The 57671-nt window shown below is 44.6% G+C and carries 51 protein-coding genes and 1 pseudogene (1 of these 52 cut by a window edge); 11 read left to right on the top strand and 41 right to left on the bottom strand.

What is annotated here, in order from left to right; all coding sequences use genetic code 11:
- Window positions 1–25: 25 nt before the first annotated feature.
- From PPA03S_RS32555 to PPA03S_RS26215, 5 genes are all read right to left on the bottom strand, one after another.
- Window positions 26–157, bottom strand: a complete 132-nt coding sequence (locus PPA03S_RS32555) for a DUF255 domain-containing protein (RefSeq protein ID WP_082704323.1) — start codon at window positions 155–157, stop codon at window positions 26–28.
- 368 nt (window positions 158–525) lie between these two features.
- Entirely contained in the window at window positions 526–1761 is a 1236-nt protein-coding gene (locus PPA03S_RS26230; RefSeq protein WP_062327595.1) for a hypothetical protein, read from the bottom strand.
- Entirely contained in the window at window positions 1761–3530 is a 1770-nt protein-coding gene (locus PPA03S_RS26225) for a P-loop NTPase fold protein (RefSeq protein WP_062327592.1), read from the bottom strand. The genes PPA03S_RS26230 and PPA03S_RS26225 overlap by 1 nt, the downstream gene beginning before the upstream one ends.
- A gap of 822 nt (window positions 3531–4352) precedes the next feature.
- The gene (locus tag PPA03S_RS26220) at window positions 4353–6941 is read right to left on the bottom strand and encodes a metallophosphoesterase (protein WP_062327589.1); all 2589 of its coding nucleotides are present in this window, start codon (window positions 6939–6941) and stop codon (window positions 4353–4355) included.
- A gap of 20 nt (window positions 6942–6961) precedes the next feature.
- The gene (locus tag PPA03S_RS26215; protein ID WP_062327647.1) at window positions 6962–7834 is read right to left on the bottom strand and encodes a chitosanase; all 873 of its coding nucleotides are present in this window, start codon (window positions 7832–7834) and stop codon (window positions 6962–6964) included.
- 269 nt (window positions 7835–8103) lie between these two features.
- Here PPA03S_RS26215 and PPA03S_RS26210 point away from each other — a divergent pair, with 269 nt between their 5' ends.
- A complete protein-coding gene (locus PPA03S_RS26210) occupies window positions 8104–8943 on the top strand; it encodes an AraC family transcriptional regulator (RefSeq protein WP_062327587.1) in 840 nt (279 codons plus the stop codon).
- Window positions 8944–9715: 772 nt separating this feature from the next.
- Here the strand turns inward: PPA03S_RS26210 and PPA03S_RS34530 are convergent.
- The 3 genes and pseudogenes from PPA03S_RS34530 to PPA03S_RS34440 form a co-directional block, all read right to left on the bottom strand.
- A pseudogene (locus PPA03S_RS34530) lies at window positions 9716–9856 on the bottom strand (sigma factor-like helix-turn-helix DNA-binding protein); the annotation flags it as partial.
- A gap of 334 nt (window positions 9857–10190) precedes the next feature.
- On the bottom strand, window positions 10191–11831 hold the full coding sequence (locus PPA03S_RS26205; protein ID WP_062327584.1) for an alkaline phosphatase: 1641 nt from the start codon (window positions 11829–11831) through the stop codon (window positions 10191–10193).
- Between the two features lie 171 nt (window positions 11832–12002).
- Entirely contained in the window at window positions 12003–12377 is a 375-nt protein-coding gene (locus PPA03S_RS34440) for a hypothetical protein (protein ID WP_082704322.1), read from the bottom strand.
- A gap of 729 nt (window positions 12378–13106) precedes the next feature.
- Here PPA03S_RS34440 and PPA03S_RS34070 point away from each other — a divergent pair.
- Window positions 13107–13313, top strand: a complete 207-nt coding sequence (locus PPA03S_RS34070) for a hypothetical protein (RefSeq protein WP_245683737.1) — start codon at window positions 13107–13109, stop codon at window positions 13311–13313.
- A 519-nt stretch (window positions 13314–13832) separates the two neighbouring features.
- Here PPA03S_RS34070 and nagA read toward each other — a convergent pair.
- Together nagA and PPA03S_RS26185 are read right to left on the bottom strand one after the other, a co-directional pair.
- Window positions 13833–14975, bottom strand: a complete 1143-nt coding sequence (nagA, locus tag PPA03S_RS26190; protein ID WP_062327578.1) for an N-acetylglucosamine-6-phosphate deacetylase — start codon at window positions 14973–14975, stop codon at window positions 13833–13835.
- Window positions 14976–15001: 26 nt separating this feature from the next.
- On the bottom strand, window positions 15002–15787 hold the full coding sequence (locus tag PPA03S_RS26185) for a DeoR/GlpR family DNA-binding transcription regulator (protein WP_174532160.1): 786 nt from the start codon (window positions 15785–15787) through the stop codon (window positions 15002–15004).
- Window positions 15788–16287: 500 nt separating this feature from the next.
- Here PPA03S_RS26185 and PPA03S_RS26180 point away from each other — a divergent pair, with 500 nt between their 5' ends.
- Window positions 16288–17208, top strand: a complete 921-nt coding sequence (locus PPA03S_RS26180; RefSeq protein WP_062327573.1) for a LysR family transcriptional regulator — start codon at window positions 16288–16290, stop codon at window positions 17206–17208.
- A gap of 236 nt (window positions 17209–17444) precedes the next feature.
- On the opposite strand, the gene PPA03S_RS26175 is transcribed toward PPA03S_RS26180, so the two are convergent.
- The 4 genes from PPA03S_RS26175 to PPA03S_RS26160 all read right to left on the bottom strand — a co-directional run bounded on the left by PPA03S_RS26175 (window position 17445) and on the right by PPA03S_RS26160 (window position 21467).
- Window positions 17445–17630: a hypothetical protein gene (locus tag PPA03S_RS26175; protein ID WP_017687767.1), complete on the bottom strand. Its 186-nt coding sequence runs from the start codon at window positions 17628–17630 to the stop codon at window positions 17445–17447.
- A gap of 86 nt (window positions 17631–17716) precedes the next feature.
- Window positions 17717–18538: a carbon-nitrogen family hydrolase gene (locus PPA03S_RS26170; protein WP_062327571.1), complete on the bottom strand. Its 822-nt coding sequence runs from the start codon at window positions 18536–18538 to the stop codon at window positions 17717–17719.
- 48 nt (window positions 18539–18586) lie between these two features.
- Window positions 18587–20233, bottom strand: a complete 1647-nt coding sequence (locus tag PPA03S_RS26165; RefSeq protein WP_062327568.1) for an ABC transporter substrate-binding protein — start codon at window positions 20231–20233, stop codon at window positions 18587–18589.
- 217 nt (window positions 20234–20450) lie between these two features.
- Entirely contained in the window at window positions 20451–21467 is a 1017-nt protein-coding gene (locus tag PPA03S_RS26160) for an ABC transporter substrate-binding protein (protein WP_062327566.1), read from the bottom strand.
- A 260-nt stretch (window positions 21468–21727) separates the two neighbouring features.
- On the opposite strand from PPA03S_RS26160, the gene PPA03S_RS26155 reads away from it, so the two are divergent.
- The 7 genes from PPA03S_RS26155 (at window position 21728) to PPA03S_RS26125 (ending at window position 29198) form a co-directional block, all read left to right on the top strand.
- Complete coding sequence (locus tag PPA03S_RS26155; RefSeq protein ID WP_062327562.1) at window positions 21728–22936, top strand: pyridoxal phosphate-dependent aminotransferase; 1209 nt, start codon at window positions 21728–21730, stop codon at window positions 22934–22936.
- 360 nt (window positions 22937–23296) lie between these two features.
- A complete protein-coding gene (proB, locus tag PPA03S_RS26150; protein ID WP_062327559.1) occupies window positions 23297–24400 on the top strand; it encodes a glutamate 5-kinase in 1104 nt (367 codons plus the stop codon).
- 103 nt (window positions 24401–24503) lie between these two features.
- Entirely contained in the window at window positions 24504–25751 is a 1248-nt protein-coding gene (locus PPA03S_RS26145) for a glutamate-5-semialdehyde dehydrogenase (protein ID WP_062327556.1), read from the top strand.
- Window positions 25752–25787: 36 nt separating this feature from the next.
- Window positions 25788–26648, top strand: a complete 861-nt coding sequence (gene proC / locus PPA03S_RS26140) for a pyrroline-5-carboxylate reductase (protein WP_062327553.1) — start codon at window positions 25788–25790, stop codon at window positions 26646–26648.
- Window positions 26645–27868, top strand: a complete 1224-nt coding sequence (locus PPA03S_RS26135; RefSeq protein ID WP_062327550.1) for a 2,3-diketo-5-methylthiopentyl-1-phosphate enolase — start codon at window positions 26645–26647, stop codon at window positions 27866–27868. The genes proC and PPA03S_RS26135 overlap by 4 nt, the downstream gene beginning before the upstream one ends.
- Entirely contained in the window at window positions 27865–28542 is a 678-nt protein-coding gene (locus PPA03S_RS26130) for a 2-hydroxy-3-keto-5-methylthiopentenyl-1-phosphate phosphatase (protein ID WP_062327547.1), read from the top strand. The genes PPA03S_RS26135 and PPA03S_RS26130 overlap by 4 nt, the downstream gene beginning before the upstream one ends.
- Before the next feature lie 2 nt (window positions 28543–28544).
- Window positions 28545–29198, top strand: a complete 654-nt coding sequence (locus tag PPA03S_RS26125) for a methylthioribulose 1-phosphate dehydratase (RefSeq protein WP_062327544.1) — start codon at window positions 28545–28547, stop codon at window positions 29196–29198.
- Between the two features lie 207 nt (window positions 29199–29405).
- Here PPA03S_RS26125 and PPA03S_RS26120 read toward each other — a convergent pair whose 3' ends face one another.
- From PPA03S_RS26120 to PPA03S_RS26105, 4 genes are all read right to left on the bottom strand, one after another.
- Entirely contained in the window at window positions 29406–29831 is a 426-nt protein-coding gene (locus PPA03S_RS26120; protein WP_157284373.1) for a MarR family winged helix-turn-helix transcriptional regulator, read from the bottom strand.
- A gap of 137 nt (window positions 29832–29968) precedes the next feature.
- Window positions 29969–30709: an oxygen-insensitive NADPH nitroreductase gene (gene nfsA, locus PPA03S_RS26115; RefSeq protein WP_062327541.1), complete on the bottom strand. Its 741-nt coding sequence runs from the start codon at window positions 30707–30709 to the stop codon at window positions 29969–29971.
- A gap of 14 nt (window positions 30710–30723) precedes the next feature.
- A complete protein-coding gene (locus PPA03S_RS26110; RefSeq protein WP_062327538.1) occupies window positions 30724–32070 on the bottom strand; it encodes an NtaA/DmoA family FMN-dependent monooxygenase in 1347 nt (448 codons plus the stop codon).
- A gap of 165 nt (window positions 32071–32235) precedes the next feature.
- On the bottom strand, window positions 32236–33339 hold the full coding sequence (locus tag PPA03S_RS26105; protein WP_062327536.1) for a Gfo/Idh/MocA family protein: 1104 nt from the start codon (window positions 33337–33339) through the stop codon (window positions 32236–32238).
- A 353-nt stretch (window positions 33340–33692) separates the two neighbouring features.
- On the opposite strand from PPA03S_RS26105, the gene PPA03S_RS26100 reads away from it, so the two are divergent.
- A complete protein-coding gene (locus PPA03S_RS26100; RefSeq protein ID WP_062327533.1) occupies window positions 33693–34046 on the top strand; it encodes a winged helix-turn-helix transcriptional regulator in 354 nt (117 codons plus the stop codon).
- A 340-nt stretch (window positions 34047–34386) separates the two neighbouring features.
- Here PPA03S_RS26100 and PPA03S_RS26095 read toward each other — a convergent pair whose 3' ends face one another.
- The 23 genes from PPA03S_RS26095 to dapB form a co-directional block, all read right to left on the bottom strand.
- Complete coding sequence (locus tag PPA03S_RS26095; protein WP_062327531.1) at window positions 34387–35667, bottom strand: hypothetical protein; 1281 nt, start codon at window positions 35665–35667, stop codon at window positions 34387–34389.
- 42 nt (window positions 35668–35709) lie between these two features.
- Window positions 35710–36162, bottom strand: a complete 453-nt coding sequence (locus tag PPA03S_RS26090) for a hypothetical protein (protein WP_062327528.1) — start codon at window positions 36160–36162, stop codon at window positions 35710–35712.
- Window positions 36152–36646, bottom strand: coding sequence for an RNA polymerase sigma factor (locus PPA03S_RS26085; RefSeq protein WP_245683735.1), 495 nt, complete (start codon window positions 36644–36646; stop codon window positions 36152–36154). The genes PPA03S_RS26090 and PPA03S_RS26085 overlap by 11 nt, the downstream gene beginning before the upstream one ends.
- 275 nt (window positions 36647–36921) lie before the next feature.
- Entirely contained in the window at window positions 36922–37626 is a 705-nt protein-coding gene (locus PPA03S_RS26080) for a DnaD domain-containing protein (RefSeq protein ID WP_062327525.1), read from the bottom strand.
- Window positions 37627–37643: 17 nt separating this feature from the next.
- Window positions 37644–38939, bottom strand: coding sequence for an asparagine--tRNA ligase (asnS, locus tag PPA03S_RS26075; protein ID WP_062327522.1), 1296 nt, complete (start codon window positions 38937–38939; stop codon window positions 37644–37646).
- A 102-nt stretch (window positions 38940–39041) separates the two neighbouring features.
- Window positions 39042–40247: an acetate/propionate family kinase gene (locus PPA03S_RS26070; protein WP_062327519.1), complete on the bottom strand. Its 1206-nt coding sequence runs from the start codon at window positions 40245–40247 to the stop codon at window positions 39042–39044.
- A complete protein-coding gene (locus PPA03S_RS26065; RefSeq protein ID WP_062327516.1) occupies window positions 40244–41116 on the bottom strand; it encodes a 3-hydroxyacyl-CoA dehydrogenase family protein in 873 nt (290 codons plus the stop codon). The genes PPA03S_RS26070 and PPA03S_RS26065 overlap by 4 nt, the downstream gene beginning before the upstream one ends.
- Before the next feature lie 133 nt (window positions 41117–41249).
- Window positions 41250–42752: an AAA family ATPase gene (locus PPA03S_RS26060; RefSeq protein ID WP_062327513.1), complete on the bottom strand. Its 1503-nt coding sequence runs from the start codon at window positions 42750–42752 to the stop codon at window positions 41250–41252.
- On the bottom strand, window positions 42745–43272 hold the full coding sequence (locus PPA03S_RS26055) for a hypothetical protein (protein WP_062327510.1): 528 nt from the start codon (window positions 43270–43272) through the stop codon (window positions 42745–42747). Before PPA03S_RS26055 ends, PPA03S_RS26060 begins: the two co-directional genes overlap by 8 nt.
- A gap of 304 nt (window positions 43273–43576) precedes the next feature.
- Window positions 43577–44107, bottom strand: coding sequence for a DUF5590 domain-containing protein (locus PPA03S_RS26050; protein ID WP_062327508.1), 531 nt, complete (start codon window positions 44105–44107; stop codon window positions 43577–43579).
- 41 nt (window positions 44108–44148) lie between these two features.
- Window positions 44149–45453, bottom strand: coding sequence for an amidohydrolase (locus PPA03S_RS26045; RefSeq protein WP_062327505.1), 1305 nt, complete (start codon window positions 45451–45453; stop codon window positions 44149–44151).
- Window positions 45440–46093, bottom strand: a complete 654-nt coding sequence (locus tag PPA03S_RS26040; protein WP_062327502.1) for a redox-sensing transcriptional repressor Rex — start codon at window positions 46091–46093, stop codon at window positions 45440–45442. The genes PPA03S_RS26045 and PPA03S_RS26040 overlap by 14 nt, the downstream gene beginning before the upstream one ends.
- Before the next feature lie 225 nt (window positions 46094–46318).
- Window positions 46319–49180, bottom strand: a complete 2862-nt coding sequence (dinG, locus tag PPA03S_RS26035) for an ATP-dependent DNA helicase DinG (RefSeq protein ID WP_062327499.1) — start codon at window positions 49178–49180, stop codon at window positions 46319–46321.
- Between the two features lie 142 nt (window positions 49181–49322).
- Window positions 49323–49952 carry a tetratricopeptide repeat protein gene (locus PPA03S_RS26030; RefSeq protein WP_245683734.1) on the bottom strand — a complete coding sequence of 210 codons (630 nt, stop codon included), beginning with the start codon at window positions 49950–49952 and terminating at the stop codon, window positions 49323–49325.
- Between the two features lie 117 nt (window positions 49953–50069).
- Window positions 50070–50453 (bottom strand): aspartate 1-decarboxylase, encoded by a 384-nt coding sequence (gene panD, locus PPA03S_RS26025; protein ID WP_062327492.1) that lies wholly within the window; start codon window positions 50451–50453, stop codon window positions 50070–50072.
- A complete protein-coding gene (panC, locus tag PPA03S_RS26020) occupies window positions 50446–51342 on the bottom strand; it encodes a pantoate--beta-alanine ligase (RefSeq protein ID WP_062327489.1) in 897 nt (298 codons plus the stop codon). Before panC ends, panD begins: the two co-directional genes overlap by 8 nt.
- Complete coding sequence (panB, locus tag PPA03S_RS26015) at window positions 51339–52214, bottom strand: 3-methyl-2-oxobutanoate hydroxymethyltransferase (RefSeq protein WP_062327640.1); 876 nt, start codon at window positions 52212–52214, stop codon at window positions 51339–51341. Before panB ends, panC begins: the two co-directional genes overlap by 4 nt.
- A gap of 335 nt (window positions 52215–52549) precedes the next feature.
- A complete protein-coding gene (locus tag PPA03S_RS26010; RefSeq protein ID WP_062327474.1) occupies window positions 52550–53527 on the bottom strand; it encodes a biotin--[acetyl-CoA-carboxylase] ligase in 978 nt (325 codons plus the stop codon).
- The gene (locus PPA03S_RS26005) at window positions 53514–54812 is read right to left on the bottom strand and encodes a CCA tRNA nucleotidyltransferase (protein ID WP_062327471.1); all 1299 of its coding nucleotides are present in this window, start codon (window positions 54810–54812) and stop codon (window positions 53514–53516) included. The genes PPA03S_RS26010 and PPA03S_RS26005 overlap by 14 nt, the downstream gene beginning before the upstream one ends.
- 82 nt (window positions 54813–54894) lie before the next feature.
- Entirely contained in the window at window positions 54895–56055 is a 1161-nt protein-coding gene (gene bshA / locus PPA03S_RS26000; RefSeq protein ID WP_062327468.1) for an N-acetyl-alpha-D-glucosaminyl L-malate synthase BshA, read from the bottom strand.
- A 96-nt stretch (window positions 56056–56151) separates the two neighbouring features.
- Entirely contained in the window at window positions 56152–56850 is a 699-nt protein-coding gene (gene bshB1 / locus PPA03S_RS25995) for a bacillithiol biosynthesis deacetylase BshB1 (protein WP_062327466.1), read from the bottom strand.
- The gene (gene mgsA / locus PPA03S_RS25990; RefSeq protein ID WP_062327463.1) at window positions 56847–57287 is read right to left on the bottom strand and encodes a methylglyoxal synthase; all 441 of its coding nucleotides are present in this window, start codon (window positions 57285–57287) and stop codon (window positions 56847–56849) included. The genes bshB1 and mgsA overlap by 4 nt, the downstream gene beginning before the upstream one ends.
- Window positions 57288–57483: 196 nt before the next feature.
- Window positions 57484–57671 carry the 3' end of a 4-hydroxy-tetrahydrodipicolinate reductase gene (dapB, locus tag PPA03S_RS25985; protein WP_062327461.1) on the bottom strand. It continues 616 nt past the right edge of the window, so only the last 188 of its 804 coding nucleotides appear in the window; its start codon lies beyond the right edge, outside the window; it ends in the stop codon at window positions 57484–57486.

The following is a 57671-nucleotide window of genomic DNA, read 5'->3' as shown; positions in this document are numbered from 1 at the left end:
TGATCACTGCCTTAAGAAGATAGGTTTATTCCTCCTGATTAGCTTTAGCAAAAGCTTTTTCCAACCAAGGAAACCATTTCACCGGATTATGTGCGTGTTGCAGCAGATACGGTGACTCTTCCTTGGCTAATCGATTGGGTACTTTGTGAGTTTTCATGGGATCACTAGCTTAAGACTTTTGGAGTTTTTCATTAATTTAGCTTACCCCCAATTTCATAAAACCCATTTTTAAACATTCAATGTAGGTAATTCAACAATTGCTAGCTAGTCAAATTAAAATATCTGGGTGTTTAGTATATGGAAGAAACTGTGGAAAACTATTATTGAATTTACTTAACATTAAATAGCTTTTAAATTAGAAATCTTATAGACATACCCTTTATTTCAATCAAATTCAGATGCTTTATTTAAATTGGGGATAAAATCAATTAATATTATAGAACTGTTTTGTTCTCTAGAACAGATTTAACTATAAACTTTATTAAGTAAACAAAGCTATTCAATAAAAATCTTCAATAGAATATCCTAAACAACAATTTTTCTAATTATTGTAAGATAACTCGAAATAATGTTCATAAGTATTATTTTTATATGACCTTCAAAATGTTGTACATTTATGATGCTCGCTACTTCATTTATATTCCATTCCAAGTACTTATTATTTTCACCCAAACAATAAAGGTAATCTTCCAAATTTTCTTCAAATGCTTTTATTGTACGAGCTAATTCATTCTCATAGTACGACAGATTTTTCAATACTTCTGACCTAATTATTCTGGCGTTCGTGAATTTATGTTTATAAATTTGATTATGATTTTCAAAAAAATAATTACGACACTTCTGCAATTCGTGACTTGAGCTTTCATCTAAAAAAACTCGTTTTTCATGGTACAATATACCTACGTTATAACTTTGAAGTATACTTGATGCAGTTAGATTTAACTTTCTAACCATCATATCCAAAATAGGGTGTTTAATTATACTTTTTTTATATTTTTTCTTTAATTTATTGAATTTTAGGTCTTCTTCTTTAAATTTCTCCAGACACTCTACTGATATATCCCTTTCCCCGCTAAAACGATCAAAATCTTCATAGATTTCGGGCGTGCCTCCAGAAAAGCTATATGAGAATCCTCCCGTTATTTCTTTAATTCGCTGTTCAACCAAGCTCCTTTGATCTCTTTGAATAATATTAATGTTATTAATAATCTTTCTGTGAATTTCTTCAAAAAGAGATAAGTTAGGAACCAGATAACGCTCCATACTAAATAATCTAAAGGTGAGATAAAGATAAGTAACATACATTGCAGGAGCGAATATTATACATACGACCAATTTTTGGACTTTATTATCCAAATGATTGTAATAATCAAAAGTAATTTTTGAAAAAGAAATAATATCTGATATTGTCATTTCAACAGCATTTAACAGGTTAAAATCTTTACAAAAATGAAAAGCAACCAAAATAAAGAATATATCTATTATTTTCAAACTAAATTTTTGCCGCATACTTGTTTTAACATACTGATTGAATAATTTGTAATTAAGATATGTAACTATATTAGGTACACGTATTATTTCACGTTTTGTTCTCAGAGATTTTCTTTTTAGCTTTCCTCGTGAAGGTAGAAAGATTATTTCTTCGATGATGGAAGATAGTCTCCACAAGAAGAATACTGCTGCTTTTAATAAAACGAAAAAGAATAATTTCATAATTACATAACAGATTAATACGGATGAAATTAACAATATTGTTTTCATTATAACTCCCCATATATTACTTTATCCGCTTGTTCGAGTAAGAATTGCAAATTTTTATTTATTGGTTCATCATCTGTTTCAATTAAAATAATCTTAATATTCTTTTTTTTCATAAAACTTAATAATTCTTCTTCAACAGGAGGACCTTCATATGAAAAGCTACATTCTTCAACAGAATAAATTATAAGACCGATCGGTTTTTCCATAATTAATATAGCTGAGTAATTATCTACTTCGATACCATTGAAATCTGAAATTTTCTTTACTAAAATAATATTTTTAACACTTCTAAAATTTGTCTCAATGATTCTAATAAAATGTTCAAATCCCTGATAATCTCGCTCTACTATTTTGATCGGATTCGACTTGATTTTTAATATACTAGTGTTAATTTTATGGTAATCACTCAATTCCTCACTAGGGTTTATTTTCTCATCATAATCAATAAAGTGTGGATTGGATAAACTAGCTTCTAGCTCAATAGTGCTCTCTTCTATAGTTGAGCTATCTTCTACTTTAAAATTATCATTATTTTTGATTATATCTAAGATCGATAATGATATGATTTCTGGAGAAATCGGAATATTATGATTGTTGAACTTTTCACGAAAAACTTCAACAATTTGTTGCATATGAAGTTTTTTACGGTAAAAAAGTAATTCAATAAAATCCTTAACTATGAATTTGCACTTATCCGTAATGTAAGTTGATTTATATTTAATAAATTCTGGATGTTTGAGTAATTCATGGTATAATTCAGCCTTTTGCATAGTGTAGTTATTATAGTCATCCTCAAGATAATTAAATGTGTTGATTTTTCTAATTACTCCATTAGTTAAATAAGCAGCTTTGTAGCATTCAGACATGTTTTTGACTTGAAATTCACGGTATAAGTAGTTTTGTATATCTTCTAAGTTAAAAGTTGGTAAGTAAAACAGCCTAGTAAAATAAGTCTTCAAACAATCATCCAACTCGCTACTAAATACAATATGTTGGTATTGGTTTTGGTCCACAACAAAAAAACTAATCAAATGAGAGTTTATAAAGAGATTTTTATACCTAGAAAATAAGTCTTGAAGAAAGATATCCCCTTGTTTATCAATTTCGTCAATTACAAGGATCAGTTGATAATTTTCAGCTACTAACCGCCGTAATAAATCTGACAGTTTATCGACCAAGATAAACTCGTCATTCCTCACCTCCAACTCAACTAGTTGCGAATTTTCAATAGAGGCGTTTTCCTCTTGTTTATATTTATATAATGATTCTTGCCCAGTTGCTAAGTTAAATAATTTGTCCAATAAAGTGAAGCTAAGTGTAGCCTTCTCATTTTGAGAATTTTCGGATAGATGGTTGTGCAATACTTTATTGATACTAATTTGACTTTTTCTGTCAATATTTTTAAAAGATACTTGTTCGTGTATTTTTAAAATTTCCATTTTCAATTGCTCTGATATTGGGATTGAATCAACGATTTTTACCAGTTCTTTAATGAAAAAGAACAGAAAATCACCTATCTCTATAAGCTTGTTACAATCTAGGTTTATTTTTATAATATCGTTCTCATGGAATTTGGCACAACACAGGTTTAAAAAGGAGGTTTTACCCGTTCCTCTAAAACCACCTAGCAAATAACACCCGTGTAACTTATCTTGAATAATTTTAACGATATTCTTAGACAATTGGTCAATATCTTCATTCGAATGGAAAATATGGAGTTCCTCTCCAATCAGAGGCTCGATCAAAGATTTTTTATAATTTCTTATCATATTCGATTTTTTCTCCTAATTAAACAGTATTGTATATTGGTGTATATGTAACTATGAACGATCTGTAAATTGGGTAATAGTAAGTATGATGAGGTACCACGAAATTAGAGATAGCTAATAGGACGAAATTAAAAGCTTGCTGACGTCTGATTAAAAACCAAAAGTAGGAAGCCCCCTAACGCACATAGAAAGACGCTCAAGCGGTGATTTGAGTGTATAAACGGTTGACTTAGCCTATTTCTATATGTCGAATACTAAAGCAATAGTTTTCTGGACTAAAGACTACATTCGACAAAAAGTGGAAATATCCTCTTAATTAGAAACTGTATATTCAATTAGTCAGATAAAATCCTTAGCTGCCACCTTTATACTGGTGATAGCACAATGCACTCCAATGCTGCCCTTACTTTTTATTCTCACGTACCCGGAATCTCATCCGCGAACCACACTTTTCACAATACAAATAAGCCGGAAAACGGAAAAACATTCCGCCTCCGTAGGGTTATCCGACTTCGTCAGCCAACTTGGTATGCCGCCTGTTTCGGGTTTGCCCTCACATCCTCCGCACCTATTCTCACGAACTAAACACTACGCATTTCCGCTCCCTCGCGGTATGCTGGAGACTTTCACTTCTTAGTCGAAAGCGCGCCAAGCGTACAAAAGACGTTAACGGATGCCTAAGCCCCGTCAACGCCTCAGAAACTCTGCCTTTCAATCCAAATTTATGATGAACGCTGTGAATAATTCCAGCACCTCATCTTTCCATACATGTCCCGCCGTCGGTACGATCGCTACCTTCCCGTATTCCCCGCATCTAACCATTCATTGCATTCCTGCCTCTGCTGGAAGAGAATTACTTCTTGTCCCCACTGCTTTAATAACGAAAGTGTAGTCTTTGGCAGAATCTATGCCGTTTAATGTATAGCTGTAACTCGTCTGACCGCTTACCGTCGGCACATACACGCTCCAGTTCGTGCTGACTTTATCATTCTTCTCGTAAATCCGGTAACCCCGCACCGGCTCAGAGCTATTGGCTGGCGCTTTCCACGAAAGGACTGCACGATTCGATGACTGTCTTACTGCGCTTGGATTTACGACTGCGCCGGGTTTGACATCAGTCCGTTTAATACTGTAAGCATCATAGACGGCAAGGGGTTTATCTTTAACTGCTGTGTAGGAAGTAAATTTCAGCACGTCGCTTGTAATGGAAACATCCACGAACATTTTCTTGTTGGGCTGATCGTTTTTTGCTGCAAAAAACGTGTCTGCATCTGGATTAAGAGCATAGAATTTTGAAGCGGCAGAGTTGCCCATTAGATACACGGTCCCTTTGGGATTCAGCACATTTCCTTGCTCATCGGTAATAACATTCTTAATCGGAACGTTGTTCAGCATTTGAAAAGACCTCATATACATATGGTCATGTCCCTCAAACACCATATCCACACCCAGCTCATCAAATACAGGAATCAGATATTTCCGATAAAATTCTACCCGTTCGCTTTCCGCCGAAGCATTATCCCCTGAAGAATAAGCTCCTTTATGCATAGAGACAAATTTCCACTTCTTGTCGGTCTTTGCCACCTGATTCCGCATCCATTCCAATTGCTTCGTGAACTGAATATCTGCTTTGTACGGCTTGACCTCCCCTTCGTATTGTGAATTGATTTGCATAAACAGGGCATCGCCGTATTCGAAAGCATACACCGACCCGTCATGAGCACCAGTCCCGACATCTTTTGGAAGATTAAAATGATTATAAAAATTATTATTCGGATAATCCTCGATCTCATGGTTGCCGATTATCGGCGCAAATGGCACATTGGCAAATTCTTTTTTCGGCACACCCAAGAACCACTGCCACAGCTGCTCCAGATCACCGTCATCCGTTAGATCTCCTGTAAGAAGAACAAACTTGGGATCTACCGTTTTCTCAATAGCTCTCTTAAAAGTATCCTGCCACAGATCGAAATTAGATTTACTTGAGCCCTGGGTGTCGGTTACATAGAGGAAATGGAAATTTTGATTGTCCGCCTTGTCCGTGGTAAAAGAGCCTACCTCGCTCCAGCCGTCCGCATCACCGTTACCAGCGCGATACATATACTTAGTTCCAGGCTGGAGACCGGTTGCGATAACCTTGTGGCTGGCGAACTTTTTATACTTCTTGGAACTTCTGTCTCCTGACGTCATTAAGGTTTCAATAACTGTTGAACTACCCTCATAAGAAGTTGCCAGTTGTTCCGGGAACCCGCTTCCTCCGGCATTGGTGGCCTCCACCACTTGCACTACTGTACTTCTTACGGTTTCGGCCGTATACCAGTCAAAGGCGATACTTGTCTTTGGGTCCCCATTAAAAGTCATGTTCAGCAGCGTTGGTATTTTGTTGCCGGTATCCGGAGACTTCGTCTTAAAGCTCCAGATCATATCATTGTCCGGTGTTCGGCCGTCCATAATCCCGTTAACTAACTCTTTAGGGATGGCCACCTTGTAAGTTTTGCCGGCAGTAAAATTAGGGTGAGTGACTTTAACTGTGTCTTGACCGAGGAGCGAGGCAGAGATGTTGTTAAGAGGGACATTGTTTTCCGTGATCACAACTTGATAACCACTGTTGAGACTGATGGCTTTATTAAACTTCACTGTGATCTCTGCGTTAAGTGAGACATCTGCAGCCCCTGAAGCGGGAGTTTTGCTTACCTCAAGTGTAGGAGTGTCCCCAGGTTCGCTGCTGCTGCGTGTTCCTTTAATTACCACATCCTTGATTCTGCTTGAACCTGAGCTGGATACCGTTCCCCCGCTTACGTTTTTCGCAGAGTTTACCACCCAGCGAATATAGAGTAACTCTTGATTGCTTGTTCCCGCAGGCAAAGCGAGATTCGTTAATTTGCAGGAATTATTGGAACAATTAAAATTGTTCTGGGCAAGAACAATTTTGCCGCCGGAAACATCTGTCCATTCCTGCTGATTCGTGCTGTATTGCAATTTAAAATCCCTGGGTCCTGTACTTGAAGAGGTTTGCTGTGAAGAAAGGACGATACCTTCGAAGCCTTTGGTCGAAAGCGTGGCAAGCCAGTATTTAGTACCCGTTCCTTCATGCCAGCCCTGGTTGCGTACGCTGTTCTCACCTGACTCATAGGTGTATGCATCCGTATTTGTTCCTACATCACGAATGGATGAAGCCGTTGAATATACCCCGCCGGTAGCCGGAAATATTCCGTTTTCACCTTTGTCTTTAAAAATCCACTGGGCAATCGTTTCCTGAACTGCAGCTGCTTCGCTTGCAAGACCTTCCTCGCTTCCTTCCCTTCCTGCCGAGACAAAACCGGTCAACTCCATGGCAAGCAGCAAGCCTATAGCCATTAGACTGATTACCTTGGAAAATCTATTCTTGAGATAAGATTGGTTATTATCCATTCGGCCCATCTCCCTCCTGTTTATTGGAGTTTCCAATTAGTGACTTGAAGTACTGCCGAATCTGCGTTCTTCAGGTCTGTCTCTCCCATGTTTAGCAAATTGCTCCACTGCTTCACACGATTCTTCCCGTTAGGCGGAGAGTTGTACTCATTCGTATCCACGATCTTGGTCCGTTCTTTATAAAATTTGGTCATGAAAGTCTTCTCATCCGTGCTGCTTCCTGATTTACCCAAAAGCCCTTGAAGAGTCTCGGAGCCGCCGGTCGCTCCATGGTTCAGCGCAGCGTCCACGAAGGAACCGATCGTTAATGCCGAGTTAAAGCCGCGTTTACGGGCCTGATCCACACTGTACTTAATGTAGACATTGTAGAACGTTTTCCACATAGCCTCTCTCCACTTGGGATCATTCTGCAAATTGCCGATCTTTTTGCAGAAACTCTTTTCACTTTCATTGATTTCGAGGATCTTCCCTTTCATCGCACCCTTGACACCGATTCGAGCCAATGCGCCTTTAACCGAAGGATTACTCGCGCCTTTGGCAGCGTCATATTCCTTGAACAGATCCGGACCGTCGGGACCAGTGTCATTTGAGCCGCCTGTAGTCGCACCGAATATTCCAATCGTATAACCACGGTCATCATCAATATCTTCACAATATCCGTAAAACTTGGTCCAGTTCAGATCGTCCTGCTCCGGTTTGTTGACAAGCATCATGATATTGTTCCATTGCTCACCATCGAGACCAGTGTTAATACGCAAGAATTGAAGTGTTGCCGGTGAGAAATTTGAATCAGGGTTCCCTGCCGCGTAACTCTTCTGTTGGAACGTATTAGACAGAGAGCCATAAGAAAAAATGATTGAAAAACTGAGCAGGATCAACAATGAAAATTTCATCTTCCTGAAAACCTTGCTATTCGTTGAATTAAGCACCGCAATCTCTCCCTTTACCAAATAGTATAAGCGCTTTAACTTTTAACAGAGATGAACCTTATCCCCAAACCTCTGAGCATGACACCTCCTTTTCCAACACTTGGTAAATTCAGTTTAAGCTTAACTCAAAAAGTTTGTCTAAACAGCACGTATCCTCTTGTAATTATTAAATTTTTATACATATATTGCTACACACTATAGATCAAGTCTACAATCCTCTTAGGAGGTGCTAAATGAAGCCGGTATTTTATGAGTCTACTCTTTTTGACATCAGCCACAAGAAACAGGTATATACCAGCATGCCTTCAAGTCACTATCATGATGCATATGAGATTCTGTATTTAATATCAGGAGATTTTTATTATTTTATAGGGGACAGAACATACCAGGTTGCGGGTGGAACACTGCTATTTGTGGATATTCACGAAAGTCACAAACTGGTTAATTCCGGCTGCAATATGTATGAACGGGTTACACTGCTGTTCAAGAAAGAATTCCTGCAGCATTTCTGCACCGGCAGCCAATGTGAGGAACTGCTCAAATTGTTCAAAAGTGATTACCGCGCTTTGAAGATGACCGGGAAGGATCAGTATTTCATGGAACAGCTTTTTCAGAAGATAATTCAGGAAGAGAAAAAGAAAGCCCGCGGATATGAACAGTACCAACAAATTTTATTGGTAGAGTTGCTCATCAATCTTAATCGCAAACTATTTGACAGCCTTGCAGCTCCATTGGTGGAATCCAATCGTACACATAAGAAAGTTCTGGACATCGTTAATTATGTAAATCAACATTATATGGAGCCGCTTAGCCTTTGTGAGATTTCGCGGAAGTTCGATATAAGCTCTTCCTACCTTTGCCGAACTTTTAAAGAATCCACCGGGTTCAGCTTCATTGAATATATCAATAACATCCGTATTAAAGAAGCGCGTGATTTGCTGGTTGGCTCTTCTTTTAATGTTACTGAAATTGCGGGAATGGTTGGGTTTGATAACACCTCCCATTTTGGAAGAACCTTCAAATTAATGATGGGTATCTCGCCGCTCTGCTTCCGCAAACAATTTAAATCTTAATCAAAACCACTGGAATACCAATCATTAGAGAAAATAAAATGCCCAATCTCTCCCCCGTCTATGTATCGTACCCTGCCGACATAGTATAACGATAGAATATTAACATTCCGGTTAGTGAGATTACCTCATATACTCATTCGCCATTATGGATACCTTTTGAAAAATACCCATAATCGAGTAGGAGGGGCGTTTAAGCCCCCCTACCTCTCACACCACCGTACGTACCGTTCGGTATATGACGGTGCATTATTGGTAGCCATTCTTCTCCTTATTACGTGCTTCATTCTTTTGATTCAAGGCAGTTATACACACTACTTTATAGAAAATACCATTATAAGAACTAGTTGTACGCTTCTGTTTTTTTCTTCGGGCGATGGGTGACTTTAGACATATAGGATTTTTCAAGAAAATAATCACACTGTATACGCAAGAAATGTTACATGGAGCTATAGTCCACTTTGTTTGAATTCGGGCTAACATGTACGATTCTTTTCTTTTAATCGGTTGCTATAACGGAAGTTCAACTCTTATCTCAAGGAACCCGTCTTGTACGTGATTTCTAAAACAATATGACCGCATTTTGCTCAGTCAATATTTGTACCTCTACATCTAATCGGATTGCGCCACACAGTTGCGGATCAGGTTTTGGATAATTCTAACGACCATTTCTTTATCGGTAAAAACAAACTCAGGCACAGTTTCCTCATCCCAATTCAAGTCGAGATTTCTTTTCCCAACCCAAAAACCCCTTATAAAAAAGGGGTTCTCAGGTTTATTTAATCTGTATATACCGTTTCACCTTATAAAACTTATGATACAGCTTCATGAACGCCCGCTTCTCAATCTGGGATACCCATGAGCGGGAAATGCCGAGCTCTTTGGGGATTTCACGTTGGGTCCATTCTTTCTCACCTTGAGCTGTACTCGATCAAGAACTTCATCCGCCTCTATTAGCCTTGATCAACCCAGTCGTCCCGATCGGGATCAAGTCCTCCATATTTTCACCTGTGTTATCAAACTGTCCAAGGACGCCACTTCGGATGCTGAACATTCTTACGAATCGCGATTGTCCCCAGATTTCTGGATAACCGTCTTCTTCAGAATTGTTCCGCACCCTCTGTTACTCAGCGTAAAGGTCCTCGTTCATCTTAATAGTTACTAAGCATGAAAAACTACCTTAAAGACATGCAGACCACAGTTTAAGCGCTTAAACTTTTACGCGACAAATCACACCATAGCTTTAAGAATTAGAGAATCAAGTCCACTGCATCCTGTGAAACCCACACTTTATCTTTAATCATTACCGTCAGTACATTGAGTTTCGTTGTTTTGCCGTCCAGAATGGCGATGTTTTTATCTATAGGCAGCTTGAGAACTTGGCCTGCTTTTTTCACTACAACCACCGGATTGGTCTTATCTGCCTTATCTAGGGTGATCGTAGCCCCTTTGGCCTTGAATTTATCACTGGATACGTACAGTGTATTCTGAAGTTGAGCCAGATTTAGTCCGGTCACTTCTTGAATATACTTATTCACATCCGTATTCTGGATTACGCCGCTGTTCACGAAATCGGTCGGTTTAAAATTAGCCGGATGATAGGCGAACAATCCGACTTCTTCCGATGTGTGATCATCCGTGGAGAAGGTTACGCCTATCTTATTCCCCAAGATTTTACCGATGATCGGCGAAAGGTTATCTTTCATTCCTTTTTTGACTTGTTCTGCTTCTTCTTTAGTTAAATCACTAAGTCCATAATTATCCGCAAGGACCTTCTTGAAATTGTTCTCATTAATACTGCCTTCAATGTAATAACTGGTATGCTTCGCTTTCTTCATCACGGAGACAAGGTCCTTGGTGGAATCATAGTTCGTCATATTGAGCCCGCCGGTAGCATGATCCGAAACCGATAGAACTGCTGTATTTCCATCTTTTTCTGCAAAGTCAACAGCGGCTTTGAAGGCTTTATCAAACGCTAATGTCTCACTCATAATACCCACCGGATCGTTATCATGACCATACCAGTCAACCTGACTTGCTTCAACCATCAGAATAAAACCTTTCTCGTTCTGTGACAACTTCTCTACAGCTGCTTTGGTCATTTCAGCAAGGCTCGGCTGCTTGTGCGGGTTCAGGTCAAAATCAGCATCCAGTGCTTCGGAGTTGAACAGCCCCCAGATTTTATTCGTTTTAGAATTCATTAAACCTGCTTTATCCGTTACGTATTCATACCCATTTGATTTCAAGACTTTGGTTAAATCTTCTCCATCCTTGCGGTTAATGTCTTCTTTGCCGGGTACCAAATACCCGGACCCACCCCCAAGAAGAACATCTACACCACTGTAGACCATCTGTTCTGCAATAGACTGCGCATTGTCACGCGTGTAGGTATGACTTAAAAATGTAGCCGGCGTCGCATCCGTTAATTCACAAGTAAATACCGTTCCTGTACTTTTCCCTGCCATTCTGGCTGCATCCATAATCGTAGGGAGAGGTTTGTTCACGTCCTCGGGTTTAACTGCATCCACGAACGGCATCGTTATTAGGTCTGGAAGTATGGATACCGTCTCACTCTTAACCTTATGGCCTGTGGCATATGCCGTAGCCCCCGCAGCGGAATCCGTGGTAAGTGAATCCGTGGAATACGTTCTGACCAGGCCACTAAAATACTTATCCATCGTAAGCGCCTGTCCTCCCTGATACCATCTGGCCAAGTTAACATCGGATAAGCTCATCCCATCCGTAATAAACAGGATCACATTCTTGACCGATTTGTTCGTAGGAGCATCAGAGTTATTGACGCCATTGGCGTAGGTCGTTCCGTTGTCTGCTGCAAGCAGACTGCAAACCAGAACTGTACTGCAAATTCCCCCGATAACCTTTTTGCGCATTTGAATCCCCCTCTAGCAGATTTTGTTAAGTACGCTTCAAGTTTAAAGGAGGATTGTTTGCGGGAACAGCACCTATTCTCTTGTAATATGTTAAATTCTATGCATATTTTGTCTTGACCTGTGCTATTGATATTTGTAAAAAAAGGGCGCCCTAGGGCGCCCTTTTCAGTACTACTGTCTTATTACGAGGATATCGCGAGGCGGTCTACCAGTGCTTTGAATTTGGGAAATTTCGGAGTTTGTAAGGTTGCGGCCTACCAATATAAACGAAGATGTGACATTGTTAAAGTTGAAATCACTCAAGTTTGCCACGCTTTGGCTGCCACGGAACACACGGAACGATCCTTGAAAATTAATTCGCGAAAATAGTACAAGCGTTACTTGAGAGCTCTGCACAACATTTCTGAGACGGAAACTCGAGAGAACGTTGTTAAACCGAAACGCTCCAAGATCACGAACCGCAACTCCTCCACGTCTGAATCGAATCCGGCGATCGGTAAAATTAGTACCCGACCAAAGAGTAAGACGTACATCACTGTTAGCCAACTAAATCAACTCCTTTTCTGAGATTGATATAGTGTATTACTAACTTCAAAGAACGGTACAAGACAAATACAGCTGTACAAATGTTTGTTTTTCAGATTTCCCTGTGGGATATTATCGTAAATAACCGTGTCGAGCCACGGATATGTTAGTAGTCGAAGTGATTTTCCAGTTATATTCGTCTAACCACTATACATTTTCTATACGTTAGGAGTGAATATGAAAAGAATAATTCTAGCATTCGGGTATTTAGGTAATACAATGTTAGCTGCAGCTTTACTGTCATGGATCTGCGTGTTTTTGATTAACCACTTACCTGGTGTCTATGCATGGATGGCACTTAAATTTATTATCCCAACTCTAGGTTTCTTAGGAGTATTATTAAATATCCTTTTAATTTAAGTTTTTATCATCAAGAAGAAAAGCATTTCCGATAAATGGGTACCTCTCGCTTTATGTACTGTATTAGCTTCACATTTCCTTCTAACCATGAATATTATTCAATTGGCGTATCCTGTACATATAATCAATATCCACCCTTCAGTCGCAGTTAAATGGCCATTTGCTGAGCAAACAGTTGTTGGCTGGGGAGGTGATTCCACCGACAATAATCTGCCTCATGTCACTTGGCCTTCGGAACGTTGGGCCTATGATTTAGTCATGGAACCCTATAATACAGGAAGTTCTAATCTGGAACATTACGGAGTTTGGAATTGAAAAGTCCTATCACCGGTGTCCGGAACGATTATTGCAGCTTTTGACGACGAATCTGATATTGTGCCAGGTACCGAAAAATTTCCTTCTATGGAAGGAAATAACGTATATCTCAGAATTGATGCGACGGGAACCTACTTATTACTTAATCACCTCAAAAAGGATAGCGTTACCGTTGCAGTTGGAGAGATCACGTCTATGCCGGAGAAGTGCTTGGACATGTAGGAAATAGTGGTTCCACATCGGAACCCCATCTGCATATTCATCATCAGCGCCAAGACCCACCCCAAACACTCTTGCCTATCCTGGCAGAAGGACTACCTTTATACTTCGAGGGCACAAATGCAGAAGCCATGCCGTTAAAAGGGACAAAAGTCACGCCAATGCACAAGGAATAATAACCTGGCGGGAGCTTCTGTTGTGCAATCTATGCTCAAATACTTAAGGAAGACGGAACGTGTACTCATCCAAAGTAACCTGATAAAAACAAGCCGGAGGCGCATGTTGGGCAGCACTCCGGCTTGTTTTTATTTGTTGAGTTTCATTCTGCTCGTCACCTCCACAACTACAATGTACATCATATTACCCCGACAGTCGATGTAATATTTTTGTCATGATACCATTATTATTGTTTATATATTTGACGATTATTATCCTGTATGGGTCGGAATGTGAAGAAAATAAAAATAAGCCCACTAGACTTATCTAACGGGCTTTCGCTGTGGAATCGCAAATAATAGTGATTTATAGAATTTGACCGCCCACCATCGTCCAGAGAACCTGAAATTCATCATCCAATAGGACCAGGTCGGCATCGAAACCAGAGGAAATTTCCCCCTTTTGTTGAAATCCAAGAATATTGGCCGGCGTAGTTGAAGCCATCTGTACGGCATCTATCAAGGGAATTCCGGTTTCGACAGTATAACGTAAGGCTTCATTCATGGTAACTGTACTGGAGGCCAGTGTTCCATCCTCCAGTCTTGCAATGCCACCCGATACCGTGACATGATGGCCTCCAAATAGATAATTCCCATCGCCCATACCCATTGCTTGTAAAGCATCTGTGATCAAGACCATTCCTTCCGGTCCTTTCAGGTTATGCATCAGTCGAATAATAGCAGGATGCAGATGGACATTATCCACAACAGCTTGAAGACTTACATGTTTCTCTTCAAAAGCAGCCACGATCAGACCCGGATCTCGATGATGGATCGGCCGCATGCCATTAAAACAATGCGTAACATGACTCGCACCTGATGTAAAGGCTTGTTTGGCTTCCTCATATGTGGCATCCGAATGAGCGATCGCTATAACTACTCCCTGTTCTTTCAAAAAGGAAATCAAGTCCATTCCTCCCGGCAGCTCGGGAGCAATAGTAACCATCTTAATGAGTGACCCTGCTTCCTGGAAAATGATCTTCATTTCTTCTATGTTGGGATGCCGCAAATACTTTTCATTCTGCATTCCTTTTCGCTTCGGGTTCAGATACGGTCCCTCTAAGTGAATCCCTGCGATCTTTGCTCCCACTTCTTGTCCTATTACACGCTTGACACTACGAATCATTTCCAGAAGATCCTCCATCGTAGAACTAACAGATGTAGCCAGAAATGAGGTACACCCCGTTAAAGCACATTGGCGTGAAACTTCTTGAATACTCTCTTCAGTACCGTCCATCATATCAAAGCCATTGGCACCGTGGATATGAACATCTATCATCCCAGGTACTAGCAAATGTCCTCTCCCATCAATCCGTTCATACTCTCCTTCTAGCGTAGGAAGATCACCTGTGTCTATCCTCATGATTTTCCCTTCAGAAATCCACACATTGGCTGATGGAACGATACGGTTGCGAAGTGCCATTTGTACATTATGCAAAATATAATACATAAAAACCCTCCTCTTCCCTATGGTTATCAGTCTTGCTTTCGAACCTCTTCATTTTCTTCCTGACACTCAATAACAGTGATGTTCTTCTGATCCAGAACTTCTCTGATCTCACTCGGGAGTTCCAGATTTGTGACTAAAATGTCAACGAACTCAAAGTCCAGCCGATGAATAGATTTGCCAATAAATTTTGTGTGATCGGCTACTACGATAACCTGATCAGATCTTCTGGCCATTTCTTTCTTTACCCGGGCATCTTCTTCATATGGATAATAGAGTCCATCAGACCGGATCGCCGATGCTCCAATGAAGGCTTTATCAGCACGAATTTCACTTAGTTTATCGATAATGGAAGAGCCATATAAAAAGCGGTGCTTTACATTCAAGTAACCACCGAGAATATAGATTTGAAGATCCTCTCGATTGGACAAGATCCCTACGTTATCAATCGAGTGCGTGACCACCGTGCAATTTTTTGCGCTAATTTGTTCCGCTACAAATTGCACCGTGGTTGATACGTCTAAAATCACAGTCTCATGATCTTGGATAAGTTTTGCCCCAAACTTCCCTATTTTTTTCTTACTCTCGGATTCATCAATCAAACGATCCTGATAAGACAGCATTTCTTTCTGTAACTCAGGTAACGATAGCCCCCCATGAGTTCGAATCACAACGCCTTCTTGTACTAATCTAACAATATCCCTTCGTGCAGTATCCCTTGATACTTCAAACAGCGTACATATATCTGTAACACTCATCGATTGGTGTTGTTTCAAGTATTCGAGTATTTTTAACAATCTTTCCTCTTGATACACAATACATGCACCTCCTTTTAAGTGATTATAAGCGTGATTTTGAGTATTTGCAAGTGGTTATAAGTAAACTTTAAGTAAACCTTAAGTTAGTGCAAGTATTTATTCCTGACCGTTCAATAAAAAAGACGTTAGCCAGATGAATTTACATCCGTTAACGTCTTCATAAGTTAAGATTTACTGCTAAGAAAAAATTAATGAATGGATTTCAGAGCCATTTGCTTAACAAATTGACTTAAATCACTCAGATACTTGTCATCAAAAAGCGCTCTAGGAAAGAAAATGGCTGTCAGATTAGTACGCCATTTAGATGCAGCCGTGTTCTTTTTTAGCATAGAATGATCAGCACGCGTTTCACCCCCTTGCGGGGCCGTTTCTTTTTGTTATAGTTTTGCCTGTGTTGTATTAACTCTTTTTAAGCAGTTTAAGCGTTTCAGTTAAACTAATCATTTCTTATTTGTAGTGATATAATGATGGCATAACGAAAGGAATGACGTGTGGATATGGAATTCAGACAACTTCAATATACGCTGCAAATCGCGGCAGAGCGGAATTTCTCCCGGGCAGCCGAGAAGCTGCACATTGCCCAGCCTTCTTTAAGTCAACAGCTGTCCAAACTTGAAAAGGAACTGGGCGTACTTTTATTTCAGCGTAATACCAGCACCGTGGAGTTAACCCATGCAGGGGTGACTTTTGTAGAGCAGGCTCAGAAAATTATTGATGCAGTCGAGCTGCTCAGACAGGAAATGTCGGACATTTCCCAGCTGCGTAAAGGCAAAGTCGTTGTAGGCAGCATGCCGATTACTGGCTCGCATCTGCTTCCGCATGTGCTTCCCGCATTCCAGCAGGCTTATCCCGAGATTGAAGTAACCTTGCTGGAAGACTCCGGACTTACACTTGAAAAGTTGACAGCCAGTGGCAAGGCTGACTTAAGCCTGCTCTCCCTCCCATTGCAGGAGCCAAGCCTATCTTATGTAACCATTGGTGAAGAGCGAATTGACTTGGCTGTTCCCCCGAATCACCCTCTGGCACACAGAGGAGATCCGGAACATCCGGTTCCCGTACGAATGGAAGAGCTTCGCGATGAACCATTCGTTGTTCTGAAGAAAGGCCAGGGCTTCCGTAAACTTACATTTGATCTGTGTGAGGAAGCCGGATTTGCTCCCAATGTGGTGTTTGAGAGTACGAACATCGAGACAGTACAGTCACTGGTGGCTACAGGCATGGGGATTACACTGGTTCCGCGTTTTATTGCACGCGCGCCCCGCAGTGAATTCGTCCCCGTCTATGTCCCGCTGGCTGAGCCAACTCCCAGCCGTACTCTCGTCGTTGCTTACCGTCAAGGACGGGTTCTCTCCAAAGCGGCCGAGGCATTCATTCATACGTTTCAACAAACCGTTGCCGAGCTCTCTCAAGGAGAATAGTCTGAAAATCAGCGTATTAGGCCCGCCCCACATGGCAATAAAATAAACAAAGGCTTGACCCATAAGGGCCAAGCCTTTGTTCTATACTCGTCTCCCGCATCCGCAGGATAAAGTTCTTACTTTGCAATCACAGTAACTGGTTCCAGTACAATGTTGCTTGTTAAGATGTTTAGCTTCGATGTTTATTTATAATGTTAACGTAGAAACATACATAAGAAAACTTCATGTTTGGCGGTTTATTTACGCAAATTACGATCGCTTGTCAGCCTGTTTTGCTGATTCATTACACGGCCTTCGTCCTGAACAGTTGAATCAGGGGGTGATAGCCCTCCTGCTCCATTCTCTAAGAATGCCCTTAAGTGATCTTCCCTTGTGTTATCCTGTTCCAGTCTCCTGAGCGTATCTTTCACATGGTTGTCCATTGATTGATCATCCTCCTTGGTGACGGGATAGTTATCATTACCCGCCTCCCAGAAGAATAAACACTTTATTGGAAAATTACAGATTTTTATTTACTGCCAAAATAAATGCCAGGTCTCCGGTCTTCGAACACCGGAATACGGCCACGAACCTCATCCACCAGCGAAGGACGAATAACTCCGGTCACGATCTCTTCCCCTTCTCCGCCTTCAGCCACAATTTCACCCCAAGGATCAATAATAAGGGAATGCCCGAAAAACTCGGTATCTCCGCCTTTTCCTACGCGGTTGCAGGCAATAACGTACATCTGATTCTCGATGGCCCTTGCGGTAAGCAGGGTACGCCAATGGTGCAAGCGCGGGTTCGGCCATTCAGCGGGGACGATTAATGCTTTGGCTCCGTTTAAGGCAAGCGTACGAGCAAGCTCTGGAAAACGGATATCATAACAGATCGAAGCTCCAGCGGTGAGGCCGTTCTCCAATTCGAATATTTCCGGTTCAGCACCAGGCTGCAAATACTTCTCTTCATCCATCAGGCGGAACAAATGCAATTTATCATAACGTGTCACCTGATTTCCTTTGCTATCATAGGCGTACATTGTATTGTAGATTTGCCCATCACGTTTCTCCGCAATGGAACCGCCAACGATGGAAATCCGATGTTTTTGGGCAAAAGCCTTGAGCCACTCTCTTGATTTCTGGCCCTCCGGGTCAGCAAGCTCATGAATTTGTTCCAAAGCATAGCCCGTATTCCACATCTCGGGCAGCACAGCCAGTCTCAGATCAGGGTAACGTTCCACCGCTTGTTCGAGCAAAGACTGCATATGTTTATGATTGGCCTCAGGGTCTCCGAGCCGAATATCGCCCTGAATCAGAGCCACACGCATTTCCCCTTGTTGCTGTTCTGTCATGACAAGCACTCCTCTGAATCGTAATACCTGTAATCATAGCTTGATCATTCAAACCTCTGCAACCTGTTTTCGTTCTGAACTCCTGCATAACAACTCGGGCAGCAACGTTAACAATCGATTGTTCGTCAGTGCATCGCCCAAATTCCACGTTGTCTCCTCCACTACGTACACCTGTCCCTTCTGAACGGCCGGAAGTGCTCTCCAGCTTGTGCTTTGCATTAATTTCTCTGTGGCCTGCCTCGCAATCATTTCTTCAGGAAGCAAAATAAATATATGGTCACCCGCATACGGACGAATCGCTTCAGACGAAATCTCCTTATAGGCTCTGCCCGCGACGAGCGCTTCATTCACTTTTGTAACGGGTCTGAACCCCATCGGATGATACAACATCGAAGCCAGTCCGATATTGCCCATGACAAACAATCGTGCACCCCGATGATATGTAAATACGGATGCCGTTTCATCCAGTTCAATCGAAGCATGGATCTCCATCCACATCTTTTCCGTACGTTCCCGGTAGGAGGAAAGCCATTGTCCAGCCTCCGATTGCTTGCCAAACCAGCTTCCCACTCTGCAAATCCGATCTTCCAGAGTTGCATGAGAGTTATAGGCAAGAGTGGGTGCAATTCGGGAAAATTGCTCATATTGCTGTTCATTGGTGCTATCGAAAATAATCAGGTCTGGCCTCATCCGGACTGTCTCTTCCACGTTAACCGGGGCTAACGCATCATATGCCTGATCTCCTAATAAACCTATACCCAGCACTTGCAAATCTCCACCGGAATCACCATAAAACATAATTCGCTCTGGCTGTGCCGGAATATTAACATCATGACCCAACCAATCCTGAACCAGTGTTTGTTGCTGAATAGATCGGTCATATTGACGAGGCGATAATCCGGTCATTTGACGAAAACGCCTGCTAAAATAATACTCATCCTTAAAACCCACCCGGGTTGCTATATCGCGAAGCGGTTCATCGGATTTGCGCAGCCACTCCTTGGCATGTTTAATTCGTACATGGTTCACATAATCAAGCGGCTTGTGTCCGGTTAGTTGTCTAAACAAGGTCGTATATTGCACGGGCCGGATACTTGCAAGCTGTGCCAGTTTCTGGACTGTGATTTCTTCAGCATAATGGTCTTCAACATACTGAATCGTACTCTTTACTCGTGATTCAATGCTCTGCTCCGTTTGTGGTAAAATATATCGGGTGATGATCATTTCCATCCATCGCTGAAATTGTACATTCAAATGGCTGTAATCAGCATCTGTTTGATATTCACGAATAGCATACAGCTGTTCCAGCATCCCACATAAACGAGCGTAAGGATAGCCATTCATTTGAGTTCTATGTTCAAATATAGGTCTCGTATACTGTTCCGGATCTCCCGCTAACACATGAATAACATCAAAAGACATCACCATATATTTCAATTCCAACTGGTTTCCATGTTCAATCTGATACCCCTCGCCCGGAGAAAGCGGGTAAACACATCCGGTTGTAAAGGGAAACTGTTCATATCCTATATATAAGCGACCTTGCCCTTCTTCGCAAATCAGGAACGTATGTTTATCACATGCCACTTCCAGCATTACCTGTTCTCGTAGTTCAGTTCGTTGTTCCAGATGATCCAGTCGAAACATGAATGATGAAAAATACAACCCTCCCGGATCGCCACCCAAAGCTTGCATGTTGGTCCACCTCGTTCTATAAAATGAGAATCATTATCAATTGTTCGGTATGAACTGATTATATGCGAGACTTTGCCCATAATCCATCGGTGCTATTAGGTTACATGCTGCAAAAAGCAAAAAGGCGCTCCTCCAGCAGTCATTTCACGACTTTTGAAGCACCTTTTTTTTGTAATTGTAATGGATCACTGATCACTTGCAGCATATCTTAGATCAATTATTGCTTCATCTGTTTTGGCAGCTCTTTCAGGAGCCACTCTCTTGAAGTCGCATCACTTGAAGCTTTGACCAGATCGAATCGATATACTTTTCCTTCTTTTACTGCAGGAAGGTTCTTCCAGATCGGAGTATCCAGCAATTCTTTGGTGGATTGCTTGGCATCATCCGTCACAGGATCAAGAATAAATACCCGATCACCCGCAATTTCAGGCAATTTTTCAGTAGAAATCTCCGCAAAGCCCATTCCTTCATCTAATACTTTCTGAATTTCCGCAGTTGGTTTCATTCCGTCCGCTCCATATAACAACTGTGGCAATCCTGCTCCCGCCATGACAAACAAGCGATTACCGGGGTACATAGTGAATACCGATGCCGTTTCCCCTTCTTTCAGTCCATTCTCATGAAGCTGCTGCCACATCGCTTCCGTTGCTTTTTGATGGCCCGTAATCCACGCTTCCGCTTCCGGCTTTTTGTTCAACAGATCGCCTAGAATGCGCATCCGGTCTTCCAATGAGGCAAACGAGTCAAAGGTTACCGTTGGAGCAACCTTCGAAATTTGATCATACTGTGATTCATCACTATTCGAGAAAATGATCAAATCCGGATTTAATGTAAGTGCCTTTTCAACGCTCAACGGGAAACCTACATCTTCTGCCTGGGCTACCTGATCATCATATACGGTTCCATCCTGCCGAATTATACCTATAGGAACAACGCCGAGCGCCAGCAGATCACCAGTAACTTCTCCATGATATATCACACGTTTTGGCGTAACGGGAACCTCTACTTCATGACCCGTCCAGTCCTTGAACATCCGGGTTTCACCTTCACTGTTATCCGCGGATGCCGTTTGTTCCTGATTGGACGGATCCTCGTCTGTCAGTGTTTCATTGACCATTTTGGAATCATCCGTTCCGGCAGATGGAGTTGAAGTCTGATTTACACAAGCCAGCAGAAGAATGGATAACCATGTAACCGTCAATAATACTGCCATATTTCGTATACTCTTTTTCATTTCTATTTCTCCCCCTAATAAGTGCTTCTTTCCTATTTATCAATGATATTGATTATCATTATCGAATACAATCATAAAACAGGATTTCCCCTAATCTCAATGGACAAAACGAAATGCCTCATTTCAGTTTTGTACAAAAACTCAAATATTGGCTCCACCCAAGTATTCATGAAGTGTTTTCCCCCTATACAGCTCGGGATTGACATGATAAATTAATGAGTACTATATTGCCATCTTTCATAAGCGGAGTGATGTATAGCATGACTAATCAGCCTAAAGCATCGGGTGCTTCAGCCTTTACCATACCTGCATCCGATGTAATGACACAGCTTCCTACACAGTTTTTTGCTTCCCTAGTTCAAAATGTAAACCGCGAAATCGCAAGTGGTCATGACGTGATTAACCTGGGTCAGGGCAACCCGGATACACCTACACCGCCCCACATTGTAAAAACTCTGCAAGAGTCGGCAGAGAACCCGCTTTATCACAAATATTCACCTTTTAGCGGGCATGCTTTCCTGAAGGAAGCCGTTGCGAAACGTTACAAGGAAGATTACAACGTCGACCTGAACCCCGAAACGGAAGTTGCCATCTTGTTTGGCGGAAAAACGGGCTTGGTTCAGTTACCTCAGGTATTGCTCAATCCCGGCGACGTATGTCTCGTGCCTGATCCAGGTTATCCTGACTATTGGTCCGGTGTAGCACTGGCGAAAGCGCATATGTCATTTATGCCACTGCAGGAATCCAATGCATTCCTGCCTGATTATGAAGCAATCTCTACTGGGGATCGTGAAAAGGCCAAGCTGATGTTCCTGAACTATCCTAACAATCCAACATCGGCAACCGCCCCGCTTTCCTTCTATGAAGATACGGTAGAGTTCGCCATTCAAAATAAAATCGTCGTAGCCAGTGACTTCGCGTATGGTGCAATTGGATTCGATGGACATCGTCCAGTGAGCTTTTTGCAGGCACCAGGTGCCAAAGAAGTGGGTATTGAGTTCTACACGTTATCCAAAACCTACAATATGGCGGGTTGGCGTGTCGGATTTGCTCTGGGCAATGCGGAGATCATCTCCAAAATCAATCTGCTTCAGGATCATATCTACGTGAGTCTCTTTGGAGGCATCCAGGCCGCTGCTGCGGCTGCACTAACATCTTCCCAGGAATGTGTCACTTCACTGGTTGCACGTTATGAATCACGCCGCGACGCCTTCTATGACGCACTCTCATCCATCGGCTGGCAAGCCCAGAAACCGGGGGGCTCCTTCTTTAGCTGGCTGCCTGTCCCAGCAGGCTTTACTTCTGCTTCCTTTGCAGACGTGTTACTGCGTGAAGCAAAGGTCGCGGTAGCACCAGGCATTGGTTTCGGTTCACATGGTGAGGGCTACGTGCGCGCAGGATTGCTAAGTGATGAAAACCGATTAAGGGAAGCAGCGGAGCGGATTGGCAAGTTGAATTTATTCAAGTAATTTACAGGTGCATAACCCCTTTGCATCTGCCAAGTTTCCATGGTATGTTATAAGGAAATATTGAACGAAACGTGATGACGGGACCAGTACGAGAGGATCAGCCGCGCCCAGAGAGTAAATTCCACCCGGCTGCAAGAATTTACCGCGGCTTCTCTCCGAAACCTACCCCTGAGCGGCCTGTGATGCACAGGACAGTGCCTTCTGTTACAGGGCATGAAGCCGGATGATCCAATCATCAATAAAGGTGGTACCGCGGAAGTAACGAACTTTCGTCCTTTTTAACTAAAGGGCGGGAGTTTTTTTTGTACCCAACGGTCTGCTCCAGGGTCAATCATTAATATTGTTTAAGGAAGTGAAAACATGACCTCACGTATTGTCGTTAAGATCGGAAGCAGCTCGCTTACTACGGAAGAAGGCGGTCTCGATCGAAGTTCGATTACTTTTTTTGCTGGAGAAATTGCTTCCTTGGCCGAACAAGGCCATGAGGTTCTTCTCGTCACCTCAGGAGCGGTGGCTGCCGGATTTCGGGAGATCGGTTACCCCCAGCGGCCCAAGCAACTGCATGAAAAACAAGCCGCAGCGGCTGTTGGGCAAGCTTTGCTGATGCAGGCATATCAACAGGCTTTTGCAGCGCACCGCGTTACTACGGCACAAATTCTGCTTACCCGCACCGACTTTCATAGCCGCAAACGGATGGGCAATGCAGGCATGACCGTGGAAGAGCTGCTCAAACAGCGCGTCATTCCGATTTTTAACGAGAATGATACCGTATCTGTCGATGAACTGAAATTCGGGGATAACGATCTCCTGTCTGCTCTGGTAGCGAATCTGGTCAAGGCACAGCATCTGGTCATTCTTACAGATACCAACGGTCTGTACACGGCCGATCCACGCAAAGATCCATCTGCTGTCCGTTATGACCGCATTCCCGAGATTACGGCAGAAATTTATGCCTATGCTGGCGGATCTGGATCATCCGTAGGTACGGGCGGCATGCGGTCCAAAGTGGATGCAGCCAAAGTGGCAACACGTGGAGGCGTGCCTGTCTTTGTGGGGAGTGTGAAAGAGCCCGGAGACATGCAAAAAGCGGTTGATGGCACCGGAAAAGGTACGTATTTCGAGACTCGCCTTGCCGCTCTCTCTCGTAAAAAGCAATGGCTTGGCTTCATGTCTACCCCGCTCGGTACGGTCGTTGTGGACAATGGTGCCGAAGAAGCACTGGTCCATGGTGGTCATAGTCTCCTGCCTGTAGGCGTCAAACGTGTGCTCGGCACTTTCCATGCTGGAGATGTTGTAGAGGTACTGGGTATGGATGATACTTTGCTTGGTCGTGGTATCGTTAATTATGATGATGACCAGCTTCGTCTTATCGCGGGATTAACGAGTGGCGAAGTGATGAAGCAGCTGAACAGCATTCATCGACTTGAAGTCATCCATCGGGATGAATGGATTACGTTAAAATAGAACGGCTATGGTCTTGACGATTGCACCACTCAGGTTCATCGTTATAGCCAATAAACAATAAACAATCTTATGTTTCCACTTTTATATATGGGAGGAATTTATGATGAGTGAAGTCAGAGAAAAAGCGAGCATGGCCCAAGCTGTAGTTCCACAGCTGAATCGCCTGAGCACAGAACAAAAGAATAACGCCCTGCTGGTTATGGCAGACGCATTGATTGCCCAAACGGATTCCATTATTGCAGCGAACGCTGAGGACCTGGAACGTGGTAGACAGCAAGGTACTCCGGAATCGATGCTGGATCGTCTCGCTTTGAATAAGGAGCGTATCGCCGGCATCGCTGAAGGATTGCGTCAGATCGTGGAGTTACAGGACCCTGTCGGCGAAGTGCTGGAGACATTCACTCGTCCGAACGGATTGCATGTGGAAAAATTAAGAGTGCCCATCGGTCTGATCGGCATCATCTACGAGGCCCGTCCAAATGTTACAGTTGATGCAGCTGGACTATGCCTCAAAACAGGCAACGCTGTACTGCTGCGAGGCGGCTCCTCTGCTCTATCCTCTAATCGCAAGATTGTGGAGGTGCTGCATCAAGCACTCACTACAACTGAAATGCCCGCTGACGCATTGCAGCTTGTTGAGGACGCAGACCGTTCTTCGGTGGATGAAATGCTCAAGTTAAACGGACTGCTGGATGTCATCATCCCGCGCGGCGGAGCTTCACTTATTCGCAATGTGGTTGCCAATGCAACAGTACCTGTGATCGAAACAGGAGCAGGTATCTGTCATACCTATGTGGATGAATCTGCCGATCCAATCATGGCAGCAGAGATTGCTGTCAATGCCAAGGCACAGCGTCCTTCCGTGTGCAACTCTATGGAAACTTTATTGCTTCATGCTGTATACGCAGAAGAGCATCTGCCCGCTCTGGCCGAAAAGTTCAGTGAGGCTAATGTGCAGCTGAAGGGCTGTGACACAGTTCGCCGCCTGGTTCCCTCTGCCCTTCCTGTGACAGAAGCGGATTATGCAACAGAGTATAATGATTATATTTTAAATATTCGTGTTGTTCAGAACCTGGACGAAGCGATGCAGCATATCGCACGATTCGGCACGAAGCATTCGGAGTGTATCGTTACTCGGGATACCACCAACGCAGAGCGCTTTTTACATGATGTAGATGCAGCTGCTGTATACCATAACGCTTCGACTCGTTTCACAGACGGGTTCGAATTCGGTTATGGAGCCGAGATCGGGATTAGCACCCAGAAGCTGCATGCACGCGGACCGATGGGCCTGCCTGCTCTGACATCCACCAAATACCGTATCACTGGCAATGGACAAATTCGGCAATAATATCGCAGCTACATTTATATAGGAGGAACGATAACAATGAGTCAAGAACAACAGACGTTATTACAACAAAAGATTACTTTCCACGGAGCAGGCGCGATGGCAGAAGCCATCGTGCGCGGTCTGATCTCCCGCCTGGTCGTTCGTCCTCAGGATATTACCATGCTGAACCGCAGCAACCAGAAACGTCAGGAGGAGCTCAGTACCCGTTATGCCGTACATACTGGGACTGCTTCACAATCACTGGATCATCTCGCTGCTTCTCCGGTCATTGTACTCTGCATGAAACCGAAGGATGCCGCCGCAGCCCTGCGTGAACTTGGGCCGCTCCTGTCACCGGATCAATTGATCGTTTCCGTCATTGCCGGTTTATCGATCCGTACGATGCAATCCTTGCTGGGTCGCAAACAGCCGATCGCTCGTACGATGCCGAATACATCCAGCACCATCGGACTTGGTGCAACCGGGCTTGCCTTTTCTGCAGAAATTACGGATGAACAACGCAGTACAGTCATGACCATGTTTGAAGCCGTTGGAATCGTAACCATCGTGCCTGAAGATAAACTCGAAGTGCTTACAGGTATTTCCGGAAGCGGTCCGGCTTATGTATACTATTTGATGGAGGCCATGATTGCCGCAGGTATTCGTGGTGGCTTGTCCAGCCAGCAATCGCGTGATCTGACGGTGCAAACCGTATTGGGCGCTTCACGAATGGTACAACAGACTGGCTTGGAGCCGATGAAACTCCGTAGTGATGTGACCTCTCCGGGAGGCGCAACTCAGGCAGCACTGAAAACGCTGGATGAGGGAGATTTCTTTGAAAATGTAATTGCAGCCGTCAACCGCTGTGCAGAGCGCTCACGGGAGATGGGAGCTGCTTTGGAAGGGGATTTAAAATGAACAATATGTGCACAGCCACATATCGTCTGCATGATGATCGTACAGATTTCCGCAAAAAGGCGGAGTCCATTGCTGTCGGCATGACTGTTGGCAGTTGGACTGAGTTGCCACAAGCCAAGCGCGAAGCAATGCAGAAACATCTGGGTGAAGTCATCAGTGTTAACGTGCATGAAGCTGAGGGCATGGCACCAGGTGAGCGTTACGCCGATATTACCATCGGTTATCCTGATGTAAATTTCAGCCGTGATATCCCTGCCCTGCTTGTGACGGTCTTTGGGAAAATCTCAATGGATGGACGCATCAAACTGACACGTCTCGGTTTCTCGGACGGTTTCCTCAGCGCATTCCCTGGTCCAAAGTTTGGAATGAATGGTGTTCGTGACCTGCTAGGTGTATACGATCGTCCACTGTTAATGAGTATCTTTAAATCAGTCATTGGACTGGATGCGGACGAATTACGGGAACAGTTTATTCGCCAAGCTCTTGGTGGAGTAGACTTGATTAAGGACGATGAAATTCTGTTTGAGAATAAACTGACTCCGATTGAGAAAAGAGTCGAGGTCTGCATGAAAGCTGCGGAACAAGCCCAGAAAGAGACAGGCAAAAAACTCCTTTATGCAGCAAACTTGACCGGACCCACATCACGCCTGAAACAACAGGCTGAACGTGCGATAGGTGCAGGAGCCAATGCGCTGTTGTTTAATGTCTTATCTTACGGATATGATGTGCTGCACGAACTTAGCAGTGATCCGGACATCAACGTGCCAATCATGGCTCACCCTGCGCTTGCAGGTGCGTTGTATCCTTCACCATACTATGGTATTTCGGCATCCGTCCTGCTGGGACAGCTGATGCGACTTGCCGGAGCGGATCTGGTTCTCTTCCCTTCCCCTTACGGATCGGTCACGATGCCAAAGGAAGAGAATATGGCGATCACGGAACAATTACTGTCATCTGATTTGCCTGTGAGAACAAGTATGCCAGTTCCCTCAGCAGGTATCCATCCAGGACTTGTACCGATGATTTTGCGTGATTTTGGCACGGATGTCATCGTCAATGCCGGTGGCGGGATTCATGGACATCCCATGGGAACTGAAGCAGGCGGACGTGCATTCCTGCAAGCTATTGAAGCAGCCCAGCGCTCCATTCCATTGGCAGAATATGCAACCGAGCATCCCGAGTTGAAAAGCGCATTGGATCTGTGGGGTGGCGAGCAATGAGAAGTGACAAAAAGACAGTCATTTTCTGTGACTTTGATGGTACGATCACCCTCTCGGACAATATCGTAGCGATTATGAAACATTTTAAACCTGAAGGCATTGAAGTAATTATGAAAGACACGATTGAACAGCGAATTTCGCTCCGTGAAGGTGTTGGAGCCATGTTCGCTCTGCTGCCTTCTTCACAAAAAGATGAGATTGTGGAATTTGTACTTGGACAGGCTGGCATCCGTGAGGGGTTCAGCGAATTTCTTGCATACGTTCGGGACGAGGGTATCGAATTCAATGTTACCAGCGGCGGAATGGACTTTTTTATCGAGCCTTTGCTCGCTCCATTCGATATTCCACAGGATCACGTGTATTGCAACGGGGCGGATTTCACCGATGAATTCATACGTATTGAATGGCCTAATCCTTGTCAGCCTCCTTGTGAGAACGGCTGCGGTATGTGTAAAACGACGGTTATTCGTACATTCCCGGAAGAACAATATAATCGCATCCTCATTGGAGACAGTCTGACGGATTTTGAAGGAGCCAAAATAGCCGATCTGGTCTATTCCCGTTCCATCCTGACAGATAAATGCATAGAGCTTGGTGTAGACCATGTGCCATTTGCAACCTTCTACGATATCATGGAAGATATGAAACAGAAGCAAACACAAGGAGTGCTGTAAAGATGGGTTTTGAAAAGATTACATTGGAACATAAACGCCAGGTCCTCGAAGAGCTGGCTGATATTAAAGCGCTGTTTGCGAGCCGTAACTGGTTCCCCGGTACAAGCGGCAACCTGTCGATGCGTGTGGGCGACTTCGATCCCGAGCAATTTTATTTTGCAGTTACCGCATCAGGCAAAGATAAGTCTCTCCGAACACCGGAAGATTTTCTGTTTGTGGACAAGCACGGCAAGGCTATAGAGACCACAACCCTGAAACCGAGCGCTGAAACACTGATTCATTGCGAAATCTACCGTTTAACCGGCTGTGGTGCTGTATTCCATGTGCATACGGTATTTAACAACCTGATCAGTGAGTTTTTTGGAACGGATGGACACGTACCGATTCAAGGCATCGAATTGATCAAAGCCTTCAACATCTGGGAAGAAAATGCGGAGATTCGTGTACCGGTTCTTCCTAACTTTGCGGATATTCCATCCATCGCCGAATTGGTGCCAGGTGTACTTGACGCCAAAGTACCAGGAATTTTGCTGCGTAATCACGGTATTTATGCCTGGGGCAAGGATGCTTTTGAAGCGAAACGTCATCTGGAAGCGTTCGAGTTCCTATTCGAGGTAATGTACCGTCAACTTCTGTTAAAAGGTGCTACGAAGTAGCCATCATTCATTCGAAATCAAAGCTGACAACCAAAAACACGCCAAGGCTGCTCGTAGCTCTAGGCGTGTTTTTATTTTTGGGAAGTTTTTTTGTTCACCGTTATTTCTTTGCGAACATGTATGTGCTACAGGAGTTGAACTAATCAGGTTCAACCATGTAAACTGCAATCATCGTTGTTATAGGTTTTCATCGGATCATTTCCAAGGTTATACTATATTCCTCTCCATTTGTTGCATTAGTTGTCTTAAGATCAATCGATCTTCCGTAGAAATGGATTGAAGTAACTTCTCCTGCTGCTCCCTCCATTTAATCTCAACCGGTTTTTCTAATGCTTTTCCTTTGTCCGTTAGAAAAATACGCATGATTCTTGCATCTTGTACATCACGTTGACGATATATAAATCCGTTCTGCTCCAGTGATTTAACCATGTTCGTTACCGTTGGCGGTTCGCATTTCAAGTGTTCACATAGTTGCATCTGTGTTACCCCATCACCCAGCCACAGACGATACAGCAAATTATCTTGCCCTACATAGAGATTAAGTTCTCTCAGAGATTCACTATAATTTCGACGCATTTGGGAGGAAATCCGATCTAACGACTGTCGAATATCACAATTTACCGCATCTGTCACGAGTTATCCCCCCCTGTCATCCGAATTATATTTAGCAGACTAAATGTATCACGGTGATATATAGGTGTCAATTCACCTTAGAGCTTCCGCCTACTGGGGGCAGCTCTTGGTAAAAAATGTTTGGCTTTATCTGAAACTTATTTTTTGGCAAATCCTTGCTTGTTCAAATAGTCCATCATTTGAGGCTGAATACTTCTCTGGAGATGATCCTGAATGTGGTCACTCCATCCTTTAACTTTTTTCACTGTGAAGGGGGCTCTCGTCGGACGATTTTCATAATACTTCAACATGGTTTCATTATAGATAGCTAATTTCTCTTGATCCAGTGATTGATACTGATTTTCAAGTAACACCATGGATTGAGGCAGCCGAGGTTTCAGGTCAGGCTTATCTTCAGCTGGATTACCTATACATAATCCCACCAAAGGAATCACATATTTCGGCAAATTCAATAACTCAGACAGTTCGCTGATATTAGCTCTGACCCCACCAATAAATACACCACCTAGTCCCATGGATTCGGCAGCGGTTAACGCATTTTGTGCCATCAGCCCGGCATCGAATGAACCGATCAACAGAAATTCAATATATTCGATATCCACATCCGGGGCAATTTGATGATTTCGGTTAAAATCTGCACAGAAGATCCAAAACTCTGCAGCTTCTTCAATATAAGGTTGATTGACAGCAAGTTGTCTGACTTTTTTTCGGAGAACCGGATCGGTAATTCGCATAATGGACCCGGCCTGCAGGAGACTGAACGATGAAGTTTGATTCGCTGCCTGAAAGATCGCATCGATTTGTTCCTCAGTCAGGGGTTGAGATGTATAAGAACGAAACGATGTATGGTTATGAAGTAACTCAAGCGTCTGATTCATTAAAATCCTCTCCTCTATTCGTTTATTTCATATTCCCGCATTCCATACTCGTATGGAACGCCCATGTTCTCTCGTAATGTTTTTCCTTCATATTCTTTATGGAACAATGCGCGCTCCTGCAAGATGGGTACAACCTGATTCACAAAATCCGCAACACCATCAAAAGATACATCGGGCACGACCGAGAATCCGTCACACGCTTCAGCTAAAAACCATTTTTCCAAAAAGTCCGCAACCTGAGTGGGTGTGCCTGCAACGACGGGATGATAGTTGATGACTCCGTGGGCGAGAACATCCCGAACGGATAGCCCTTGTAACAACAACTTCAAGGCTATTGGAGAACGTGGATCCATGGGGTTGGCATATGCATTTTTCAACAAGTCGGCCGCTAAAGGTTGATCAATATCTACCGAGTTCACCGATAAGGGCAATCCAATCATGGAACCAAGGTAACTTACCCGACTTGGGATTTCCTGGGGATTAAAGCTCATAAGCTGTTTCCGACGATCCAGAGCTTCCTCTTCCGTTGATGCTAGAGAAAACATGAAACCTGCAAATATCTTAATATCATTGGGATTTCGCCCGAAACGGACAGCACTTTGACGAATGGCTTGTCTTTGTTCAACAGCAGACGCAATATCATAAGGATTAGCGTAGACGCCGGAAGCGTATTTTCCCGCCAATTCCAATCCCTCACTCCCTCCTCCTGCCTGGAAAATAACAGGCTGGCCTTGCTCGGAAGGGGGAATGGGCAGTGGACCACGAGATGCAAAATATTGACCTTGAAGGTTGATAGGCTGGATTTTGTCCATGTCGGCAAACTTCCCTCCTTCTACATCTAACGTCCATGCATCTGTTTTCCAACTCCCCCACAAGGCCTGAACAATTTGTATACTCTCATGTGCCTTCTCGTAGCGTTCTTGGCGATTAGCAACCCGGGCACCGAAATTAGCCGCTGCTAAGGGGTCGGATGTGGTAACCGCATTCCATCCCGCACGTCCATGACTGATTACATCCAGTGCTTTGAACTGACGTGCAATGTTGTAGGGATAATTAAATGTCGTAGAGAGAGTAGCAACAAGCCCAATGTGGTTCGTTTCTCTTGCTACAGCCATCAGTGCCAACATAGGGTCCATAGGGGACATAGGCGTCTGAGGACCTAAGTTGTTGGACAACGCTGGAGTATCCGCGATGAAAATCATTTGAAACTTTCCTTGTTCAGCTAATTTAGCCCGCTCTACATAACTATCCATATTGGTGTAGGCTGCAGGATCCGTGCCAGGCATTCTCCATGCGCTGAACTCACCCCCATAGCCCGAAACCATCTGTAAAGCCAGTTGCATCTCATTTCTTTTTTTCATATCATTTCTTCTCCTTTATTCCAGATCGGCGAAGAGTGGAATAACCTTTTTGTAAATGGATGTACATCGTACAACTTTTTGTAACTTTAGATTAGGAGTGATCGCAACCAGTCAGAATCCGCAGCTGCAATGCACCTGATCGTTACGGGTTCGTGTTTTTAAGCATCAAAAATATTGACGTTCACCAGTCTGTGCTGATTTTTCGACGGCATCCAGTAGCTGATGAAGCTTAACCGCATCCGCGAAAGTAGGTGCTAAGGCTGTGCCTTCTTGAATATCTTGGGCGAATTTACGATAAGCCTGAGCCATATTCAGAACAAATCCTGAATCACTTTTTAGAGAATTTGGAGCCCAGTAATAGGCATCGGGAATGGTTAGATCACGAAGCTCGTTGTCAGTAGGTCCTGCACCGCGTAATTGGTGTGATCCGAATTGAATGGATGCAGGCGCACTCAACACGATTGTGCCCTTAACTCCGAAAATTTCAAGTGTTAATCCTGTCTGATGTTTGACACCACCTTGAATATGAACACTAGCTGCCGCACCACTCGTTAATTTTCCAGTAATCAGTATTTGATCATCTGTCGTCTTCCTGATGACTTTCTGAATATCGACCAATTCGACTTCGGGAAACTGCTGTGCTGTGAGGGCAGAAAGTTCGGTAAAGTCCCCAAGCATGTAGGTAAATGCATCCAAATTATGTCCACCTACAATGGTCAGCAAGTTCCCTCCAATCTTCCGGTCAAATAGATACGCAGTGGATTGGTCAGCGACGCCACCCATACCATCAATAGAGATCCTTAGATTGGCAGATAATACGTTTCCAACATAACCTTCTGCCAATAAATCTTTCACATACTGAATGGCCGGGGCTTGTCTGGCCTGTAATCCAATCGCATTTGGCAATTGGCGGTCAGCTACCCATTTCTGCATTTCGAGCGCTTCACCTGTATTGGATCCAAGTGGCCATTCGCAATAGATCGGTTTTCCAGCAGGAGCAATGGCTTTAACGGCATTATAATGTTCCTTGACGTTAATACTGACGACGACCATGTCTACATCAGGATGTTGAGCCAGATCCTCTATGTTATCAAAGCCGTGATTTGCGTGGAAAGCTTCTGCACTTTTCTTCGCACTCGCCATATTACTCGTCCCCACTGCGGTAAGCTCAAATTCATCCAAATGTTCAATGGCTGGGATATGTGTACCGCTCGCCCAACCATTATTAATTGAAGCACCTATGATTCCTGTACGAATTTTTTTACTCAATGAACACATCTCCCTTATTTGAATATTGTTCTGAACGTCCTAAAGTCACGGGCAAAAAAGAAAAGAAGATGATCTAATTGCTCTGGAAAACCATTAATCTCCATTAAATCCTCGGATCATAATAATGCCCACATGGTTAGCTTGCTAACTATAAGATTAAAAAATATAATGGTTACTTAGCCTGCTAACTATAAAACCAAAATTAGTTTAATGTTCATTTACCTTTGAGGTAAACTAAACGTTATTGTTTTGGTTGTTGACTCAACTATAAGTGTATTCATTTCATTTTCAAAGAGGGCAATCTAAATGAACATAGTACATCTATTTGTACCTATAGAGTAGGAGTGATATCAATGAGGGTTTGTAATAAAGGATTTGATAAAGAGTTCATGAATGAAAAAAGTGATATGTACGCGATAGCTTTTACCCAAAATGTTCTTTCCGGACGTTGGAAGTATTTTATATTATGGTATCTAAAAGAGGAAACACGTCGTTATTCGGATATCAAAAAATTCCTTGGAGATCTGTCTCAAGGCTCTCTTACGAAGCAACTTAAGGAATTAGAGAATGATGGCGTTATTCAACGTGATGTTTATCCTGAAGTTCCACCACGAGTGGAGTATTTGTTAACAGAAAAGGGAATGAAGTTGCTACCGATCCTTGAAAAGATGGAGGACTTCGGTAAAGAATACGGCGACAACACTTAATATCCATTTGAGAACAGTTTCCCAAACAAGATGAATACCGAAATTTGGGCTACAACGTTTAAATTTACACTAAGCTTTGTCCAGTCTATTTTTAGGCACAACGTGGAATAATCCTTTTCGACCGATTGACTTGTGTTAAGAACTTGTACCGATAAAACAAAAAAGTCGCTAATTTAGCGACTTTTTTGGAAATATTTCCTTGTCCCTCGGGACCTTTATCGCCGGATTTCCTCTTTGGAAAAGGGCGTCGATAAAATCCTGGGGATAAACAACGATTGGAGGGTTGTTCTGTCACCGTAGTGTCAGTGTAACTATTCATTAGTTCAACGAAGCAAGCTCTCTACAGTCGATCATCCTGATCCTTGAACAAAAAGAGACTGTCTGCTCCCTCATCATTTCGATGAATCGCACTATTGATCCCGGTCCCCCTCTGCTTGCCGAAGAGCAGCTTCAGACCACCAAAAATAAGCAGCAAGGACACTATGACGGTGTTCACATATGATCGAATCTCGTACGTCATAAATGCATCCGGGAACATCTCATTCAGCTGTGGAATGACCAAGCGGATAAACAGATAGTAAAGTCCCAGAGCAGCAATACCAAATCCAATCAGGCGCTGGTGACGCGCCCAATCCTTGAAAATAGGTTGATCGGTCAAAGGTTCACGTCCATACCGACTTGAACACTGAAGTCCGTCAAAGAAACTGTAGAACCAGATCAACGGAATCATGAAAAGGAACACCGATAAATGAAGCAGGTCCAGAACGTAAATGCTGCCGAGAAACAGGAACATCAGCTGCATGCCTCTTTTTTGCAGTCCCAGATACAGATGACCCGCACCCGGAAAGGCTGATAACAAGGTTGCCAGCACTTTGCTTCGCCGTCCAGAAGCCCTGCCCATCTCCAGCTCCTCGAACAACGTACGATCCTGCAATATCTCACCAGCTTGCTTGCGATGGACGTGCTGAACCGCATCAAACATACAGTACACCCATATTACAGGCAGAATGAGCAAAAACATCAGAAATACCGATTCATTCGTAATCGAAGCTACAAATACCATCATCGCAAATGAACCAAAGAACGCCATCAGAAACGATAAACCGCGATGTAACAGCCCGAGGTGAAGATGACCCAGTCCAGGAACAAAGGAAAGTAAAATGGTGAAAAATCGTTCTCCCTCGCTACCTTTTCGATACATAGGTTGACCATACCCAGCTTCAGGAACACCATACTCACCGCCTTGATGCTGATATGGCCCCTCCTGGTCCATCTCCATCTGTCCCAGATGTCCTTCCTGACCAACGTATGCTCCCTGATGTGGTCCACTGTAATGTGCTCCATATCCATGGTAACGTGCATCCCTTGGAGATGGGGCACGGAGCAGGACAATAACCATATCCAGCATGCTGACACACCAGAAGAATACGGCCCCCAAGGCTCCAAGAATCATTAATTCCCTCTCACTCACCAGAATTGCCAGCATAAAAGAACCAACAGCTGTCCCAAAAAAGAGCAAAGGATAGATTACAGCTCTGGCGGGCCGACCCCAATAGAGAAAACCCAGACCCGGAATCAGGTTTAATAAGAATGCAAGTATTTTGTTACGATCTGATTGCACAGTCGTCATCCTTTCTTTTCAGGCAATGTGACCAAATTAAATTTATAGTTTAGGCTTAAAGTGATCCAGCCAGGAAGTGGCTGCCTCCGTCCATTTTTCCGTGAAAGATTCCCTGTGATCACCGTCCTGGAACTTATGATAAGGCGCTACTTTGTCAAAGACCCCAGAGGAAAGAAAGATTAACGTCAGACAAGCCGCTACAGCATAATGAAACACTTTATGATTCAACCAGAACCGGCTTCGTCCGGAACGCGATTTTCGCTTTGGCTTCGAGGCGTGCATATCGTTAATGCGATTCATGACCGAATCTGCAAAACCTGCCGGATCGTCCAGTTGGGGCAACTCCCGATGAATACCCAAAGCTTCGAGATAGTTATCCATCGCATCCGGTATGTCTATCAATACCTGTTCCATTAGGCTTGCCTGATTCACCGTCATTCGGCCTTCGATATAATCAGTCCACTCCTGGACAGTATACATCTCTTTATTCTTCACGCCACTCATCCTCCTTCCAATGATTTCGAATCCACTGCCGGGCACGATACAGGCGGGACTCCACGGTTTTCACTGCCACTTGTGCATCACTGGCGATCTGTTCATAATTTTTTTCGCTTAAGTAATACGCAGTAATAATGTCCCTGTGCTGGGCAGGCAGCTGATTAATTCGCTCACGAATCTTCTCCTGACGTTCTTCACGAACGAGACGGACAAGAACATCTTCTTCACGTCCGGGCATGTTCATTATTTTTTCTTCTCCGCCCAGATCCTCAGCACTTCGTCTGCCCAGCTTGCGTTTGGCATCAATTGCTTTGTGAAAGGCAATTCGGGTCAGCCATGTTTTGAAACCTTCGGATCGGTAATCGGGGAGAGATTTAACCATTTGAATGAACGCCTCCTGCGCTGCATCCTGTGCATCCTGATCGTTCCGCAATACGGAATAGGCCACATGATATACATGTTGGCTGTACTTTTCGATCAACAAACGCAGTTTGGATGTGTCGCCTTGACGGATTTGTTCAATTAAGCGCGCTTCATCAATGACTCTCCCCTCCTCTCCACTACAATAGACGACAACTTATTTGTTGACCCCTGCATATTCATTCAAATTTTTATAAAAGATTGCTCATTGCCTGAAAAGATTAGCTTTCATGGAACTAAATGCTCTATAATCTAAAAAAACAGGCGCAGAATATCTTCTGGCCTGTTTTTGGTTTATTCTGAATTCAATTCATGCTGGTTAACCTGACATGAATACTAACGTCCTCCGTTACGGAAACGTTGCGTATATGCCTTCGCATCCTGCACATTCTTCACGCGATTGCGACTCCATTCGAGTAAAATCCGATCGATATAACGAAAATGAACTTTACCAGCAAACACTGCTTCCTTCAATGCCATAAGAATAAGTTCCTCTTGATAGCGATCCTGATCCAGCCAACTGGATATCGTTTCACATTCCATTGGTGAGAGTGGACGGCCAAATTCTTTTTCAAAAATAGAGAACATGTTTCGTTCTTCCTCTTCTTTTTGAACACTGTTCGAATCCGGGCGCGATGCATTACGGTCCAGCTGTTGCTGACGGGCAGCGGCCAGATCTTCCGCTGTACAAACTGCCAGTTTGGCATACAATCCGTTCAGGTCATAACGCTCATACTGAATGTCACGTTCTTCATCCCGATGCTCGTCAATGTGAATATACCCTTCTCTCATAAGACGCTGCAGCATTCTTGCAATGCCTTCCGGAGCAAGCCCCATGCGGGTAGCAAGCTCTTCTAGTGTTGGGAACTCATTGAACTCCACTTGTCGGAATCCAAACAATTGAATCAGCAGAAGTACCTCAGCATCACTTAATCCCAGCTGATGATAATAGCGCAGTAAAGCATATGGGAGCTGCGCTGTGCCTGCCGCCATACCAAAAGCTGCTCCATTCAACCAGGCTTTTGAGCCGGTCTCTTCCATAGACTCGCGGTACAGCATTAAGGATACAGACGGTAGAGCATACGTGGGAATGCAATTGTCTCACGTACGTGATCCAATCCACAGATCCAAGCTACCGTCCGCTCCAATCCCAGACCGAAGCCGGAGTGAGGAACCGATCCATATTTACGCAAGTCCAGATACCACTGATATGCCTCTTCTGACAATTGATGCTCATTAAAGCGCTGCTGCATCAGTTCCGGATCATCAATCCGCTGAGAACCGCCAATGATCTCTCCGTACCCTTCCGGTGCGATCATGTCTGCACAGAGTACCACTTCAGGACGATTAGGATCAGGTTTCATGTAGAATGCCTTGATTCCAGCTGGATAATGTGTGATAAAGACCGGAGTTTCGTATTTCTCGGCAATCGCCGTTTCATGTGGGGCACCGAAGTCTTCTCCCCAAGGAATATCAAAACCTTGTCCATTCAGGAACTCAATCGCTTCATCATAGGTAATGCGCGGGAATGGAGCGACAATGTTCTCAAGCTTGGATACATCACGTCCGATGGACTCCAGTTCAGCACGACAGTTTTTCAGAACCGTTTGAACCACGTGAGCAATAAACTTTTCTTGTACTCGCAGGCTTTCCTCGTGATCCACAAATGCCATTTCCGGCTCAATCATCCAGAACTCAATCAGGTGACGACGTGTTTTGGATTTCTCGGCACGGAACGTAGGACCGAAGGAGTATACTTTGCCCAGCGCCATCGCAGCAGCTTCCATATACAACTGTCCACTTTGTGTCAGATAGGCATCTTCATCAAAATATTTGATGTGGAACAAGTTCGTTGTCCCTTCAGCAGATGAAGGTGTGAGGATTGGAGGATCAACCTGTGTAAATCCGTTACCATCAAAAAACTGCTGAACAGCACGGATAATTTCCGCACGAATGACCATAATGGCACGTTGTTTCGTTGAACGCAGCCATAAGTGGCGATGATCCATCAGGAAGTCTACCCCATGCTCCTTAGGAGTAATCGGATAATTTTCAGTGAGATGAATAATCTCTACACCGGTAACCGTCATCTCATAACCAGAAGCACTACGCGGCTCTTCGCGGATAATACCTGTAACGTACAATGAACTTTCTTGGGTCAAGCTTTTGGCAGCATTCCAGATATCTTCGCTGACTTCACTCTTAACCACTACCCCTTGAATATATCCGGTTCCATCACGCAGTTGCAAAAATTGAATTTTGCCGCTGGAACGTTTGTTGTTAATCCAGGCGCCGATCTTAACGGTTTCGCCCACATGCTCATTCACATTACGAATTACACAATCCGTACTCATGCCCATATCTCTCCTCGGTATCCTGAATTTGAAAATGCAGCGGGCAGGCTTATGCCTGTCCCCTGCACTTCCTTGTCACGCTATATTCACTTTACAATTAGATTACTGAGAATTCAATACGATTCGGTGTGTATCTCTTGCAATAACCAATTCTTCATTCGTTGGTACAACGAGAACGTCCACTTTTGAATTCGCAGTTGTAATACGACGTGGTTCACCCGAACGAATTGCATTCAGCGCTTCATCCAGTTCAACACCGAGATATGTGAGCTGCTCACATACTTTTTGACGAAGAACAACCGAGTTTTCACCTACACCAGCCGTAAATACGATCACGTCTACACCGTTCATTGCTGCTGCATAAGAACCGATGTATTTACGCAAGCGGTATTCGTACATCTCGAATGCAAGCGTGGAGTTGGCATCGCCAGCCTCCATCCCTTCTGTGATTTCACGCATATCGCTGCTGATGCCGGAGATGGCAAGAAGTCCACTGTGTTTGTTCAACATGGAGTTCACTTCGCTCACGCTCAGTTCTTCCTTGTTCATCACGTAAGGTACGATTGCCGGATCAAGGTCACCACTACGTGTACCCATCATTAGTCCTTCGAGTGGAGTCATCCCCATGGAAGTATCAACGGATACTCCGCCCTGTACAGCCGTCACGCTACCACCATTACCGACGTGGCATGTGATGATTTTCAGATCTTCCAATGGACGATCCAGATATTCAGCTGCTGCCTTGCTTACGTAATCATGTGAAGTACCATGTGCTCCATAACGACGCACTTTATACTTTTTGTAAAGCACACGTGGAATGGCATACAGATATGCTTTTTCCGGCATCGTTTGATGGAAAGCCGTATCAAAGACCATTACCTGTGGCACTCCTGGCATATTGGATTCAGCCGCACGAATCCCCATCATTGCTGCAGGGTTATGAAGTGGAGCCAGATCGAACAGACGGCGAATTTCTGCTTTGGAAGCATCATCAACCAACGCCGATTCCTTAAATGCTTCACCACCATGAACCACACGATGTCCAACAGCCTGAATCTCATCAACGGAATCAAGCACACCGTTTTCTTTGTCTGTCAGGATATCAATAACTTTACGAATCGCTGTTGTATGTTCCAGAATCTCGCTAACTTCTGTAACATCCTCACGACCCGTTGGTTTGTGAGTCAGAATGGAAGAGTCCATTCCGATCCGCTCTACCAGACCTTTGGCCAATACGGATTCATCCAACATGTTATACAATTGATATTTGAGCGAGGAACTCCCCGCATTAATTACGAGTACTTTCACAGCCGGTCACCATCCTTGTCGTACTTGAAGAATCCTTCGCCTGTTTTGACACCCAGGTGTCCTGCCCGTACCATTTTCTTCAGGACCGTGGAAGGACGATATTTCAATTCACCGAATTCACGGAACATTCTTTCGAGTGCTGCTTCTACAGAATCCAGCCCGAACCGGTCTGCCATCTCAAGCGGGCCATGCTGGAAGTTGTATCCGATTCGCATTGCATCATCGATATCTTCAGCAGAAGCGACGCCTTCCTGCAATACATGAAGAGCCTCATTAATCAAAAGGCAGATCAGTCTTGACGTTACAAATCCAGGGGACTCATAGATCATGACACCTTTTTTGTCCGCCACTTCTTCAACGAAACGTCTGGTCTCTTCAAATGTGGAATCTGACGTTTTCAGCCCACGGATAATTTCTACAAGATCAACCCGGGAAACCGGGTGAATAAAGTGCATACCAATAACACGCTCTGGGTATTTGGTTGAGCTTGCAAGCTCAGTCAAACTCAGCGTGGATGTATTACTAGCAAGAATCACGTTGCTTGGACAAACTTGGTCCAGTTGACTAAATACCGCTTTTTTCGCATCCAGATCTTCAGAAATAGTCTCAATAACCATATCGCACGTTCCGAGTTCAGCCAAGTGAGCAACCTTGGTAATTCGGGAAAGAATCAATTTTTTTTCAGCCTTCGTAATGGCCCATTTCTCCAGTTGTTTATCCAGATTGGTCTCAATCATGTTATACGCATGATCCAACTTCTCCGTTGTATGCTCTACCAATAGCACATCAAGTCCTTTGGCTGCGAGCATTTGGGAAATACCTTGCCCCATCGTGCCGCCGCCGACAACTCCTATCTTTTTGAAAAACATGGTTCTGCTCCATCCTTTCGGTTCTCTATTTCTCTATTGTACCCTGTTCGCCGAAAATTACAAATTTCGACCCAACATATAATAATATCTTAGCACGAGTGAAATGTAAAAAAAAATAACCGACATAAATAAATTATGCCGGTAGAAGGGCGCTGTCACGAAATTGACAACGAAATTGATCGCCAGACAAAACTTCTTCCCTGAGCAACGTGTCGAGGGAATTGTCGAAAATTGTCCGCTGTTCTTCGAGCAAACGTTTGGTCTGTTCCATCAGATCTTGCAAAATCATCTTGTTTTCCCGCATCAATTCTTCCGTAGTTACCATTTCCATGTTAACGATACCCAGGGAAGTAAGTCCGGAGGCCATCATCGTCTGTACCACATTCGTTGCTTGCTCGAAGTCATTGCGTGATCCTGTACTGCGTCCACCGTAATACATTTCTTCCGCAGCCGCACCTCCGAGCGCAATCATGATCTGCTCTTCAAGAAAACGCTTTGTATACAGAAATTGTTCTTGCTGAGGGTTATGACGTACATATCCCAATGCCTGTCCACGTGGACTGAGTGCAACTTGACTTACACTTCCAGGACGAACCAGTTCGGCCATAATGGCATGTCCCAATTCGTGAATAGCGACCCTTTTTTTCTCTTCCACGCTAGATTCACGATCTGTCTTCTCACCCATCATTACTTTATCAATCGCAAGAGACAAATGGCGCTGTTCTATGTTGAGCAGGCCGTCTCTCATCGCATAAATCGCAGCTTCATTCATTACGCTTTCCAGCTGAGCCCCAGAGAAACCATAGGATTCTTCAGCTGTCTTATCGAGACTGACGCCCTCCAACAGCGGTTTGTTGACTGCATGAAGCTCCAGTATGTGTTTTCTTCCTTTTTTGTCAGGCAAGTCTACTTGAATATGACGGTCAAAACGTCCCGGACGAGTCAGGGCGCTATCCAACATTTCTTTTCGGTTTGTCGCTGCAATTACGAGTATGCGTGGTGTATCGGAAGAGTATATCCCATCCATCTCTGTCAACAGCTGATTCAGTGTCTGATCATATTCACGCTGTTGTCCACCTTCGCGTTTTCCACCAATCACATCAATTTCATCGATAAATATAATGGCATTTTCCTTATTTTCTTTAGCGGCACGCGTTCTTGCATCCCTGAACAAATCCCTGATTCTGCCCGCACCTACACCAACATACATCTCAACAAACTCACTGCCTGAGGCTGCAACAAAAACAGAGTCTGTGTAATGGGCAGCTGCTTTGGCCATCAATGTTTTCCCTGTTCCGGGAGGACCAGTGAGCAAAATGCCTTTCAAAGGACGAATCCCGTACTTCTGGATTTCTTCGTGCCGGATCAGAAAATCAAGCGCTTCCCGCAGTTCCTGTTTGGCACTTTCCTGACCCCCGATTTCTTCAAAAGTCAGCTTGGAAGGTCCTTTTTTCTTGCGTTTACGTTCCTGGCCAGCTCCTACCGTAATTCCTCCGCGCATTTGCATCATGAGCAGCAGCCCACCCACAAGCAATGCGGCGATTAGGATGGGAACCATGTTTACACCGATAAAAGCAAGAAAGATAATCAATACGGGTACAAATCCAATGGCAATTTCTTTCGTCCATTTAGGCATTGGGCCACACTCCTATCTGACCGGGCACACGCGGCAGAATAATAAACTTGCTGGCATCCCCATCTCTGAGGCTGACATATACATTGTTGTCGTCCATGGCAGTGTTTACCTTGATCCCGTTCGTTGCCATCTTGGACAACGTTGGGGTAATCTCGGTGTATTGCTTGTTCTCCATCGCCTGAGCCACGGTAAACATGGCGCTTCCCCACCAGCTCTCTAGCGCTTCGTTGGAATGATCCACGACATCCAGTTTCAATGACCGGGCGCCAATCAAGGTCTGTCCTTCTTTATGAATATATTGTACCAATCTGCCCAAATCAACATCTGGCTGCAGATCGAGTTTCAACTGTACATCATTGCGGTTAATAGTTAATTGAACGTCATTGACTCCGTCATATTGGGTAACCATCTTTTCAATCGGGCTTTGCACAGCCACATGACGGTACACAAACCAGCCTCCAAACAACAAGACGGCTGAAATGACGGCAGTTAAAGCAATAGGCAATACTTTTATCTTCAAGTGAGTTACCCCTCCTAAATGTTGGCCCATCCTGTAGCTTGTAGCCAAGAATATGAATATGTGTACATAATGTCCTGTGATGTGCCTACCAGGATTTATTTGTGTATGATGTATCCTTGAGTACATATTTGAGTATATCACATCGTATATACAATATCTAAGGCGAAAATATGAATAAATTATTAATTTTAACTATTCAAATCCAAAATGGTCAAAAAAGTACGCCAAAGAACCGGTTCAGTCGGATTTCCGTCTGCCGGTTCTTTCCAAGTTTTTTTAGACAATATTAAATCTGCTGCCTATTCTAGCTATTCGGGATGGTATAGACCAGATCAACCTGTTCACCGTTACTAAAACGATAAAAACGATAGTAATTGTGAGTGTCATCCTTATAATACACTTGCCATACATAGATTCCATTCACAACACCTGGCATGATTCGCTTGATCTCCCCACCTGGAACTTCAGAGCTGAACCGACTTCGAATCTGAGCTTCAGACATGCCGTTCTGCAGAAGTTCACTGTGTACAGCATTCGGCCCCGTCACAGGCTTGTTATTTCCATCAAACTTGACCCATACCACTACATTCTGGTTATCCTTATTTTTGCCGATCAGGGTCCAGTATATGTTGTCTCCGCCATCCTTCTGACCCCATACATACTTCCGCAGGTCTTCATATGACGTTATTCCAAGCTGGTCTTGTGCCGCCTGTATGGCCAACGCCTCTTCCTTGCGCTGATCCTGGGTGACATAGACATAATACCGCTGAAGTCCAAACAGAATCAGAACCAGGAGCAGCAGCGAAATCCATATCCACTTCTTTTTTTTCTTCAAAAGCCGAACTTCCTTTCCCCTATGACGCTGCCATTCTGAGATTAACGGGCGAGCAGACCGTCAAATGCAAGCTGAGACTCATGCAAAATGCGCTCTTCGTCCATGGTAAGACATTCGCCATGTTTGACCACTTGTTTGCCATCGACCCACACATGCTCCACATCTTTGGCTGATGCCGAGTAGACTGTGTGGGAAATCAGATCGGTATGTGGATAGAAATGGGCCTGTTCGATGTTAAGTGCGATGAAGTCAGCCTTCATGCCTGCTTGCAGAGCACCTGTATTGTTCAGGAAAATCGATTTGGCACCATACGAAGTTCCGAGCAGCAGCGCTTCCCCGGCTGGAACGGCCGTTGGGTCACCGGATACACCTTTGTGAATCAATGCAGCCAGTCTCATCTCTTCAAACATATCCAGATTATTGTTACTTGCAGGTCCGTCTGTTCCCAGGGACACGGTCACACCTGCTTTCAGCAGGTCGGGTACACGTGCAACACCCGAAGCCAGCTTCAGGTTACTGCCTGGATTGTGGGAAACGGCTACATCATGCCGTGCGAGAATCTCGATCTCCTCATCATTCAGATGAACGGCATGGGCGACCAGGGATGGACGTGAGAAGAAGCCCAATTTCTCCAGATGTGCGACAGGACGAAGACCATAGTCAGTTACATTCTGCTCCACTTCACGAAGTGTTTCAGACATATGAGTATGCAAAGGCAGATTCAGGTCATGAGCAACCTGTACCAGCTTCTCTATGTAATCAGGAGGACAAGTATAAGGAGCGTGTGGAGAGATTACTGTTGTAATTCTTCCGTCTGCTTGTCCATTCCATTGACGGGCAAATGCTGCGGACTCTTCCAGTTTACGCAGTTGTTCTTCTTCTGAGCAAAGTCCGATTACGCCACGTGCCAGAGCAGCCCGAACACCGGATTGTTCCACCACTTTCGCAACCTGATCCATATGATCATACATATCGAGGAATGCAGTTGTTCCGCCTTTCAACATTTCAAGCACGGAAAGTGATGTGCCCCAATATACGTCTTCAGAGGTCATTTTGGCTTCCATTGGCCACATTTTCTCCTCCAGCCATACTTGTAACGCCAGATCGTCCCCGTGACCTCTCAGAAGGGACATTGCTGCATGGCCATGCGTATTGATCAAACCCGGCAGGAAGAGCAATCCTTTTCCATCCACCTTGGTCAGACTTTCGTCTCCTTCCGGCAACGTCTCACCAATATGCACAATCTGGTCATTCTCTACGATCATATAACCGTGAACCACTTTCCAATTCGCACCCTCACTAACAGCAAATTTGCCGTTGTGAATAACCCATCTATTTCTCGTCATCTTCCTCGTCGTCCTTTCCATTCTCCAAGTAATAAGCCAGACTAAGCAGATCCGTCGTAAAATCGGCATGATGAATGCGAATATGCGGCGGGGTTTTGAGGATTGTTGGTGCAAAATTCAGGATCGCTTCAATTCCCGACTCAATCAGCTGATCCGCAACATTTTGGGCTTCTGTATCGGGAACCGTGATGATTCCGATGCGAATGTTATCCTTTTTGATCGAATCTGTTAATTCATTCATCGGCTGTACCGTCAGGCTGTTGATTTGGCTTCCAATCTTCGGACCGTAGGCATCAAATACAGCAACAATCTTCATGTTGTCTTTCAGATATGCGTTGTAATTGGACAGTGCATGTCCCAGGTTACCGGCTCCGACAAGAGCCACATTGATCTGCTGGTCTATCTTTAAAATATGGCGGATTTTCTCGATGAGATAGGAAACGTCATACCCGATCCCTTTACGACCAAAGTCACCGAAATAAGCCAGGTCTTTACGAATCTGGGCCGGATTCAAATCCAGCCTCAGTCCAAGTTCTTGTGAAGAAACCGTATTGACTTCGCGCTGATGCAGTTCATTTAAGTAGCGTAAATAAACGGGCAAACGTCGCACCACGGCTTCCGAGATTTTATCTGATTTCATTCATTGCTCCCCCTTACCAAGGCCACGATAGATAGATGAAAAGACGAGCATCCTGCATCAATCAGTTCATACGAGAAGAACAGTAATTCTACAGAATGCTCTAGTTATATAAAAGATAATTGCATTACTTGCAGGCTCATGAAACAAATGAATGATCTAATCAATTTTACCGCTGAACACAGGCTACATGCAATGACGCAGTGGGCACAAGAAATCGGTAGTCTGTTATTGCTGTTCTTCGGTTGGCTTATCGAGCCATTCCTTGATTCGCGGAACCATCTGTTCCGCAAGCATATGCTCCATTTTGGGACCTGGTAATGAATATAAAAAGTATTTGCCATAGTAAGCTTCAATGACGCGTGTATCGTATACAATCACGATGCCTCTGTCTTGACCTGTGCGAACCAGCCTACCGAAACCCTGTTTAAAACGAATGACCGCTTGCGGCACAGACAGCTTCATAAACGGATTTTTCTTCTGTTCTTGCAAAAGCTCGCTCTTCGCTTCCACCAATGGATGATTCGGCGGTTGAAAAGGAAGTCTGACAATGGCTAGACAAGTCAATGCCTCTCCCGGAATATCTACCCCTTCCCAGAAGCTGCTTGTGCCAAGAAGCACCGTAGCTTTTGCGTCCTGGAATCGGCGTGTCAATTTGGAACGGCTGCCGCTGTCCACTCCTTGGCCCAATAATGAGATATCGTTACCAGTCAACGCCTCTTTAAGTGGATCGTAGACCTGTCGCAGCATACGGTAGGATGTGAACAATACCATCATACGGCCACGAGTGGCAATGGCCGTTTCTGCGAGTGAGTGTACGAGCATATCCACAAAATGGGCATCACCTACGCTGCCCTTAACGCTCGGAAAATCACGTGGAATAACGAGCAGAGCCTGTTCTCGATAGTTAAAGGGTGACGGCAACATGGACGTCAACAGACGGTTATTCTCGGAAGCTTCCTGCAATCCAAGCTGCTCGATCATAAATTGAAATGACTTGTCTACCGAGAGCGTAGCCGAAGTAAGCACAACGCTTTTCTTTTTATCAAAGAACATTTCCTTTAATTGTGCACTGACATCTACAGGAACAGCATACAGTTGCAGAGATTTACTGCGGAACTGGCCGCTGGCTTCCATCCAATAAACCGTTTTGGTATCATCCATCCGCATGAAGAAACGCAGATTATCCTTGATTGTTGCCAAGTCCTTCAGCAGACCTGAAATATCCGTAATCAAACTATCAGATTGATAATCATCTTGATCTTCTTTGACTTCCAGCAGCAGCTTGTCGCCTTTGCGAATGAAGTCACCCAGGGTTACATAAATCTGGTTTTCAACCTCCTGCAATTCCTGCCATTTTGCTGGTTTTTGCGAAGGCTTCAGTCGAAGAGAGAACTGTCCTGTCTCGCCTGGAGAAGCATCAGTTCGTTCAGGCAATAATCCGAATAATGTATCACTAAGTCGATCCCACATCTCTTTGACTTCAACTGCTAGCGGAAACATCTGATCAATCATGGAGCCCCACTGTACCGAATTTTCATGACCCGACAATTGGGAACGAAGCATCGGAAGTTGGCCATTACGGCTATCTTTAAACAGCCGAGTCAATGTATGAACCAACGTGAAATATTTCATATGCAGTCCAAGATGCTTACCCGCCACATCCTCTAGATGATGTGCTTCATCAATCACCAGACTTTCGTAGGCTGGCAGCAGTTGATGCGCTGCTTTGACATCCGTAAACAATTTAGAGTGATTCGTAATGACAATATCGGATAACCCTGCTTCATGTTTGGCCCGATGGTAGAAACATTTGCGGAACCAAGGACAGGAGCGCCCGAGACAAGACTCCGATTCACTCTGTACCGTCTCCCAAAAGTCTCCCCCGCGTCCGCTGAGATTAAGCTCCTCATCGTCACCAGTCTCCGTCTGCGTAAGCCATACAATCATCTGAGCCGCAGTAAAATAGTCCTCTTTTGGTGTGGCGAATTCACGTTTATTGATTTTCTGCTCAAATTTGCGCAGGCACAGATAATGCCCACGTCCCTTGAACACCGCTGCCTTAAACGGGAAAGGAACCACTTTTGTCAGCAGGGGAATATCCCGCTCTCTCAATTGCTCCTGCAGGTTGATGGTATGTGTACTGACCATGACTTTCTGTTCTTGCTTCACACTCTCGTAAATGGCCGGCAGCAGATAACCAAGTGACTTACCTGTACCGGTTCCAGCCTCAATCAAAAGGTGTTTTTCTTCGTCCAAGGCTTGTCGTACACTGCTGAACATCTGAGTTTGCGCCTCGCGCTCCTCATAATGATCCAGCGTTTCCTTCAAATTCTCTCGTACCTGATCCATATACTGTTCAAAGCTGATACCTTCCAGGGGATTCCCTTCCCGCTCATCCCTTGGTGCACCAATCTCTGTCCAGTCACTTACGTTCAGGGCAAACTGTCGGTAATACGTATGACCCTCCAGATCCTGAATGGGCTCAGCTTCCTTCTCTGTGCGCATACCGTCGAAGAACCAACCTAAGTCACTATCTTCCGGTGCAAACAGGTCACTGAGGCGCTGAATCGTGATCAGAGGCAATGCGCGCAGCTCATCAAGACACTTCAGTAATACAAAAGCTGTAGCTAACGCATCACTATCTGCCTGATGAGGGCGGTCATGCTGAAATCCAAATTCGGAAGACACATAGCCTAGCTGATATGAACCCAGTGACGGGAACGTGATCTTCAGGAAATCAATCGTATCCAGAATACGGCCGGTGAACGGCAAATAGCCGCAGCGATCCAATGCATTTTGAAGAAAATGAAAATCAAATGCAACGTTATGTCCAACGAGAACGACATCGTCCAGTAACGGAACCATCTCCATCATCATCTCTTCCAATGAGGGAGCGTCCGCCACATCTTCGTTGGTAATACCGGTTAGCCCCGTTATAAACGGAGGAATCGGCACACCCGGATTCACATAAGAACTATATATTTGAGTTATGCTGTAGTCATGATCTATGATGGCAAGCCCGGCTTGTATAATCTCGCCGTCGGACTGCGTGCCGGTTGTTTCGAAATCCAATACGGCAAATTTCATTGCAATGTACGGTCCCTTCCATTCCAGTCTATGTTACAGCATAGCAAAAAAAAGGGCATTTGAAAATTAACTGACAAAAAAAGGCGGTGTCCCCGCCGCTATGCCAGAGGAGGGAACACCGTCTTCTTGCCACCGAACGGGCCTAGTTCAGGGCCGTCAGCTGATTTGCATATTGCAATTGTCCGTTGTTCAATCGACATGCTTCCATGTTATACAACGGTTCGGTCAACGTCGGGTCATACTGAAGCGCCTGTGCAAACAGGGAACATGCACCATCAAGGTTCGCGAGCTTGGCCTCAATACAGCCCAAAACGTTACATACCAGCCCTTTTAATCTCGGCGATCCATTTAAATGCATAATTCGCTGCAAGTGTATTCCAGCTTCTGAAGTCTGTTCCAAATGAAGATGAGCCAATGCTAGGTAAAAACGAGTCAGTGCGCTTTCCGGATAGTCGGTCACAACTCTCGAAAATTGCATAATCGCCTGTGGATACATCTGCAATTTGAAATATCCCTGTCCTCGACTGAAACATTCCAGATAGAGTTCTGGCAAAGCGGTCACAGCTTCCTGTTCAGGTTCAAGGGAAGCAGAAGCCGGCTTATCCATTTCCTGCTCCCTAACCTGACTCATTTTTTCCTCAAACATCAGCCACTCATCAATCATCCCGTCACTCATCCGCTTCAGTAAATTCCACTTTTGCAGCAGCTCCTGTTTGTTTAGGCCTTCAGCAGAAGGGTAGCGCTTGATAATTTCATCTAACATGTCGTTCATTTCTGCGAAAACATGCTGGAACATCGATGCATCCCCACCCTTGAAAAAATGGATTAGTGCAGTGACCTGTACTCATTTTTTGTAGAATGCACCGATTTCATTCCCCTTACCAGTCGATTACATAATCGTCGCGTGAACTTCCTGCTTCATCGTTTGTACAGGTTTATTCTGTCCATCCACGAAAACGACAGTAGGCTTGTGATTATTTGCCTCTTCTTGAGACATCATTGCATATGAAATGATAATGACGGTATCTCCAGGCTGTACCAGACGGGCCGCAGCTCCATTAAGACAGATGACGCCACTTCCGCGTGGTCCCGGGATAACATATGTTTCCAGACGAGCACCATTGTTGTTATTCACAATCTGAACTTTCTCATTTTCCATCAGATCAGATGTTTCCATCAGGTCTTCATCAATGGTAATGCTTCCCACGTAATTCAGGTTTGCCTCTGTTACCGTTGCCCGGTGGATTTTGGATTTCATGAGTGTTCTAAACATGGGATAGTACCTCCGATGGTTGCAGCCTTATATTGTCAATTAATCTTGTTTTGCCGAATTTTACTGCAAGAGCAATCAACAGATCGTCACGACCATGAACTTTTTCCTGATCTGCCAGCGGCTCTAGGCTTGGAAAAGCCTGGATTTCCGCGTAATCAATGACGGCCAGCGGTGAGTGCTCAATATTCTGACGTAATATACTGCGTATTTCCGCTGCTGTTGTCGCCGTGCCTGTATCTACAGCTTCTTGTGCCTCACGCAGTGCTTTGGATAGAACCAGCGCTTCCTGACGTTGTTCAGCGCTCAGATATACGTTACGCGAGCTAAGCGCCAAGCCATCATTCTCACGAACGATAGGACAAGGTACAATCTCTACTGCCATATTTAAATCGTTAACCATTTGCTGGATTACTGCAACTTGCTGTGCGTCCTTCATTCCAAAAAAGGCACGCTCTGGCTGTACAATATTAAACAATTTCGACACGACCGTAGTTACTCCGTCAAAATGCCCTGGACGAGAAGCACCGCATAAGCGATCCGTTAAACGAGAAACCGATACGGTCGTTTGTGTCGGCTGTGGATACATCTCTTCAACGGAGGGAATAAATACGATATCCACCCCTTGTGCACGAGCTGTTTCTACATCCCTCGCTTCATCTCTGGGGTAGCTCTCGAAGTCTTCGTTCGGACCAAATTGAATCGGATTAACAAATATGCTCAATACCACAATATCACTTTGTTGTTTGGCAGCAAGCATTAAGCTTGCATGGCCTTCATGAAGAAATCCCATCGTTGGCACCAGTCCCACAACAGGCGCTTTGGACCGAATCGACTGACGCTGCAAGCTGATTTCTTGTCTTAATTCTGCGATTGTCCGTATCACTTTCATGCCTTGGTCTCCACCTTTTCTTTGCGATGTCCGTACAATTGATCCAGAACGCCGTCAGCCGCGGTAAATACATGCTCCTCTGCTGGGAAGGAACGATCCTTGACTTCTTTCACATACGACGCAATGCTACTGCGAATCAGTGTTCCTACATCTCCATATGATTTGACAAAGCGTTTTGGCGTGTAAGGAGAAGCGTACTGAACCACATCATGGAAGACCAGTACCTGCCCATCACATCCTCTACCTGCGCCAATGCCAATCGTAGGGATAGACAGTTCTTCTGAGATGGCTCTTGCCACCTCCTCGGTAACCAGTTCAAGTACTATGCCGAAGGCTCCGGCCGCTTCAAGCGCCTTGGCTTCGTCCATCAGCCGTCTGGCATCTGCAGCATCCTTGCCCTGAATGCGATAACCGCCAATTTGATTCACGGATTGCGGTGTAAGCCCGATATGTCCAAGTACAGGTACCCCGGCTTGCACAACCGCTTTTACCGTATCAGCGATTTCGAGACCACCCTCCATCTTGACCGCTTGTGCATGACCTTCCTGCATCAGGCGACGGACACCCTTAAGCGTTTCATCAACACTGCCATGGTACGTCATGAAGGGCATGTCAGCCACGATAAACGTATTTCCTGCACCACGCACGACAGAGCGTGTATGGTACACCATATCGTCAATCGTTACAGGTAAGGTGGAGTTATAACCCAGCACCACATTCCCCAGTGAATCACCGACCAGAATCAGATCAATACCTGCTTCCTCGGCCAATTGGGCTGTCGGATAATCATAAGCTGTAATCATGCTTAGCGGCACGCCGTCCTGTTTATATTTTTTCATTTTCACAATATTCAGTGCTTGTTTGTTTCCCATCTTCTTCATGGCTCCTCTCACCTTTTCAATTTAAACGCAACAAAAAAACCTTTTAGTTTTCCACTAAAAAGTCCCGAAAAGTCAAAAAAGAGTCACTTGCGATCGTCCCTTCTGTCTCGGTCCTCTTCGGCTCAGAGCAGAATCCAACAACTCACTTTATTACCATTCGTTCATGCCTGATTGATGCACAATTTGAAGCAGAACAAAGCATACTATTGCCGGAGTGCAATTCGGTCTGCCTTAGCCGATATCGCCTCACGAACACAGTATACCAAAGTTCTGCTCAAACTTCACGCTTTATGTTTTATTTTACCTGTGTAATTTCGACATATTCTTTAATCTACCAACGAAACTTCACCTGAATATACGGATACCCGTTCGCCGTTTTGCTTCTCCACAATCAATGCTCCAGAAGGATCAAGACCCAATGCCACCCCTTCGAAACCGCCCTGTGGATTGGCCACCTTAATCTCACGATTCATTGAAACGGATAAAGCTTCCCAGAGCGAAGAGATTACACCAAATCCTTCTTTCTGGTACAAGAAATACAAATGTTCCAATTCCGTGAGAATGGCTGCTGCAAGTTTGGTCCGATCTATGGACTGACCCGTCTCCATCTTAAGCGACGTTGCAATCGATATGAGATCTTCTGGATAATCCTTGGGATCGAAGTTCACATCCACACCTATGCCTGCGATACAGTAGCGTAATTCGTGGTCTTCAACGGTTGATTCAAGCAGAATCCCGCATACCTTGCGACCATCTATCAAAAGATCATTAGGCCATTTGATCCCAGCATCAGCACCTGTATATGACCGAATGGCACGACACACCGCCACACCCGTTAATAAGGTAAGCTGTGGTGTATTTTGCAGTGCAAGCTCCGGACGCATTAGAACACTCATCCAGATGCCTTTGCCGGGTGGAGAGAACCATTTACGACCAAAGCGACCTCGTCCACCCGTCTGTTCTTCTGCCAGCACAACTGCTCCTTCACTCTGCCCCATCTCAGCCATATGCTGGACATCTCCTTGGGTGGATAAGGTAGAATGAAGGATTAAGGCTTTCCGGCCAAACACCGTTGTTTTCAGCGCCAGCTGAAGTGCCGTTGAATCAATGCTGTCCGGTTTGGTAACCAACCGATATCCTTTGCGAGATACTGCTTCAAACTCATAACCCATGTCACGCAGTTTGTTAATATGTTTCCACACGGCCGTTCGGCTAATAGACAGATTGCGACTGATCTCTTCACCAGACACAAACTCTCCTTCTGCATTCAGTAACATATGTAACAGTTCCTCATGCTTTGTCATCTGCAGCCACCCGCTTCACTTCGTTGGTCAGCACGTCATGCTGATTCTTTATATTTCCAATCGCAGTCTCTCTCAACAGATATTTCATCAACTGTCCCAGCCAAGGTCCGCCCTTGCGCCCAAGCGACTGCAATACGTTCTCACCGGTAATATGCAGATCTTTCAATTCATGTACTTTCATGGATTGACTCCATGCAGCACCATTGAAATGTATAGCATCGACCTGTCCTTCTTGCAAAACCCCTTGATTACGCCAACCTGATGGGAGTAAGGGTTGAATCATGAGCCAGTCCTCTGTTGCCTGACGCCCGCAAGACAACACCGTAACGATCCATTCGGCTCGCAGTGCCTCTTCGTTCTTCTGTTCCTGAACGAGAGCTTTAACCTGTTGTTCCACCTCAAGAACTCCGGTAATGCGAGAACGGTCATCGTTAGAAAACGTCCATTTCCGAAGTAAAGCATCTGCTTCATCTCTGGTAAACTGACCTGCAATCAGTACGATCGACCAGCGCAGCATAACGTTCTCATCCACCAAGTGAACCATTTCAGACAAAAGACTTTGATTGAATCGTTCCACGTAAACTGGTACCTTAACATGCTCCAATGCCTGACTTCGTCGCAGCAATTCCAGACCTCTTAGCGGATGGGGACCTGCCATCATTTTGACCATCTCGGTTCGAACCCGTTCCATGGCGATATGTTGAAGCAGATCTTTCTGTTGAACTAATCCCTTCCAGGTGTTGTGGGCGATCTTGAAATCGAATACCGAAGCAAAACGAACGCAGCGCAGCATCCGCAGCGCATCTTCACCAAAACGTTCCTTCGCTGATCCCACACATCTGACCCGTTTATCCCGAATGTCCGTCTGTCCGCCAAAAGGATCAACGATATTTCCGTTTCGATCCATGGCAAGTGCATTCATCGTGAAATCACGCCGTTGCAAGTCTTCCTTGATATCCTGGACAAAGTGAACCGCAGTAGGCCTTCGATTGTCCTTATATTCAGATTCTGTGCGAAAAGTCGTAACCTCAAAATAATATCCTCCTGACCGAACGGTAACCGTTCCGTGCTGGAGGCCTGTTGGAATGCAATCCGCGAACAGATCCATGACTTGCTCAGGAGAAGCAGACGTGGTGATATCCATATCATCCACACTGCGTTCCATAAGCTCATCACGCACGCAGCCACCGACCCAGTAGGCTTCGTAGCCTTTTTCATTTAATGTTCGAAGCACATGCTCGCTTTGTCTTGCCAATTCATGGTCTACCTGTGTCCATTGAACCACTTACGATCACCTCATAACTACCTGTTGCTTGGTAATGGCTTGCACAGATATATTTCCACGGAGGAACGAGACTATCTGAGAATTAGCCACAAACGGGCTTCAGATTCGGGACTTCACGTCCCAGCACCCGGTAGTATATTTGTTCATATTCATGCCGTATCGCATCGTTGCAAAAATCATGATGGGCTCTTCTTAAACATGCCTCTCTGAAGTCCGCTGTCAAACGGTCGTCCGTCAACAGACGTATCGCGTTCTCCGCCATCGACTGCGTGTCGCCAATCGGGGACAAAAATCCTGTCTTGCCGTGCAATACCAATTCAGGGATTCCCCCTGCCAGTGATCCAATGGTAGGTACACCACAAGCCATGGCTTCGAGTGCCACCAGTCCGAAACTTTCCTTCTCCGATGGCAGCATCAGCACATCAGCCATCGAAATGACTTGAGCAATATCATCCTGCTTACCTAGAAAATGAACCTTGTCATTCAGTCCAAGCTCATTAATCTTCCATTGAATCTTCGGCAAATCAGGTCCTTCTCCGACAAATAACAGTTTGGAAGGGACTTGTTCCTGTACCTGACGGAACACCTCCACCACATCCTGTGTTCTCTTCACCGGACGGAAGTTGGAGATATGCATCATGATTTTTTCATGAGGTGCTGCAAAATCTCTACGCAGACTTGCTGCATCCCTCGGATAATAAATTCTTTTATCTATAAAGTTATAGGTCAGGTCAATTGGACGCCGGATATCAAGCAATTCAACGGTTTCACGAATCAAGTCCTGAGATACTGCTGTGACGGCATCACTCTCATTAATCGCAAGTCGAATCAGATCCTTTAACGACTCATCCTGTGCCAATACAGTAATATCCGTTCCATGTAACGTTGTAACTACCTTCAGGTCCTCACCAACCATTTGTTTTGCCAAAAAGGCACACACGGCGTGTGGTACTGCATAATGTACATGCAGCAGGTCCAGCTGCTGTGATTTGGCTACTTGGGCCATCTTTGTTGCCAAAGATAGATCATATGGCGGATAACGGAATACGTAATAATCGTTGACTTCCACTTCATGATAAAAAATATTTTTCTGAAATGTACCCAGTCTGAACGGGATACTGTTAGCAATAAAGTGAACTTGGTGCCCCTGTTCGGCAAGCAACTTGCCCAGCTCCGTTGCGACAACGCCAGATCCTCCGAGGGACGGATAACAGGTGATACCAATTTTTAGCTTTTGATCCATCCGGTGGACGCTCCTTTAATCTCCCGCAAGTGCAGGTTGATGTAATGCAACGGAATTGCACTGATAAATATACATACGAGCAAGCTCGATCCTGTATTACTTGGCTGCTAGGCCAAACTGATTAACCACATAAGGTGTGATACTTGCGAACCCTTCCGCATAAGGAATAAAGCTGCGCTGTCCGAGCAAGGAATCCCGAGCTCTCACACGTTCAATATACCCTTGATTGAGCGGAGTGGAAACTGCACCTTCTCCCAATTCAAATTGGGAACGATAACTAAGCAACGAATGTTCCTTTTGTTCATAGTGTTCCGTAATATCCACAATCAAATCCGTTGGCCCGATATCGTTGATGAAGTAAAAATACAATTCTTTCACCTGAACAGCAGGCATGTCCGGCATATAATTTCTAAGCTTGGCATTGAATACGGCTTCCTGCACAAGCTTGCTGCACATCACATGGTCTGGATGGCGATCCTCCCAATATGGAGCAAACACGATTCGGGGTGCATGGCGGCGTATCTCGGCAGTTATGGCCTGAATGTGTTCAGGGGTAACGTGCAGACCTCTGTCAGGCAAACCAAGATTGCTTCGACACGAAAGACCGAGGACGCGGGAGGCTTGCTCCGCTTCCTCGGCTCTGCGCTCTACCGTCCCGTTCGACGACATCTCTGCCCGGGTCAGATCACACACGCCAACTTTGAGTCCTGCAGCAGTATGTTTGGCAATCGTTCCCCCCATACCAATCTCTGCATCATCCGCGTGTGCACCAAATATGAGAATGTCCAAACTCATTGAGCATCACCCGATTTTAATCCGCCCTCTGGCTTGTATTTATGTACAAGCTCTCTCCAGCCAAAATCGCCGCGATCCAGCGCTTTAACGAGAATTTCCGCAGTTGCGATGTTGGTGGCAAGCGGAATTCCCTGCACATCGCAGAGACGCAGCAAAGCGTTAATATCTGGTTCATGAGGTTGTGCCATCAAAGGATCACGCAGGAAAATAATCAGATCCATCTCATTTTGTGCAACCAGAGCACCGATCTGTTGATCCCCGCCCAACGGCCCGGATTCAAAACGGTGTATCTGTAATGAGGTTCCTTCCATAATGCGTAGGCCGGTTGTGCCGGTAGAGTATAGTTGATGGTCTGTAAATACAGGTTCGTAAGCTGTCACGAAGTTAACCATCTCTTCCTTTTTGCGATCATGGGCAATAAATGCGATTTTCAACATGACAATCTCCTTTTAGTGTGTGTTCAAAAAGTCAGGTTTTCAGCACCAAGAAGGTTGGATGAAGCTAGGGACTGAGTAGCGGAGCGTAGGCGAACCTACGTGAGCAACGGAAGGCCCGGCTGAATTCAAGATTCGATGTTGTATCCGCTTCTCGAGTGACCTCGTGATCAAAAGTTGACTTTTTGAACTACCTCTTTTAGTCGATAAAGTGATCAAATCCGTAGATAAGTCCTGTATATTCCATAACCTTTTGTACTCCAATTTTAACACCAGGCATATAACCTGCCCGTTCATAGGAATCATGACGTATTTTGAGGGATTGGCCAAAATCTCCAAACACCACTTCCTGCTGGGCGAATACACCCGGCAGCCGTACACTGTGAA

Origin of the sequence: Paenibacillus pabuli NBRC 13638 (genome assembly GCF_001514495.1) — a bacterium.
GTDB classification, from domain to species: domain Bacteria; phylum Bacillota; class Bacilli; order Paenibacillales; family Paenibacillaceae; genus Paenibacillus; species Paenibacillus pabuli.
Note: the sequence above shows the minus strand (reverse complement) of the source record. Positions and strands in the feature narration are given on the sequence as shown.

What these genes read in the sequence shown, in the direction of transcription:
- PPA03S_RS26110 (WP_062327538.1), bottom strand. Translation starts at nt 32,070, where the DNA reads ATGAAAAAAAGAAATGAGATGCAACTGGCTTTACAGATGGTTTCGGGC.
- PPA03S_RS26145 (WP_062327556.1), top strand. Translation starts at nt 24,504, where the DNA reads ATGAGTGAAGTCAGAGAAAAAGCGAGCATGGCCCAAGCTGTAGTTCCA.
- PPA03S_RS26080 (WP_062327525.1), bottom strand. Translation starts at nt 37,626, where the DNA reads ATGGAAGAGACCGGCTCAAAAGCCTGGTTGAATGGAGCAGCTTTTGGT.
- panC (WP_062327489.1), bottom strand. Translation starts at nt 51,342, where the DNA reads ATGAAAGTGATACGGACAATCGCAGAATTAAGACAAGAAATCAGCTTG.
- PPA03S_RS26180 (WP_062327573.1), top strand. Translation starts at nt 16,288, where the DNA reads ATGGAATTCAGACAACTTCAATATACGCTGCAAATCGCGGCAGAGCGG.
- bshB1 (WP_062327466.1), bottom strand. Translation starts at nt 56,850, where the DNA reads ATGAGTTTGGACATTCTCATATTTGGTGCACACGCGGATGATGCAGAG.
- PPA03S_RS26135 (WP_062327550.1), top strand. Translation starts at nt 26,645, where the DNA reads ATGAACAATATGTGCACAGCCACATATCGTCTGCATGATGATCGTACA.
- panD (WP_062327492.1), bottom strand. Translation starts at nt 50,453, where the DNA reads ATGTTTAGAACACTCATGAAATCCAAAATCCACCGGGCAACGGTAACA.
- PPA03S_RS26130 (WP_062327547.1), top strand. Translation starts at nt 27,865, where the DNA reads ATGAGAAGTGACAAAAAGACAGTCATTTTCTGTGACTTTGATGGTACG.
- PPA03S_RS26100 (WP_062327533.1), top strand. Translation starts at nt 33,693, where the DNA reads ATGAGGGTTTGTAATAAAGGATTTGATAAAGAGTTCATGAATGAAAAA.
- PPA03S_RS26215 (WP_062327647.1), bottom strand. Translation starts at nt 7,834, where the DNA reads ATGAAATTTTCATTGTTGATCCTGCTCAGTTTTTCAATCATTTTTTCT.
- PPA03S_RS26030 (WP_245683734.1), bottom strand. Translation starts at nt 49,952, where the DNA reads ATGAACGACATGTTAGATGAAATTATCAAGCGCTACCCTTCTGCTGAA.
- PPA03S_RS26205 (WP_062327584.1), bottom strand. Translation starts at nt 11,831, where the DNA reads ATGCGCAAAAAGGTTATCGGGGGAATTTGCAGTACAGTTCTGGTTTGC.
- dinG (WP_062327499.1), bottom strand. Translation starts at nt 49,180, where the DNA reads ATGAAATTTGCCGTATTGGATTTCGAAACAACCGGCACGCAGTCCGAC.
- PPA03S_RS26170 (WP_062327571.1), bottom strand. Translation starts at nt 18,538, where the DNA reads ATGACAGAACAGCAACAAGGGGAAATGCGTGTGGCTCTGATTCAGGGC.
- proB (WP_062327559.1), top strand. Translation starts at nt 23,297, where the DNA reads ATGACCTCACGTATTGTCGTTAAGATCGGAAGCAGCTCGCTTACTACG.
- PPA03S_RS26210 (WP_062327587.1), top strand. Translation starts at nt 8,104, where the DNA reads ATGAAGCCGGTATTTTATGAGTCTACTCTTTTTGACATCAGCCACAAG.
- PPA03S_RS26165 (WP_062327568.1), bottom strand. Translation starts at nt 20,233, where the DNA reads ATGCAAGCTTTGGGTGGCGATCCGGGAGGGTTGTATTTTTCATCATTC.
- asnS (WP_062327522.1), bottom strand. Translation starts at nt 38,939, where the DNA reads ATGAGTACGGATTGTGTAATTCGTAATGTGAATGAGCATGTGGGCGAA.
- bshA (WP_062327468.1), bottom strand. Translation starts at nt 56,055, where the DNA reads ATGGATCAAAAGCTAAAAATTGGTATCACCTGTTATCCGTCCCTCGGA.
- PPA03S_RS26175 (WP_017687767.1), bottom strand. Translation starts at nt 17,630, where the DNA reads ATGGACAACCATGTGAAAGATACGCTCAGGAGACTGGAACAGGATAAC.
- PPA03S_RS26045 (WP_062327505.1), bottom strand. Translation starts at nt 45,453, where the DNA reads ATGACGAGAAATAGATGGGTTATTCACAACGGCAAATTTGCTGTTAGT.
- PPA03S_RS26220 (WP_062327589.1), bottom strand. Translation starts at nt 6,941, where the DNA reads ATGGATAATAACCAATCTTATCTCAAGAATAGATTTTCCAAGGTAATC.
- PPA03S_RS26125 (WP_062327544.1), top strand. Translation starts at nt 28,545, where the DNA reads ATGGGTTTTGAAAAGATTACATTGGAACATAAACGCCAGGTCCTCGAA.
- nfsA (WP_062327541.1), bottom strand. Translation starts at nt 30,709, where the DNA reads ATGAATCAGACGCTTGAGTTACTTCATAACCATACATCGTTTCGTTCT.
- PPA03S_RS32555 (WP_082704323.1), bottom strand. Translation starts at nt 157, where the DNA reads ATGAAAACTCACAAAGTACCCAATCGATTAGCCAAGGAAGAGTCACCG.
- mgsA (WP_062327463.1), bottom strand. Translation starts at nt 57,287, where the DNA reads ATGTTGAAAATCGCATTTATTGCCCATGATCGCAAAAAGGAAGAGATG.
- proC (WP_062327553.1), top strand. Translation starts at nt 25,788, where the DNA reads ATGAGTCAAGAACAACAGACGTTATTACAACAAAAGATTACTTTCCAC.
- panB (WP_062327640.1), bottom strand. Translation starts at nt 52,214, where the DNA reads ATGGGAAACAAACAAGCACTGAATATTGTGAAAATGAAAAAATATAAA.
- PPA03S_RS26160 (WP_062327566.1), bottom strand. Translation starts at nt 21,467, where the DNA reads ATGAAAAAGAGTATACGAAATATGGCAGTATTATTGACGGTTACATGG.
- PPA03S_RS26155 (WP_062327562.1), top strand. Translation starts at nt 21,728, where the DNA reads ATGACTAATCAGCCTAAAGCATCGGGTGCTTCAGCCTTTACCATACCT.
- PPA03S_RS26040 (WP_062327502.1), bottom strand. Translation starts at nt 46,093, where the DNA reads ATGAAATCAGATAAAATCTCGGAAGCCGTGGTGCGACGTTTGCCCGTT.
- PPA03S_RS26065 (WP_062327516.1), bottom strand. Translation starts at nt 41,116, where the DNA reads ATGTTTTTCAAAAAGATAGGAGTTGTCGGCGGCGGCACGATGGGGCAA.
- PPA03S_RS26230 (WP_062327595.1), bottom strand. Translation starts at nt 1,761, where the DNA reads ATGAAAACAATATTGTTAATTTCATCCGTATTAATCTGTTATGTAATT.
- PPA03S_RS26060 (WP_062327513.1), bottom strand. Translation starts at nt 42,752, where the DNA reads ATGCCTAAATGGACGAAAGAAATTGCCATTGGATTTGTACCCGTATTG.
- PPA03S_RS26010 (WP_062327474.1), bottom strand. Translation starts at nt 53,527, where the DNA reads ATGACAAAGCATGAGGAACTGTTACATATGTTACTGAATGCAGAAGGA.
- PPA03S_RS26225 (WP_062327592.1), bottom strand. Translation starts at nt 3,530, where the DNA reads ATGATAAGAAATTATAAAAAATCTTTGATCGAGCCTCTGATTGGAGAG.
- nagA (WP_062327578.1), bottom strand. Translation starts at nt 14,975, where the DNA reads ATGTATTATATTTTGCATAATGTACAAATGGCACTTCGCAACCGTATC.